Annotated in this window: 38 protein-coding genes (1 of these 38 cut by a window edge); 20 read left to right on the forward strand and 18 right to left on the reverse strand. The window is 68.5% G+C overall.

All coding sequences use genetic code 11. The features are described 5' to 3' along the window. Together SB771_RS13050 and SB771_RS13055 are read left to right on the forward strand one after the other, a co-directional pair. A protein-coding gene (locus SB771_RS13050; RefSeq protein ID WP_011656437.1) for a DMT family transporter crosses the window boundary here: on the forward strand, positions 1-489 show its 3' portion. It extends 438 nt beyond the left edge of the window; 489 of the gene's 927 nt are visible here — the last part of the coding sequence; the start codon falls outside the window, past its left edge; the stop codon is at positions 487-489. Between the two features lie 589 nt (positions 490-1,078). Beyond that, the gene (locus tag SB771_RS13055) at positions 1,079-2,359 is read left to right on the forward strand and encodes an EAL domain-containing protein (RefSeq protein ID WP_175655995.1); all 1,281 of its coding nucleotides are present in this window, start codon (positions 1,079-1,081) and stop codon (positions 2,357-2,359) included. Between the two features lie 51 nt (positions 2,360-2,410). Here the strand turns inward: SB771_RS13055 and arfB are convergent, their stop codons facing one another. The 4 genes from arfB to recC are packed head-to-tail and all read right to left on the reverse strand — an operon-like array spanning position 2,411 to position 12,187. Further along, positions 2,411-2,815: an alternative ribosome rescue aminoacyl-tRNA hydrolase ArfB gene (gene arfB, locus SB771_RS13060; protein ID WP_006754224.1), complete on the reverse strand. Its 405-nt coding sequence runs from the start codon at positions 2,813-2,815 to the stop codon at positions 2,411-2,413. Then, complete coding sequence (locus SB771_RS13065) at positions 2,815-5,151, reverse strand: AAA family ATPase (protein ID WP_175661749.1); 2,337 nt, start codon at positions 5,149-5,151, stop codon at positions 2,815-2,817. Before SB771_RS13065 ends, arfB begins: the two co-directional genes overlap by 1 nt. Next, positions 5,148-8,852, reverse strand: coding sequence for an exodeoxyribonuclease V subunit beta (gene recB, locus SB771_RS13070; protein WP_175661748.1), 3,705 nt, complete (start codon positions 8,850-8,852; stop codon positions 5,148-5,150). The genes SB771_RS13065 and recB overlap by 4 nt, the downstream gene beginning before the upstream one ends. Further along, positions 8,849-12,187 carry an exodeoxyribonuclease V subunit gamma gene (gene recC, locus SB771_RS13075; protein WP_175661747.1) on the reverse strand — a complete coding sequence of 1,113 codons (3,339 nt, stop codon included), beginning with the start codon at positions 12,185-12,187 and terminating at the stop codon, positions 8,849-8,851. Before recC ends, recB begins: the two co-directional genes overlap by 4 nt. A gap of 180 nt (positions 12,188-12,367) precedes the next feature. On the opposite strand from recC, the gene SB771_RS13080 reads away from it, so the two are divergent. Together SB771_RS13080 and SB771_RS13085 are read left to right on the forward strand one after the other, a co-directional pair. After that, positions 12,368-14,659, forward strand: a complete 2,292-nt coding sequence (locus SB771_RS13080; RefSeq protein ID WP_175661746.1) for an FUSC family protein — start codon at positions 12,368-12,370, stop codon at positions 14,657-14,659. A gap of 315 nt (positions 14,660-14,974) precedes the next feature. After that, entirely contained in the window at positions 14,975-16,342 is a 1,368-nt protein-coding gene (locus SB771_RS13085; RefSeq protein ID WP_175661745.1) for an amino acid permease, read from the forward strand. Positions 16,343-16,499: 157 nt separating this feature from the next. Here the strand turns inward: SB771_RS13085 and SB771_RS13090 are convergent, their stop codons facing one another. Beyond that, complete coding sequence (locus SB771_RS13090) at positions 16,500-16,661, reverse strand: hypothetical protein (protein WP_006754390.1); 162 nt, start codon at positions 16,659-16,661, stop codon at positions 16,500-16,502. A 242-nt stretch (positions 16,662-16,903) separates the two neighbouring features. Between SB771_RS13090 and SB771_RS13095 the strand changes: the two genes are divergently transcribed. The 3 genes from SB771_RS13095 to SB771_RS13105 are packed head-to-tail and all read left to right on the forward strand — an operon-like array spanning position 16,904 to position 20,391. Continuing rightward, positions 16,904-17,947: a Fe(3+) ABC transporter substrate-binding protein gene (locus SB771_RS13095; RefSeq protein ID WP_006754391.1), complete on the forward strand. Its 1,044-nt coding sequence runs from the start codon at positions 16,904-16,906 to the stop codon at positions 17,945-17,947. Beyond that, positions 17,937-19,613, forward strand: coding sequence for an ABC transporter permease (locus tag SB771_RS13100; RefSeq protein ID WP_175661744.1), 1,677 nt, complete (start codon positions 17,937-17,939; stop codon positions 19,611-19,613). The genes SB771_RS13095 and SB771_RS13100 overlap by 11 nt, the downstream gene beginning before the upstream one ends. A gap of 4 nt (positions 19,614-19,617) precedes the next feature. After that, positions 19,618-20,391, forward strand: coding sequence for an ABC transporter ATP-binding protein (locus tag SB771_RS13105; protein WP_175661743.1), 774 nt, complete (start codon positions 19,618-19,620; stop codon positions 20,389-20,391). A 46-nt stretch (positions 20,392-20,437) separates the two neighbouring features. On the opposite strand, the gene SB771_RS13110 is transcribed toward SB771_RS13105, so the two are convergent. The 4 genes from SB771_RS13110 to SB771_RS13125 form a co-directional block, all read right to left on the reverse strand. Next, positions 20,438-20,908 carry an Lrp/AsnC family transcriptional regulator gene (locus tag SB771_RS13110; protein ID WP_006754321.1) on the reverse strand — a complete coding sequence of 157 codons (471 nt, stop codon included), beginning with the start codon at positions 20,906-20,908 and terminating at the stop codon, positions 20,438-20,440. A 303-nt stretch (positions 20,909-21,211) separates the two neighbouring features. After that, positions 21,212-21,853: an NAD(P)-dependent oxidoreductase gene (locus tag SB771_RS13115; protein ID WP_175656001.1), complete on the reverse strand. Its 642-nt coding sequence runs from the start codon at positions 21,851-21,853 to the stop codon at positions 21,212-21,214. Between the two features lie 137 nt (positions 21,854-21,990). Then, on the reverse strand, positions 21,991-22,446 hold the full coding sequence (locus SB771_RS13120; RefSeq protein ID WP_006754319.1) for an Rrf2 family transcriptional regulator: 456 nt from the start codon (positions 22,444-22,446) through the stop codon (positions 21,991-21,993). A gap of 92 nt (positions 22,447-22,538) precedes the next feature. After that, positions 22,539-22,967 carry a hypothetical protein gene (locus tag SB771_RS13125; RefSeq protein ID WP_165751135.1) on the reverse strand — a complete coding sequence of 143 codons (429 nt, stop codon included), beginning with the start codon at positions 22,965-22,967 and terminating at the stop codon, positions 22,539-22,541. A 193-nt stretch (positions 22,968-23,160) separates the two neighbouring features. On the opposite strand from SB771_RS13125, the gene SB771_RS13130 reads away from it, so the two are divergent. From SB771_RS13130 to SB771_RS13175, 10 genes are all read left to right on the forward strand, one after another. Then, on the forward strand, positions 23,161-23,496 hold the full coding sequence (locus SB771_RS13130; RefSeq protein ID WP_175661742.1) for a hypothetical protein: 336 nt from the start codon (positions 23,161-23,163) through the stop codon (positions 23,494-23,496). 251 nt (positions 23,497-23,747) lie between these two features. After that, positions 23,748-24,941: an ammonium transporter gene (locus SB771_RS13135; RefSeq protein ID WP_410721797.1), complete on the forward strand. Its 1,194-nt coding sequence runs from the start codon at positions 23,748-23,750 to the stop codon at positions 24,939-24,941. 183 nt (positions 24,942-25,124) lie between these two features. After that, complete coding sequence (locus tag SB771_RS13140) at positions 25,125-27,080, forward strand: PhoX family protein (RefSeq protein ID WP_175661740.1); 1,956 nt, start codon at positions 25,125-25,127, stop codon at positions 27,078-27,080. 318 nt (positions 27,081-27,398) lie between these two features. Further along, entirely contained in the window at positions 27,399-28,274 is an 876-nt protein-coding gene (locus tag SB771_RS13145) for an alpha/beta fold hydrolase (RefSeq protein ID WP_175661862.1), read from the forward strand. Positions 28,275-28,352: 78 nt separating this feature from the next. Next, on the forward strand, positions 28,353-29,495 hold the full coding sequence (locus SB771_RS13150; RefSeq protein WP_175661739.1) for an FAD binding domain-containing protein: 1,143 nt from the start codon (positions 28,353-28,355) through the stop codon (positions 29,493-29,495). Between the two features lie 516 nt (positions 29,496-30,011). Then, entirely contained in the window at positions 30,012-30,836 is an 825-nt protein-coding gene (locus SB771_RS13155; RefSeq protein ID WP_011656418.1) for an IclR family transcriptional regulator, read from the forward strand. 244 nt (positions 30,837-31,080) lie between these two features. After that, entirely contained in the window at positions 31,081-32,460 is a 1,380-nt protein-coding gene (locus SB771_RS13160; RefSeq protein ID WP_175705080.1) for an MdtA/MuxA family multidrug efflux RND transporter periplasmic adaptor subunit, read from the forward strand. A 15-nt stretch (positions 32,461-32,475) separates the two neighbouring features. Further along, positions 32,476-35,595, forward strand: coding sequence for an MdtB/MuxB family multidrug efflux RND transporter permease subunit (locus SB771_RS13165; protein ID WP_175661737.1), 3,120 nt, complete (start codon positions 32,476-32,478; stop codon positions 35,593-35,595). Positions 35,596-35,598: 3 nt separating this feature from the next. Next, positions 35,599-38,907, forward strand: coding sequence for an efflux RND transporter permease subunit (locus tag SB771_RS13170; protein WP_175661736.1), 3,309 nt, complete (start codon positions 35,599-35,601; stop codon positions 38,905-38,907). A gap of 283 nt (positions 38,908-39,190) precedes the next feature. Next, positions 39,191-39,574: a VOC family protein gene (locus tag SB771_RS13175; RefSeq protein ID WP_175661735.1), complete on the forward strand. Its 384-nt coding sequence runs from the start codon at positions 39,191-39,193 to the stop codon at positions 39,572-39,574. A gap of 255 nt (positions 39,575-39,829) precedes the next feature. Here SB771_RS13175 and SB771_RS13180 read toward each other — a convergent pair whose 3' ends face one another. Continuing rightward, complete coding sequence (locus SB771_RS13180) at positions 39,830-41,368, reverse strand: NYN domain-containing protein (RefSeq protein WP_175661734.1); 1,539 nt, start codon at positions 41,366-41,368, stop codon at positions 39,830-39,832. Between the two features lie 261 nt (positions 41,369-41,629). On the opposite strand from SB771_RS13180, the gene SB771_RS13185 reads away from it, so the two are divergent. Beyond that, the gene (locus tag SB771_RS13185) at positions 41,630-42,259 is read left to right on the forward strand and encodes an SDR family oxidoreductase (RefSeq protein ID WP_138848023.1); all 630 of its coding nucleotides are present in this window, start codon (positions 41,630-41,632) and stop codon (positions 42,257-42,259) included. A gap of 108 nt (positions 42,260-42,367) precedes the next feature. On the opposite strand, the gene SB771_RS13190 is transcribed toward SB771_RS13185, so the two are convergent. Beyond that, entirely contained in the window at positions 42,368-42,919 is a 552-nt protein-coding gene (locus SB771_RS13190) for a peroxiredoxin (protein WP_011656407.1), read from the reverse strand. Between the two features lie 281 nt (positions 42,920-43,200). On the opposite strand from SB771_RS13190, the gene cdpA reads away from it, so the two are divergent. Together cdpA and SB771_RS13200 are read left to right on the forward strand one after the other, a co-directional pair. Next, positions 43,201-44,940 (forward strand): cyclic di-GMP phosphodiesterase CdpA, encoded by a 1,740-nt coding sequence (cdpA, locus tag SB771_RS13195; RefSeq protein ID WP_193759174.1) that lies wholly within the window; start codon positions 43,201-43,203, stop codon positions 44,938-44,940. Between the two features lie 27 nt (positions 44,941-44,967). Continuing rightward, positions 44,968-46,491 (forward strand): HDOD domain-containing protein, encoded by a 1,524-nt coding sequence (locus tag SB771_RS13200; RefSeq protein ID WP_175661733.1) that lies wholly within the window; start codon positions 44,968-44,970, stop codon positions 46,489-46,491. A gap of 96 nt (positions 46,492-46,587) precedes the next feature. Here SB771_RS13200 and SB771_RS13205 read toward each other — a convergent pair whose 3' ends face one another. The 7 genes from SB771_RS13205 to SB771_RS13235 all read right to left on the reverse strand — a co-directional run bounded on the left by SB771_RS13205 (position 46,588) and on the right by SB771_RS13235 (position 55,023). Further along, the gene (locus SB771_RS13205; protein ID WP_006755075.1) at positions 46,588-47,382 is read right to left on the reverse strand and encodes an ABC transporter substrate-binding protein; all 795 of its coding nucleotides are present in this window, start codon (positions 47,380-47,382) and stop codon (positions 46,588-46,590) included. A 342-nt stretch (positions 47,383-47,724) separates the two neighbouring features. Next, a complete protein-coding gene (astE, locus tag SB771_RS13210) occupies positions 47,725-48,822 on the reverse strand; it encodes a succinylglutamate desuccinylase (RefSeq protein ID WP_175661861.1) in 1,098 nt (365 codons plus the stop codon). Positions 48,823-48,829: 7 nt separating this feature from the next. Next, positions 48,830-50,170: an N-succinylarginine dihydrolase gene (gene astB, locus SB771_RS13215; protein ID WP_175661732.1), complete on the reverse strand. Its 1,341-nt coding sequence runs from the start codon at positions 50,168-50,170 to the stop codon at positions 48,830-48,832. A gap of 14 nt (positions 50,171-50,184) precedes the next feature. Next, on the reverse strand, positions 50,185-51,648 hold the full coding sequence (astD, locus tag SB771_RS13220; RefSeq protein ID WP_175661731.1) for a succinylglutamate-semialdehyde dehydrogenase: 1,464 nt from the start codon (positions 51,646-51,648) through the stop codon (positions 50,185-50,187). 7 nt (positions 51,649-51,655) lie between these two features. Further along, on the reverse strand, positions 51,656-52,702 hold the full coding sequence (gene astA, locus SB771_RS13225) for an arginine N-succinyltransferase (RefSeq protein WP_175661730.1): 1,047 nt from the start codon (positions 52,700-52,702) through the stop codon (positions 51,656-51,658). Further along, positions 52,699-53,760 carry an arginine/ornithine succinyltransferase subunit alpha gene (gene aruF / locus SB771_RS13230; protein WP_126227426.1) on the reverse strand — a complete coding sequence of 354 codons (1,062 nt, stop codon included), beginning with the start codon at positions 53,758-53,760 and terminating at the stop codon, positions 52,699-52,701. The genes astA and aruF overlap by 4 nt, the downstream gene beginning before the upstream one ends. Before the next feature lie 30 nt (positions 53,761-53,790). Continuing rightward, the gene (locus tag SB771_RS13235; protein WP_126227425.1) at positions 53,791-55,023 is read right to left on the reverse strand and encodes an aspartate aminotransferase family protein; all 1,233 of its coding nucleotides are present in this window, start codon (positions 55,021-55,023) and stop codon (positions 53,791-53,793) included. Between the last annotated feature and the right edge of the window lie 310 nt (positions 55,024-55,333).

Here is a 55,333-nt window from a genome sequence, read left to right on the forward strand (position 1 = left end):
GCGCACGGCAGCACCGGCGCCAGCGCGACCGCGCTGGCCGCCGTCGCCGCGCTCGGCGCGACGCTGCTGTACGGCATCGCGGCCAACTATACGAAGCGCAAGCTCAGCGGCGTCGATCCGCTCGTCAACGCGACCGGCAGCATGATCGGCTCGACCGTGCTGCTGCTGCCGTTTGCAATCGCGACCTGGCCCGCGGCGGCGGTCAGTGCACATGCATGGGGCGCCGTGCTCGCGCTCGGCATCGCGTGCACGGGCATCGCGTATTTCATCTTCTTCTACCTGATCGCGCATGTCGGCCCGGCCCGCGCGATTACCGTGACGTTCGTGATCCCGGTGTTCGGGCTGCTGTGGGGCGCATTGTTCCTCAGTGAACACGTATCGGTCGTGATGCTCGAAGGCTGCGCGATCGTGCTCGTCGGCACCGCGCTTGCGACCGGCGTGATCAAGCGGATTCCCGGGGTCCGCCCGCGGGGGGAGGAAGCTGCGTGAGCGGCCTGAGCTGACTGTGCGGCCGGAGCGGACTGCGTGGACTGAGCTGCCTGAGTGGTGTGAACGGTGTGAGCGTGTGAGCGGACTGAGCAGCCTGAGCGGACTGAACGGCGGTGAGCGTGGCGGCCGGCGCCCCACCGGTTCTCTGTTTCGCGTGACGCGCCCGTTGTCAGTTCTCGGTCTTCTTCGAGCACCGCGCGCCCACCGATACGCGCCGAAGCACGGCGTCTTTCGCCCGACGCCGATGACCTCGCGCGGTGCGTAGCCTTCCGGCCCCACCGTTTTCGGAATCCCGCCGCATTCTTCGCACGCAATGCATGCGGGCCACGTTGCGCGGTCGTCTCGGGCTCGACCGGCGCGCCCTCGCGGGGTGCATGCTCCCGGCCGGACAACCCCGCCCCGTGCTGTGTAGCGTTTGCGTCTGGAGTTACCCTGATACGCGCGCCGCGCCATTCCCGTTACACTCGGGACACTCATCCGCAGAAGGCGGTCACGATGCGCCACGTTCTTTCGCGTCCACCTGCGCGTGCGACGGCTTCGGCGTGGCGGCACGACACGGCCCCCCGGAGCGCGCCAGCGCACCACTGACATGAAGGCCTCCCGCGAGCTCTCGCTCGAATCCCTGCTCGAACGCCTGACGCCGACGCCCAGCGGCTGGATCGCCACGTATCGCGAGACGACGCTGCGCAGCGTATTCCAACCCGTGCTGTCGATCACGCACAAACGCGTGGTCGGCTACGAAGCGCTGCTGCGCGTCGTGGACGCGAACGGCACGCTGGTGTCGCCGGTCGCACTGTTCGACAAGACGCGCGCGGCCGCCGACGCGTTGCTGCTCGACCGGCTCGCGCGCTGCCTGCATACGGCCAACTTCGTCGCGCAAGGCATCGGCGACGGCTGGCTGTTCCTGAACGTGACGCCGCGCGTGCTCGATTCGGGGCTCGTGCAGCGCGAATTCGTCGAGGCGCTGTGCCGGCATTTCGCACTCCCGCCGAACCGCATCGTGCTGGAAGTCGTCGAGCAGCCGTCGCGCGACGAAGCCGCGCTCGCCCGCACGATCGACATGATCCAGCATCGCGACTTCCTGATTGCGATCGACGATTTCGGCACCGGATTCTCGAATTTCGACCGCGTGTGGCGCGCGCGGCCGGATATCGTCAAGCTCGACCGCTCGCTCGTCGAACGCGCGACCGGCTCGGGCGAGGATCGCCGCATCATGCATCACCTGGTATCGATGCTCCACCAGGCCGGCGCGATGGTGCTCGCCGAGGGTGTCGAAAACGACGACGCACTGCAGGCGCTGATGGACGCCGATATCGATTTCGTCCAGGGCTTCCAGTTCGGCCAGCCCGATGGATCGATCGCACATGCGAGCGCCGCGGCGCCCGCGATGCTCGATGCCGCGTGGCAGCGTTTCATCGCGCAGCGGCATACGCCGGGGAGCGCCGAGCAGCCGGGCTTCGACGCGATCGAGCGGCTCGTGCTCGCCGGCGCAGCCGCGTTTTCCGCGAGCGGCGACCTGAACGACGCCGCCCAGCGCGTCTTCACGGTGCCGGCCGCGCGCCGCGTGTTCGTCACGGACGAGATCGGCGAACAGTTCCTGCCGTCGATCGGCGCGCCCCCCGAGGACGGCCAGGCGGGCGGCACCCGGCTCTCGCCGCTGTTTCCGGAAACGCACAGCAACTGGTCGCGACGCCCGTACTTCCAGCGCGCAATCGCGGCGCCGGGACGCGTCGCGCTGATGGGCCCGCACTTCTCGCTGACCGAAGGCCGCGACTGCTATACCGCAGCGGTGGCGATTCGCGCGCAAAGCCGCCTCGTCGTGTTCTGCGTCGACTTCGTGCTGGACAGCGCGGGCACCGTGATGCGGTAGCGGGCGCGGCGGCCCGGAACCGTGCGCAACGCCGGCCGGCCCAGCCCTTCGTCAGTCCGTCACCTTCCCTCTTCCCGACTTCACCGCGCTGCGACGCGACTTGTGTTCGAGCCGCCGCTCCTTCGATGCGCGCGTCGGCCGTGTCGCGACCCGCGCACGCGGCGTGAACGCGACGCTGCCGATCAACGCATCGAGCCGCGCGAGCGCCGCGTCGCGATTCTTCTCCTGCGTGCGGTATTCCTGCGACTTGATCACGACGATGCCGTCGCGCGTGATGCGCTGGTCGGACAGCGCGAGGAGCCGCTCCTTGATGACGGGCGGCAGCGACGACGCGCGAATGTCGAAGCGCAGGTGAATCGCGCTCGACACCTTGTTGACGTTCTGTCCGCCGGCTCCCTGCGCGCGCACGGCGGTCCATTCGACTTCGGCCGGATCGAGCGTGTAGCGGATCATCATCACGACGGCTCCTTGCGACGCCGCGCGAGCGCCTCGTCCACGCGGGCCGCGAGGCCCGAATCGCGTTGCGTGCGCGTCGCGACCGCCTGCGCGAGCACGCGCCGCGGGCCGATCACCTGCACGCGCGTGCGTGCGCGCGTGACGGCCGTATAGACGAGTTCGCGCGTGAGCACGCGCCCGAACGATGCCGGCAGCACGAGCGCGGCCTCGTCGAATTCGGAGCCCTGCGATTTGTGGACCGTCAGCGCGAACGCCGTTTCGTGCGGCGGCAGCGCAGCGGGCGACACGGCGCGCGCGGTGCCGTCCGCGCGCCGGAACCACACGCGCAACACACCGTGCGCGTCCGGCAACGCGATGCCGATGTCGCCGTTGAACAGTCCGAGCGCATAGTCGTTACGCGTGACCATGATCGGCCGTCCCGTGAACCAGTGTGCGCCGACCGCGAGCGGCACGCGCGCGGCATGTCGCACGTGCGTGGCCACCAGCGCATTGACGTGCTCGGCGCCGCGCGACCCCGTGCGCGTCGCGCAGAGGATCCGGAAGCGGTTGAGCGCATCGAACAGCGGCAATGGGTCGGGCACCGGCTCGGACAACGCAGTACGCAATGCGTCGAGGTACGCGCCGAACCGGCGCGCGAGCCGCTCGACCGTCGACGCCGCAAGCGTATCGCCCGCATCGTCATGAAACGATGCGGCAGCGGCATCGTCGGTCGGCAACGCATCGAGCGCGGCCTGCACGTCGCCGCGGCGAATCGCCAGCGACAGGCGGCCGATCGGCGAATCGAGACCGAAACGGTAATTGCGTTCGAGCCATACGACGCAGTCTGCAAGCGGTGCGGGCGCGGGCGACGCTGCGGCGTGGTCGTCGGGTTGCGTAGCGACGGCCGATGCGAGCGAGGCATTTGCCGCATTGGCTGCATTTGCCGCATCGACTGCATCGGCCGGATCGAATGGCGCGAGCTCGACCGCGTCGAGCCACGCGAGTTCGTCGGCCTCGATCCATGCTGGATCGGCGACCGCGCCAACACTATCGATGTCGGTCGGCGCGGCCGCCGCAGGTGACAACGAAGCGGCCGGCGGCGCGGCGACATCGGTAGCGGACATCGCTTCGTCCTGCAGATCGTCGTCGAACAGCGACGCCTGGCGCGTATCCACGTTCCGTCGCGCCGGCGGCTTGCGCGCAGCGCTCGTCGATACCGGCGCGGGTGCCGGAGCCTGCGCTGGGGCCGACGCTGGATTGGGCGCCGCAGCAACAGCCGCCTCGCCGTCCGGCACCGGCAACGCCGCGACGAAAGCCGCTTCGTCGATCCCGAGCGCACCCGCGATGCGCGTGCGTGCCGCGGCGGTAAACGTCGGCCGTGCGCTGAGTTCGGCGAACACGGCGCCGGCCTCGACCGCGGCGAGCTGATCCTTGTCGCCCAGCAGCACGAGCCGTGCGCCGGGCGCGAGCGCATCGAGCAGATGCGCGGCGAGCGCGACGTCGATCATCGACGCCTCGTCGACGACGATCAGGTCATACGGCAACGGATTGTCGCGGTGATGGCGGAAGCCCGCCGCCCCGCCGCCGCCAAGCAGGCGATGCAGCGTGTACGACGTGTCGGGCAGGCGCGCGGCGAGTTCCGGCGGCAGGTCGCCCGCCCGCGCGTGCAGCGCTTCCTGCATCCGCTGCGCGGCCTTGCCGGTCGGCGCCGCCAGCGCGATGCGCAGCCCCGGATGCGCGTCGAGCAGACAAGCCAGCACCCCGACGACGGTCGTCGTCTTGCCGGTGCCGGGGCCGCCGCTGACGATCGTCACGCGCCCGGTCAGCGCAACGATCGCCGCGACGCGCTGCCAGTCCACCTCGCCGGTCGCGGGCCCGAAGTAACGCGCAAGATTGTCGCGCAAGCGCTCGGGCGACAGCGCGTCGCCCGGTGCGGCGACGCCGGCCTGCGCGACGAGCGCATCGGCGAGCCGCCGTTCGTAGTCGAAATAGCGCGACAGATATAGATGGTCGAGCCGGTCGACGATCAGCGGCCGCTCGTCGCCGCGCGCGAGCGTACCGAACGCCACGACGCCGCTCGCGGCAAGCGCCGCGCGCACGTCGTCCACCGGCTCCTCGTAGCGCTGCGCGAGCGCGCCGAGCGACACGCACACGTGGCCGCCCGCGGTCGCCCGGCTCGCCGCGAACGCGGCACGCGCCGCCCAGCGTGCGGCCACGGCCGGCGCACCCGCTCGGCGCGACAGGTCACCCATGCGGCGCGCGAATCCTTCCGCGAGCGCGATGCCGAAATCCGCGGGCTCGGGCAGGCGCGCGACGAGGCCGCCGGTGAATTCGAGCGTATCGTCGGACGCGTTCATGCGCGGCCCCCTTCCATCATCCGGTCGAGTGCGTCGACGAGTTCGCGCGCGGGCCGCCGCGCATGCACGCCGGCCGGTTCGCCGCCGCTGCGCCAGTCGGGCCGCACGCCACGCACGAACAGGTACAGGTAGCCCGCCATATGCGTGTCGTAGTCGTAGTCGGGCAGCCGCCCGCGCAGATAGCGATGCAGCGCGACCGTATAGAGCAGCGCCTGCAGGTGATACGCGTGATCGGCCATCGCGACGTCGAGCGCGCGCGGGCCATACGCATCCGGCGTATTGCCGAGATGGTTCGACTTCCAGTCGACGATCCAGAACCGGCCGTCGTGTTCGACGATCATGTCGATGAAACCCTTGATGAAACCGGCGAGCATGCCGGAGTCGAGCGCAACGTCCGGATAGCCGTGCGCCACCAGCAGCCGGCGCAGCGCGCCCAGCTCGAGCGACGGCGCCGGGAACAGGAAACCCATTTCGTCGAGCCGCCTGGCGGGGTCGAGATCCGCAAGCCGCATGCCCGGCACGAGCTCCGTACGCACGACGTCATCGACGAGCCGCGCCATCATCGCCGGCAGACGCGTCGCGAGTTCGGGCTCGGCCTCGACGGGCCGGTCGTGCAGCGCGCCGAGCGCTGCCTGGTGCCATGAATCGGGCTCCGTGAAGCGGCTGAGTTCGAACAGGCGGTGCAGGCACTCGCCCGCTGCCGCACCGCGCGGAAACCGGAGGATGTCGTCGTCCGGCGGCTCGGTAGCGATCGTGTCGACCGCGGCGAACGCGCCGTCCGGCGTCACGGCGGCTAGCGCATCGTGATCGGGCCGAAGCTCGTCGTCCGGCACGACCGCGACGCCGGCCTCCTCGCGCGCCATCGACGCCGTCAGCGAACTGAAGCTCGCCATCCGCCACGCGTCGCGCAGCACGCGCGTCGCATGGCGTGCCGCGAGCGTCTGCGTTGCATCGTGGCCGGCCGTGAGCCGTTCGCGCCGGGCCGGCACCGGCAACGGCGCAACGCTCACGGGGCCGCCGGCCAGCGCTTGCCACGCCGCGTCGAGCACCGCTTCGTCGGGCGGCTCGTCGAGCCACGCGTCGAACGACTGGCCGGCGCCGGCCACGAGCCAGTTCAGCACGCTGCGCCGTGCCTCGCGGGTCGAGCGCGACGACAGATAAGGCCCGGCGACGAGATAGCACCGATACACCGCGCGCGTGAGCGCCACGTAGACGAGCCGCGCGCGTTCCGCCGCCTGTTCGCGCAGCGCCTGGCGCGCGGCATGCTCGGCTGCTTCGTCGTCGCACCCGTAATGCAGCACGGCGTCGCCCGCGTCGTCGTGATACTCGCGCGCGTCCGGCAACCCCGACGCCGGCGGCTCGCGCAGCCCGCCGTCGTTCAGGAACGGACAGAACACGACCGCGTATTCGAGGCCCTTCGACTTGTGCACGGTCACGATCTGCACGAGGTTGCGATCGGATTCGAGGCGCAGCTGTGCTTCCTCGCCGCCACCGTCGAGCCGTTGCGCGGCGAGCCAGCGCAGCGTCGGCGCGATGCCCGGCTGCGCAGACGCGCGCGCCTGCGTCAGTTCGGCCAGATGGTTGATGTCGGTCACGCGGCGTTCGCCGTCCGCGCCCGCCATCAGCCGCTCGGCGATGCGCAGCTCGCGCGTGAACGTGCGCCACATCACCGCGAAGCCGCGTTCGCGCCACAGCAGCCGATAGCGCGAGAAGCGCTCGACCCAGCTCATCGCGTCCGCGCTGTCCGCCGCTTCGCGCGACGCGTCGCCGTCGCCCTGCTCCATCCGCCACAGCGCACCGGCATCGAGGCCGAACCAGTCGGCGGCCAGCGCCGAACGCAAGCGCCGCAAATCGCCCGGCGCGTCGATCGCCGCCAGCACGCGCTCGAGCTGCTCCGCATCGCCGGTCGAAAACACCGACGCCTGCGCAAGCTCGACGCTGCCGATACCCCACGTGGCGAGCACGCGCTTCACGAGACTGCCCTGCCGGTGCGTCTGCACCAGCACCGCGATGTCGCCCGGCGACAGTGGCGTATCGCCGAGCCGCACATGGCCCTCGCGCGCGCCGCGCATCAGCCTGGCAATCTCGGCCGCGCACGCCTGGGCCGCATCCGCCTGCGCATCGCGCTTGAGCCGCGTCCCCTCACCGCCCGGCAGCGTCCAGATCCGGAAATCGCCGGCCGGGCCCGGATCGGTTGCGTCGACGAACGGTGCGCGCACGCGCGTGCCGGCGCGCACCGCGTAATAGTCGAGCCCGTCGAGCACGAACGCGCGCGGGTTCGACATGAAGAAGCGGTTGCACGCGTCGACGATCGCCGGCGTCGAGCGCTGATTGACCGCGAGCGTATAGCACGCGCTCGCGCTTGCCCGTGCGGCAAGATAGGTATGCAGATCCGCCGCGCGGAAGCTGTAGATCGCCTGCTTCGGGTCCCCGACGAGAAAGAGCGGCCCGCCCGGCGAAAAGATCCGGTTGAAGATCGCGAACTGCAGCGGGTCGGTATCCTGGAATTCGTCGATCAGCGCGGCCGGATAGCGCGCGCGCAGCGTCTCGGCGAGCCACGGATGCGCATGCAGCGCGTGATACAGATTCGCAAGCAGGTCGTCGAACGACACGACGCGACGCTTACGCTTGCGTTCGGCCAGCTCGCCCGGCGCGGTGTCGAGCCAGTCGGCGACGAGCGCGAGCCAGCGGGCGCGCTGCGTGGCCTCGGCCGCGGCCACCGCCGCTTCGAGCGCGTCGGCCACGTCGAAGAACGCGTGCTCGGGGGTCACGCCGCCCTTTTTCGTCGCCTTCGCGAGCGCGGTGCGCGTGAGCTTGAGCGCCGCCTTCGGCAGCGCGGCCGCGGCATCGCCCTGCGCGAAATGCGCGCTCCATGCGGCGAGTGCATCGGCGAGCGCGTCGGGCTTGTGCGAGCGCTGGTTGAGCGCCGGCTGCGCGGCGCGCAGCAACGCGTCGATCGCATCGCGCTCGTCGGCCCACAGCCGCGCCGCCTCCGCAAAGCACTCGGCGGCAGCGGCCTCCGCCGATTCGTCCGGTTCGACGACGCCGTCCCAGCGCAGCGCGGCGAGCGGCTTCTTCAACCGGCGCGCAAGCTGGGCGTCGAGCGCGGCCGGGCCCGCGCCTGAATCGACGAGCCACGTCGCGAAGCCGGGCCAGCGCGCGGCTATCGGTTCGACGCGCGTGCGCCAGAAGTCCGCCGCGAGTTCGAAACGCAGCGCTGCATCGTCGGCCTGCATGTCGAACGCGAACGGCATCGCTGCCGCGAACGGGGCCTCCTGCAGCGCACGCTGGCAGAACGCGTGGATCGTGTGGATCGCCGCCTGGTCGAATGCACGCAACGCGCGCCGGATCCGCTTCGCGGCGGTCTCGGGGTCGAGCGTGCCGGCGTCGCCGAGCGTCGTCTCGAGCAGGCGCGCGACGAACGGATCGCCGCCATCGTCACCGGTATCGAGTGCATGCGCGAGCTGCGCGAGCCGCCCGCGGATCCGCTCGTGCAGTTCGGCGGTCGCGGCCTTCGTGAAGGTCACGACGAGGATTTCGTCGGCGCCGAGATCCTTCTCGAGCAGCAGGCGCACGTACAGCGCGCAGATGTTCCACGTCTTGCCGGTACCGGCCGACGCCTCGATCTGGTTGACGCCGTCGAGCGGGCACGCGAACACGTCGAGTTCGAGCGCCGCCTGCGGCTGCGATGCGGCGCTCATGCGATCTCCTTCAGATGTTCCAGCATCGGCTCGAACACGATCCGCGCAAGTGTGCCGAACGGCTCGTCGAGCGACCGTTGGGCGCCGCGCCACGCGATCGCGATGGCCGGATCGTCGGCTTCGCTCACCACGCGCTCGTTGATCCAGACGCTCGCGGCCTTCGCCTCGCCGTCGGAAACGCGCGCCCATGCACTGCGCGGGAAAAACCGCAGCGGCATGCGCCGCCCCGCGCGAAACAGAGCGGCGAGCGGCGCGAGACGCTCGAGCGGTGCAGCGACCGGCGTGAGTTCGAACGCGCCGCCGCTGCCGAACCACAGCGTGCGGCGCGGGCCGTCGGGCTCCACCGCGCAATAGACGAGGTGCGCAAGCCACGCGGACAGGTAGTCACGCGCGCTCGGCCGCGCATAGCGATAGATGATCTGGCCCGTCGGCGTCAGCCGGTTCAGCGTGCCGTGCAATTCGAGCGGCGCACTCAGCGCGTCGCCCGACAGCATCGCGTCATCGGCACCGAACAGCGCCTGGTCGGTGTCGGGCCATGCGGGCGCGATCGCGAGCGTGAACGGCCGCCGCTCCATGCCGTCGGCCAGCGCACGGCGCACGTTCGACGCAAGCTGCATCATCGAGCCGAGCGCCTGGTCGCGCCAGACGGCACCCGTCGCGCCGCCGGGCAGTTCGGGGCTGGCGTCCGCGATGCGCAGCGCATGATCGTGCACGCCGCCTTCATCCGATTCGATCAGGAGCGGCAGCACGCGCTCGGCGAGCGCGTCGCTGCCGGCGAAGTCGAGTGCGAACGGCTCCGTGTCGAGCAGTTCGGCCTGCGCGTCGGACAACACGATGCCGAGCCGCGCACGCAGCAGCGCGCGGGCCGGATGCCGCCAGAAACGTTCGAATTCGTTGAATGCAACCGGCTCGACCGGCTCGGCCGGCAGCGGCTGCGCGAAGAACGGCTGCTCGCGCGTCGCGTCGCGCGCGGCTTCGGCCGCCAGCAGCGACGCGAGCGTCGCGCGCTCGGCGTCGTACGACGCCAGTTCGCTGCCGGGCCGGAAATACTCTGCCGCGAACGGTTGCAGCGGATGCTCGACGATGAACGCGCGTCGCGCGGCATCGACGGCGCCCGGTGCGGTGTCCGCGCCAGCCGTGACGAGCGCGAGATGGTCGAGCAGTTCGTCGACGAGCGCCGCGGGCGGCAACGGCGCATTGTCGCGAATGCTTCGCCCCGTATAGGCGATCAGCAGCCGATCGCGCGCCGCGAGCAGCAGGTCGAGAAACAGGTTGCGCTCGTCGTCGCGGCGCTGGCGATCGCCGAGCTTCGGCAGGACGGCCATCAGGTCGAACTCGTCCGCGCGCGCGAGGCTCGGCAGCACGCCGTCGTCCATGCCGAGCAGGCACACGACGCGGTACGGCAAGCCGCGCAAGCTCGTCAGCGACGAGAACGTGACGCCGCCCCACGGCACCCCGCCGCGCGCCGGATCGTCGAGCGCGGCCGTCAGCCCCGCGCGCACGACGGCCGCGGGCAAGGCCTCGTCGGGCGCGCCTTCCGTCATCGCGGCGAGCATCGCGTCGAGCGCGTCGCGCACGCCGGCGAGCGCATCGGCATACGCGGCGCCGGAATCGAAGAAGCGCGCGAGGGTGTCGGCGAACAGTTCGCTCCATGCGCGCGGCGTGTGCGCGCTGGCGAGCCGCCGCACGAAGCCGTCGAGATCGTCGGTAAAGCGCGCGAGCCGGCCGAGCAGTTCGGCCTCGCTGCCGGTGGCCGCCTCGATCGGCAGCCACGCGCCGACGGGTGCCGCGCCTTCGGGCATCGCATAGCCGAGGAAGAGCCGCGCGAGCGCATCGGAGAACGTATGGCGCGGCGCCGGCACCGCCGCATCGTCGCTCGCCGTTGGCGACAGCCCGCGCCGAGCGCCGGCGGCCGCGAGCCAGGTCTGCACCGTCTCGAGCGCGGCGGCGTCGATGCCGTAACGGGCCGCGACCGCGTCGACGCGCAGCCATTCGACCAGCTCCGGCGCGCCGACCTGCCGCTCCGGCAACGCGAGCCATTCGAGCAGCACGCGCGCGACCGGGTTCGCCTGCGACGGCGGCAGGCCGGTGATCCGGTAAGGCACGCGCGCGCCGCCGGCGCCCGCCGTGCCGAACACCGCATCGATCAGCGGCCCGGCCGCCGCGAGATCGGCGACCGCCACCAGCACATCGGACGGCTGCAGCGTCGCATCGGCGTCGAACCACGCGAGCAGGCGATCATGCAACACCTCGAGCTGACGCGCGAGACTGTGGCACACGTGCACCTCGATCCCGCGCTCGGCCGGCGCTTCGCCGAGTTCGGCTTCCGGCTGCAAGTCGAGGATCGCGTTCTGCACGCGCGCGAGCCAGGTCGGCGCGGGATTGCCGACGAAGCGCGACGCGTCGCCCAACGCGGCGCTCTCGGTCAATTCGTGCAGCATGTGCAGTTGCGCCTGCGTCTGCCGGCCCCACTCCGCGAGCAACGGATGGCCGACTTGCTGGTAGTCGAGCCGGCCGGCCGCATCGAGCGCCTCGGCATGCGCGGCGGTGACGATGTCGAACCAGAATTCGCGGCACGGGTTGAGCGCATAGACGCGCACGTCGATCCAGCGCGACAGCTCGCGCAGCAGCGCGACGTGCAGCGGCGGCATCGTCGGCAGCGCGAACACGCTGACCGATTCCGGCCAGTCGGCGCGCGCGACGGTTTCGGCATCGAGGTTGCGCGCCTCCACGAGGAAGCGATGCGCGGGCGGCGTGCCGCTGTCGCTCAGCTCGGCGAGCAGCGCGCGCCACAGCGCGGCCTGCCAGTGCTCGTCGTCGCGTGCGGCATCGCTGATCCCGCGCGGCGCGGCGTCGCCCGCGAGCACCGACTCGCCGGCCTGCCACGCGGCCAGCCATTCGGGCCGATAGGTCAGGTAATGATCGAGCACGGCCGCGACGCGCTGCGCCAGCTCGTAGCGCATCGCGTCGTCGGACGCGGACAGATACGCGGCCAGCCGCGGCGACGCGAGCCACGGCGCGTCGCCCGCGGCCTGCGCGAACAACCGGTAGCAGCGCCACACGAGGCGGTCGGGTGCGAACGGCGAACGCGCGGGCACCGTCAGTACGCGGCCGATCTGCGCCCACAGCCACTGCGCGAGATACGTGAACTCGACGTTCGCGCACACGCCGTGGCGCGCGGCGATGTCGAGCTCGAGCCGGCGGCGCAGCGCCGCGCTCGGCACGATGACCTGCTGCGGCGCCCACGGGCCGTTGCGGGCCGGGAACGCGGCGAGGTCGTCGAGCAGTGCGTCGGCGAGCGTTTCGTGACGGTTCGAATAAAAGAGATGGAGCATCAAGCGGGTGTCGAAGCGTCGCGCCGGCCGGGCCGGGCGTACAGGAGCACCAAGGATAGCAAAAGGACCGGCACCACGAAGCTCGGCCGAACGGCCAAGTTTTGCGGACCGCGAAATACGATAGACTCGTCGCCAGTCAATACGCCGCCCCGGCGTCTTCGTCTGTCATTCAGCCCATCGATGCGCTATTCGGTCGAAATCAGAAAGTTTCTCTACAGCCAGTACTTTTTCGGCGGCCTGCGGATCGCGGTCGGCGTGTCGCTGCCGGCCGTGCTGTGCCTGATCGTGTTTCACAACCGCGAGCTCGGCTTCACGATCTCGACCGGCGCGCTCGGCGCGTGCGTCGTCGACATGCCGGGCCCGCTGAAGTACAAGCACAACGAAATGCTCGCGTGCAGCGTGATCGGCTTCCTGGCCGCGCTCGCGACCGGCCTCGCCACGCCGAACATCTTCGGGCTGTGGCTGACGATCGTGCCGCTCACGTTCGTGCTGTCGCTGATCGTCGTCTACGGCAACCGCTGGCCGCAGATCAGCTTCGCGACGCTGTTCATGATGGTGATGACGCTCGAGGAGAAGTTCACGCCGCTGGAGGCGTTCGTCAACGCGGGCTGGATTCTTGCGGGCGGCCTCTGGTACACGTACTGGGCGACGCTCGTGTCGCAATGGCAGGCGCGCCGGATCGAACAGCAGGCGCTTGCCGAAAGCCTGTTCGCCTGCGCCGACTACCTGCTCGCGCGCGCGCAGTTCTACGATCTCGACGCCGATCTCGACGAGTGCTACCGCAACCTCGTCGCGAAGCAGATCACCGCGGTCGAAACGCAGGAAACCGCGCGCGACATCGTGTTGCGCAATCTGCCGAAGCTGCGTCGCGGCAAGCTCGATCCCGGCCGCGCGACGATGTACAACCTGTTCATCAACAGCGTCGACCTGCACGAGCTGTTCGTGGGCGCGCACACCGACTATCCGCTCGTGCGCAACACGTTCGGCGGCTCGGACCTGATCATTTTCTACCGCGACCTGATCCGCAAGGCCGCCGCCGATCTCGAGCAGATCGGCCTCGCGGTGCTCGAAAACCGCGCGCCGCATTCGCGAATCAGCGTGAAGGCCGAACTGCGCGCGATCGAGTACGAGATCGAGCTGATGCGCAAGAAGAACTTCCCGGCCAGCAATGCGGAAGCGTACGCGGCCGTGCTCGCGACGTTCCGGCGCATCTGGAGCGCGACGCGCCTGATCGACCGGATGCGCCGCAACCTGTCGGGCCATGCCGACCCGCAGCAGATGGAACTGAAGATCGACAAGGCGCTCACGCGCTTCCTGCAGCGGCGCCGGATGTCGCCGCTGCTGATCTTCTCGAACCTGAACATGCGCTCGCCGAGCTTTCGCCACGCGCTGCGCGTGACGATCGCGGTGGCGGTCGGCTTCTGGCTCGGCCGGCTGCTGCCGCTCACGAACGCATACTGGATCGTGATGACGACCATCATCATCCTGAAGCCCGGCTACTCGCTCACCAAGCAGCGCAATGCGCAGCGTATCGTCGGCACGCTGATCGGCTGCGCGGCGAGCATCGCGCTGATCTACACGGTGAAGGAGCCGCACCTGCTGATCGCGATCATGTTCGGCTCGATGGTGATGAGCTACAGCCTGCTGCTGTTCAACTACGCGGCGAGCGTCGTGTTCACGTCGTCGTACGTGCTGCTGATGTTCCACCTGCTCGCGCCGGGCAGCATGCGGATCATCGGCGAGCGCGCGATCGACACCGTGGTCGGCTGCATGATCGCGATCGCCGCGAGCCGCCTGTTCCCGTACTGGGAATACCGGCTGATGGGCAAGCTCGTCACCGACATGCTGACGTCGACCCGCAAATATTTCGAGGCCGTGTGGCGCGCCGGACGCGGCGCATCGCCGCCGCCGGTGCCGACCGCCGACGGCGCGGCGGTCGTGCCGGTCGTCGCCGCGGCGATCGAAGCGCCCACCACGGCCCTCGACGACGACTACCGCTACCGCCTCGCGCGCAAGGACGTGCACATCGCGTTCGCGAACCTCGGCCAGGCGTTCCAGCGGATGATGATCGAGCCGAAGGCGCACCAGCGCTTCGTGCCGGAGCTGAACGACCTGCTCGTGCAGACGCACGTGCTCGGCGCGCAGATCACCGCCGCCGCGCCGCTGATCCGCAGCGCATGCGCGGCCGACGAGACCCTCGTCCACGACGATGCGCTGCACCGCGGCCTGTCCGCCGTGCTGGAGAACCTCGAGAAGGCGGAAGCCGGCGAGCCGCCGCCGGCCGACCAGCTCGACGCGACGAAGCAGATCACGCGCGACCTCGACGCGATGGTCGTATCCGCGGAAAAATCCGACGCGGTGGGCGCCGAGCTCACGCACGACCTGAAGGTGCTCGCGCACCAGTGCAAGCAGATGCTCGCGTCGTCGCTGCTGATCCGCAAGGACGCGAGCGTGATCCGCCTGCCCGCATGACCGCATGACGTCGTTCCCGCCGCCGGCCGGCCGCGCATGCAAGCGGGCCGACCGGCGGCGGTCCACCGCTCCACCACTTCCCCGCTCCCGCAATACCGTTCCGCAGCATGACCCGCCCGCCCCACCCGGCCCGTGCGCGCGCCGCGCGTTTGTCCCACCCGCGATTCAACGGGTTGCGCCAGTCAGGGAATGCCCGATTCCGGTCACATGGCCGGGCTTGTTATCATTCGTTCACATTCAAGTTGTATAGACAACTTGAGCCGACCGGGCCGGCCCTGCTCGCCCGGTCCGTCGCATAACGATATCGGAGACTCGATGAAGAACCTGCAGCGCCATCTGGGCGCACGGCACATCCGCTTTCTCGCGCTGGGCTCGGCGATCGGCACCGGGCTGTTCTACGGCTCGGCATCCGCGATCCAGCTCGCGGGCCCGGCGGTGATCCTGGCCTACATCCTGGGCGGCGCGGCCGTCTACATGGTGATGCGCGCGCTCGGCGAGATGGCCGTGCGCGAACCCGTCGCCGGCTCGTTCGGCCACTACGCGACCGAAAACCTCGGCCCGTTCGCCGGCTTCGTCACCGGCTGGACCTACACGCTCGAAATGGTGATCGTCGCGATCGCCGACATCACCGCGTTCGGCATCTACATGAGCTTCTGGTTTCCGGATGTGCCGCAATGGATCTGGGTGCTCGGTGTCGTCGCGGTCATCTGCGGGCTGAACCTGTGCCACGTGAAGGTGTTCGGCGAGCTCGAATTCTGGCTGTCGATCATCAAGGTCGGCGCGATCGTCGCGATGATCGGCGGCGGCGTCGCGATCCTGCTGACCGGCATGCACTTCGGCCATTCGGCCGACGTGCCGACATTCGCGAACCTGTGGAACCATGGAGGCTTCTTCCCGAACGGGATCGGCGGGCTGATCGCGTCGCTGTCGGTCGTGATCTTCGCGTACGGCGGCATCGAGGTGATCGGGATGAGCGCAGGCGAGGCGAAGGATCCCGAGCGCGTGATTCCGCGCGCGATCAACGCGGTGCCCGCGCGCATCCTGCTGTTCTACGTGCTGACGATGGTCGTGCTGATGTCGATCAGCCCGTGGACCGGCGTCGGCAGCGACGGCAGCCCGTTCGTGCAGATCTTCTCGGCGCTCGGCGTGAAGTCGGCCGCGACGATCCTCAACCTCGTGGTGATCAGCGCGGCGATCTCGGCAATCAACAGCGACATCTTCGGCGCGGGCCGGATGATGTTCGGGATGGCGCGGCAGGGTCAGGCGCCGCGCGTGCTGATGACGACGTCGCGGCACGGCGTGCCGTGGGTCACGGTGCTCGTGATGGCCGGCGCGCTGCTGGTCGGCGTGGTGCTCAACTACCTGATGCCGAAGGACGTGTTCCTGGTGGTCGCCGCGATCGCGACGTTCGCGACCGTGTGGGTGTGGCTGATGATCCTGCTGTCGCAGGTCGCGATGCGCCGTCGCCTGTCGAGCGCGGAAGTCGCCGCGCTGAAGTTCAAGGTGCCGCTGTGGCCCGTCGCGCCCGCGCTGACGATCGCGTTCATGGGCTTCGTGATCGTGATGCTCGGCTGGTTCGATGACACGCGGGTTGCGCTCTACGTCGGCGCGGGGTGGCTCGTGCTGCTCGCGGTGGTGTTCTACGCACGGATCCGCCCGAAGTTCGCGCCTGCGTCACGTTGACGCACGACTGACCTTTCCATGCGGCGCGCCGGGTCCGGCGCCCGCGTCTGTCCCGGCGCGACGCATTGCGTCGCCCGCCGCTCCTCCTGCTGTTCCCCACACGTCGCTTGCGCCCCAAGCCAACCGGGCCGCAGCGATCATGCCGGCCGTGCCGGCGTCAGTGCGACGCGGCGCTCGCGGCCTCGGCCGGATGGGCCTCGTCGTACGCGTGCTTCTGCGAGATCGCGTTGTACGCGATCGTCCCGATCACGAGCAGCACGGCCACGACGATCAGGATGCTCACATTGCGGACAGGGTTCTTCTTGCGCTGATCGTTCATGGTCGGTCCGGCTCCGTCGAATTCGTTGAAGCGGGCATTCTACGCGCTTGCGCCCGCGCCGCGACGCGCCGTTACGCCTCCCTAATCCCGCCTTCCGCGCAGCTTTCCGATACCTTTCATTTGATAATCATTCCCATTTCGATCTAGAATCCGAAATCTTTCGCTTTGTAATGTTTCGGGTCGCTCGGGCGGCAGGCACGCCCCGGAACGCCTCTTCGTCCGCCTGCCTCACCGGAGTCTCCATGTCGAATCCGCGCACCCGCCTGCTGCCGCTCGCCGGCGCCCTCGCCGTTGCCGCCGCCGCGTTCGCGCCGCTGGCCCACGCCGCCGAGGAAGTCAGCCTGTACACCACCCGCGAACCGAAGCTGATCCAGCCGCTGATCGACGCGTTCACGCAGCAGAGCGGCGTCAAGGTCAACACGGTATTCGTGAAGGACGGCCTGCTCGAGCGCGTGAAGGCGGAAGGCGCGCAGTCGCCGGCCGACGTGCTGATGACGGTCGACATCGGCAACCTGCTCGACCTCGTCGACGGCGGCCTCGCGCAGCCGGTGCGCTCTAAGGTGCTCGACGACGCGATTCCCGCGAACCTGCGCGGCGCGCAGGGCGACTGGTACGCGCTGTCGCTGCGCGATCGCGTGCTGTATGTGGAGAAGGACCTGAAGGTCGACGCGTTCCGCTACGAGGATCTCGCCGATCCGAAATGGAAGGGCAAGGTCTGCATCCGCTCGGGGCAGCATCCGTACAACACGGCGCTCGTCGCGGCGATGATCGCGCACGATGGCGAGGCCGCGACCGAAAAATGGCTGCGCGGCGTGAAGGCGAACCTGGCGCGCAAGGCGACGGGCGGCGACCGCGACGTCGCGCGCGACATTCTCGGCGGGATCTGCGACGTCGGTCTCGCCAACGCGTACTACGTCGGTCACATGAAGAACGCGGAGCCGGGCACCGATGCGCGCAAGTGGGGCGACGCGATCAAGGTCGTGCGGCCGACGTTCGCGAACGCGAAGAGCGGCGGCACGCACGTCAACATCAGCGGCGCGACGGTCGCGAAGCACGCACCGAACAAGGCCAACGCGGTGAAGCTGCTCGAATACCTCGTGTCGCCGCAAGCGCAGGCGCTCTATGCGCAGGCGAACTACGAATACCCGGTGCGCGCGAACGTGAAGCTCGATCCGGTGATCGCGAGCTTCGGCACGCTGAAGGTCGACCCGCTGCCGCTGACCGACATCGCGAAGCATCGCAAGGCGGCCAGCCAGCTCGTCGACAAGGTCGGCTTTGACAACTGACGCATCGTTCGTCCGCGCGCGCCGCCGGTCGTTGCGTTCGCGCGCGGGCAGCCTCTGGCTCGGCGCGGCCGTCGCGATCGCCGCGGCGGTCGCGGCGCCGCTCGCGGTGCTGGTCGCCGCCGCATTCGGTGCCGATCTCGCGCACTGGAAGCATCTCGGCGCGTTCGTGCTGCCGCAGGCGCTCGCCAATACGCTGCTGCTGCTCGCGGGCGTCGGCGCGATCGTCACGGTGGTCGGTACCGGCTGCGCCTGGCTCGTCACCGCGTACGACTTTCCCGGCCGCCGGATACTGACCTGGGCGCTGCTGCTGCCGCTCGCGGTGCCCACCTACATCGTCGCGTTCGCGTATCTCGACCTGCTCCACCCGATCGGCCCCGTGCAGGGCGCGATCCGCTGGCTGCTCGGCTTCGACAGCCCGCGCCAGTTCCGCCTGCCCGACCTGCGCTCGCTGCCCGGTGCGATCTTCGTGCTCGGCTTCGTGCTGTATCCGTACGTGTACCTGAGCACGCGCGCGATGTTCGTCACGCAGTCCGCGAGCCTGCTCGAGGCCGCGCGCACGCTCGGCGCGGGACGTATCGCGACATTCTGGCGCGTCGTCGTGCCGCTCGCGCGGCCCGCGATCGCGGTCGGCGTGAGCCTCGCGCTGCTCGAAACGCTGAACGACATCGGCGCGTCGGAATTCCTCGGCGTGCAGACGCTGACCGTCTCGGTCTACACGACATGGATCACGCGCTCCGATCTCGCCGGCGCCGCGCAGATCGCGCTCGCGATGCTCGCGATCGTCGTCGGCATGATCGTGCTCGAACGCTATGGGCGCCGCCGCCAGCGCTACGCGCACGGCCGGCGCATGCGTCCGCTCGCGCCGCGCAAGCTGACCGGCGCGGCCGCGTGGAGCGCCGCCGTGCTCGGCTGGCTGCCGGTGCTCATCGGCTTCGGCGCGCCGGCCGCGTACCTCGCGGTCGAGACCGGCAAGCGGCTGCATCTCGTCGGCGGCGTGTCGGCGCAATTGCTGACCGGGCTCGCGAACACGCTGACGATCGCCGCCGCCGCGACCGTCACCACCCTTGCCTGCGGGCTCGTCGTCGCCTGGGCGGCACGCGCGCGGCGCGACAGCGCCCATGCGGGCCCCGCTCGCGTATGTGCACGCATCGCATGCCTCGGCTATGCGGTGCCGGGCACCGTGCTCGCGATCGGCCTGCTGATCCCGTTCGCGGCGGCCGACCGGCTGCTCGGCGCGGCGCTCGGCCGCGACGGGCTGCTGCTGATGGGTTCGGTGGCCGCGCTCGTGATCGCGTACACCGTGCGCTTTCTCGCGATCTCGACCGGCAGCATCGAAGCGGGCCTCGCGCGCATTCCGCCGTCGCTCGAACAGGCCGCGCGCTCGCTCGGCGAGACGGCCGGCGGCACGCTGCGCCGCGTGCACCTGCCACTGCTGCGCCCCGCGCTCACGACGAGCGCGCTGCTCGTCTTCGTCGACGCGATGAAGGAGCTGCCGGCGACCCTGCTGCTGCGCCCGCTGAATTTCGACACGCTGGCGACCTGGCTGTATGCGGAAGCCTCACGCGGCACCTATGAGGAAGGCGCGGTCGCCGCGCTCGCGATCGTGCTGGCCGGGCTCGTGCCCGTGATCCTGCTCGCGCGCACCCGTCACAAGATCGGAGCCTGACATCGTGAACCTGCTCGAACTCGACGACCTCTGCGTCGCCTACGACACGCCGCACGGCCGCCGCACGGTGGTCGACGGGCTGAGCCTCGCGCTGCCGCGCGGCGACATCGGCTGCCTGCTCGGCGCATCGGGCTGCGGCAAGACCACCGTGCTGCGCGCGATCGCGGGCTTCGAGCCCGTGCGCATGGGGCGCATCGTGCTGGACGGCACGCCCGTCGCTGCGCCGTCGCTCGACGTGCCGCCCGAGCGGCGGCGCATCGGGATGATGTTCCAGGACTACGCGCTGTTCCCGCATCTGAGCACGGCCGACAATGTCGCGTTCGGCCTGCGCCGCCTGCCGAAGGCCGAGCGCCGCAGCCGCGTCGCGGACATGCTCGAACTCGTCGGTCTCGCCGATGCGGGCAGCGCGTATCCGCACGAACTGTCGGGCGGCCAGCAGCAGCGCGTCGCGCTTGCCCGCGCGCTCGCGCCGTCGCCGGAGCTGCTGCTGCTCGACGAGCCGTTCTCGAATCTCGACGTCGATACGCGCGAGCGGCTCGCGTTCGAACTGCGCGACATCCTGAAGCGCACGGGTCATACCGCGATCCTCGTCACGCACAACCAGGCGGAAGCGTTCGCGATCGCCGACCGGATCGGCGTGATGAAGGATGGCCGGCTCGCGCAATGGGACACGCCGTACGCGCTGCACCATCATCCGGCGAGCCCGTTCGTCGCGGAGTTCGTACGCAGCGACGCGCTGGCGGACGAACGCGCCCGGGCGCTGGCGCGCGGCCGCTGAGCGCGATGACGAGGGCGGCGTGCTCTGTCCGAGCCGCCCTACCGCGCTACGCCGGCTCGGACAGATCGCGCACCGGCAGCGCGGTCGAATACTTGATCTGCTCCATCGCGAACGACGAGCTCACGTCGAACAGCGGCACCGCGCGGATCAGCTGCTTGTACACGCGATCGTAATCGTCGATGCCGGCCACCACGACCCGCAGCAGATAGTCGGTCTCGCCGCTCATCCGGTACACCTCGACGACTTCCGGCATGTCGCGCACGGCCTGCGTGAAACGCTGCGCCCACTCCTCGGTGTGCTGGTTCGTGCGAATCGCGACGAACACGGTCGTGCCGACTCCAAGCTTGCGTGGATCGCACAGCGCGACCTGCGCGCGGATCGCGCCGGTTTCCTTGAGCCGCTGCACGCGCTTCCAGCAGGGCGTCTGCGACAGGTTCACGCGCTGCGCGAGTTCCGCGATCGGCAATGTGGCATCTGCCTGCAACAGCTCCAGCAGCTTGCGATCGATGGCATCCATTTCCCCAGTCCTTCGTAGATAGAAATTTTTTCTATACATCGTGCATGACGGGGAACGATATGGAAACCGCTGCGCGGCGTCGACCGGGATAAATACCAATCAGCTGGGGATACGCGCGCGATGCGCGGAATCACGCGCGCGTCGGTCTGTCGATGAGCGGCACCCCAAATGAAACAGGCGATCCCCCCCGTCAAGGTGGAATCGCCTGAAGTCGTTGCGACCGCGTGGGCTAAGAGCCGCTCACGGACGCTCACGGAGAACGCGCCACGCGCGCACCGCCTCGCCGTGATGTCGCGATATCGCTCAATACGCGACCGTCGCGATCTCGCGCACGAAGCTGTCTTGCTCGAGCGCATCGACGAACGCGACCGCGTAGTCTTCCGCCGAGATCTGGCTGTTGCCCTGCGCGTCCACGATCAGCTTGCCGACGCCCGTGCGGAACGTGCCCGTGCGCTCGCCCGGCGCGATCATGGCGGCCGGCGCGAAGAACGTCCAGTCGAGATCACCGACCGTTTGCAGATAGTCGAGCGCATCGCGATGCGCGAGCGCGACGGCCTTGTATGCGTCCGGGAAGCCTTCGGTGTCGACCAGCTGCTTGCCCGGCGCGACTTCGAGCGAACCGGCGCCGCCCACCACCACGAGCCGCTTCAGGCCCGCCTGACGCGTGCCGGCCACCAGCGCCTTTGCCGCCGCGACGACCTTCGCGGCATCGTCCTGCTTCGGACCGTACGCGCTCGCGACGACGTCATGACCCGGCAGCGCGGCCGCGATGCTGGCCGCATCGAACAGGTCGGCCGCCTTCGCGACGATGCCGTCGGCGGATGCGCCCGGGTGGCGCGACAGCGCGGTCACGCGATGGCCGCGGCGCGCGGCTTCCGCGGCGATGCGCGAACCGATCATCCCGGTGGCGCCAAACAGTGCGATGTTCAGGGTACGTTGCGTCATGTCGATTCTCCAGAAAGAAAAAGTAACTAAAGTGATTACATATAAGACCGAAAAAAAACGGAGCGAAACTCCGTCGTGCCGGCCGCCGCGCGTGCGGGTCGCCCAGCCTCCTGCCCTGCATCATCCATCGCCTGCGCTTAGCCGCCGGCGCTTCCCGCGGGCCGGCTGCGATGCTCCGATTCGAGCACGTCGGCCGTGACGTCCGCGAGGGTGCGCGTGGCAAGCGATGCTTCCATCGCGCGCTGCGCGTCGCCGATGTAGTCGATCAGCACGCCCTGGATGTGCCGCCCGACGAGACACGCGGGATTCGGCGCCTCGCGATGCAGCGCGAACAACTGCGCATCGTCGACCGCGCGATACACGTCGAGCAATGTGATCTCGCCCGGCTCGCGCGCCAGCAGCGCACCGCCGCCCGCGCCGAGCTGCGACGTGGTCAGCCCCGCAGCCGCCAGCATCGACAGCAAACGACGAATCAGCGCCGGATTCGTGTTCACGCTGCCCGCGATGATGTCGGACGACAGCGGCGCGCCTTCCTGCATCGACAGCAAGGCAAGCACGTGAACGGCAAACGCGAACCGGCTGCTGGTATTCATTGCTCACTCATCTGACGACGCCGGCCCGAACCGCAGCCGGCGACAATGTGTAACCACTATAATTACATTTCGCGGATTGCGCAAGTGCCGGCTTACTCGCCGCTGGCAGGCTTCGCGCCGGATGCATTCTGCTGGCTCCACTGCTGCAGCTTCTTGCCGGCCTCCGCCATTTTCGCGCCCGCTTCGGACGCCGCATGCGCGACGACCGCGGAAGCGGCCGCGTCGAGCTGCGCCTGCGCGGCCGACGCGAGACCGCTCGCGGACAGCGGCGGCACGGCCGAGGCCGCGCTCGCGATGCCGGCCTTCGCGGCATTGAGCTGCTGGTTGACGGTGCTCGCCACCTGGTCGAGCGCCTTGGCCGCGCTGTTGGCGGCGTCGGTGGCCGCGCTTGCGGCCGTATCGGCTTGCTGGGCCGGCGTGCCGGACTTCTCGCAGCCTGCGAGCAACAGCAGCGCACCGACGGCCGCGGCCGCCAGCACGAACCCGGGCGCGCGACGCGCCCGCGAAGTTTTCATCTTCATCAGCAATCTCCGGCCGTGCGCCGCACGGCCTGAATGGTTGGACCGATGCCGATGATACCGCTTGTGGAACAGGGCCACTGACCACTCCCGCTTAAAAATGCCTTTCAATTTCGGACTCGTCTGATTCAATCGCCCACGCGCCGACACTAAAGTGGGCAGCCTTCCATCCGCTCCGTCCGCTTCCCGCTTCTCCATGGCTTTCCTCATCGACTGGTTCATCGCGCTGGCCGCCGTGCTCGCCGCCACCCTGTTCCTGTGTCTTCGCTCGCCCTCCGCGACGCGCCTGCGTGCCGTCGGGCGTGCGCGCCGCGTGGCGTGCGCGCGCCTGCTCGTTCAAGCGGTGATCGGCTTCTGGACGGCTGCGCTGATCGTCGCGCAAGGCATCCTCGGCCCCGACGGCGACGGCCAGTCGCACGCGGGCGTCGCCGCGCTCACGTTCGCGGCACTCGGGCTCGCGGCCGTCGCCGTCTACTGGTCCGCCTGCGCGCTGCGGCTGCGGCGGCCGCGCACGCTGTTCGCGCGTCGCTGACGCGCCAGACCGGTGCATCGCGGCACATCACGCCGCCCCGCGCCGCGCGTCGCGCACCAGTTGCGCACGTTTCGCACCACGCGCGTGCACCGGCTGCGCTCCTTTCGCCGCATCCAACCCGCCCCGCGACCGTGCATGCTTCACCGGAATGCCGCACCGCGCGGCCTTTCGCACCATTTGCACGCAGTAATTCACCAAGTTGGCTCGATACTTGCATTCCTCGCGCATTTTTTGCGCAAGGAAGCCACGGCATGGATGGTCTGAAATCCGGCGTCGATACACTGTTCCTGTTGATCGGCGCCGTCATGGTGCTCGCGATGCACGCGGGCTTTGCATTCCTCGAGCTCGGCACGGTCCGCAAGAAGAACCAGGTCAACGCGCTCGTGAAGATCCTGGTCGACTTCTCGGTGTCGACGCTCCCGTACTTCTTCATCGGCTACACGATCGCGTACGGCGTCGAGTTCTTCGACGACATCGGCACGCTGTCGCAGCACAACGGCTACGCGCTCGTGCGCTTCTTCTTCCTGCTGACGTTCGCGGCGGCCATCCCCGCGATCGTGTCCGGCGGCATCGCGGAGCGCGCGAAATTCAATCCGCAGCTCGTCGCGACGCTGATCATCGTCGGCTTCATCTATCCGTTCTTCGAAGGGATCGCATGGAACGACCGCTTCGGCGTGCAGGACTGGCTCACGCATGCGTTCGGCGCGCCATTCCATGATTTCGCGGGCTCGGTCGTCGTGCACGCATTCGGCGGCTGGGTCGCGCTGCCGGCCGTGCTGCTGCTCGGCGCACGCCACGGCCGCTATGCGAAGGACGGCCGGATCGCCGCGCATCCGCCGTCGAACATTCCGTTCCTCGCGCTCGGCGCGTGGGTGCTCGCGGTCGGCTGGTTCGGCTTCAACGTGATGAGCGCGCAGACGCTCGACAAGATCAGCGGCCTCGTCGCCGTGAACTCGCTGATGGCGATGGTCGGCGGCACGCTCGCCGCGTGGATGGCCGGCCGCAACGATCCGGGCTTCACGTACAACGGCCCGCTCGCGGGCCTCGTCGCGGTCTGCGCGGGCTCCGACGTGATGCACCCGATCGGTGCGCTCGTCACGGGTGCCGCGGCCGGCGCGATATTCGTCGCGATGTTCACCTGCGTGCAGAACAAATGGCGCATCGACGACGTGCTCGGCGTGTGGCCGCTGCACGGGTTGTGCGGCGCGCTCGGCGGCATTGCGGCCGGGGTGTTCGGGCAGCCCGTGTTCGGCGGCCTCGGCGGCGTGTCGTTCGTGTCGCAGCTCATCGGCACGCTCGGCGGCATCGCGATCGCCACCGCGGGCGGCACGCTCGTGTATGGCGCGCTGAAGGCCACCGTCGGGCTGCGCCTCGATCGCGAAGCCGAATTCGACGGCGCCGACCTGTCGATCCACCGCATCTCGGCGACGCCCGAGCGCGATTGAACACCATCAAGCACGAAACCGGCGTCCGCCAGCACACCTGACGGACGTCATTACGTTTTCGATTCAAAAAACTTTCATCTAGCATCCCTACACTTCGGTCCAGTTTTCAACTTGCCTTCGCCTTGCTTGCTGCGAGCCTGCTTCGCGACGGCCATTCTTCCAACATCTGAAACTGGACTCCACATGCCCGCGTTGCCCAATGCTTCCCGTCGTCAGGCCCTGAAGATCCTCGCCGGCGCGCCCATGCTGCCCCTCTCCGGCCTCGCGCTGCCGGCTCTCCTGACCGGTTGCGGTGGCGACGACAATCCGACGGCGACGCCGGCCGCCGCCTACACGTCGGCGGCGTTCTCGGCGATGGCCGCGCCCTCGCTCGACAACGCGGCCGCGATGGCCACGACGACGGTCGGCTCGACGCTGTCGGTGTCGTTCTCGGACGGCTCGTCGCGCAACTTCAAGCTGGCGTACCGGCCGTTCTTCGTGACGGGCGACATGGTGCCGGACGGCAAGGGCGGCACGACGCTCGCGGGCGGCTACTACGACATCAACAACCAGCCGATCATCGACCGCTCGGTGGCCGGCAAGGAGCGCCAGTTCTATTCGGACTGCCCGGACGGCAGTTCGCTGCTGACGCTGAAGAACGCGAACGTCGCCGGCGTGAAGGGCAACACGGTGTTCGCGGTCGTGCAGTTCGAATACACGACGCGCGACCAGGCAAGCGCCTCGCAGTACGGCCAGCTGCCGTCGCCGATCGCGGTGATCACGCTCGATCAGGATCCGTCCAGCGGCGCGCTGAAGGTCGTCAAGTATCACAACGTCGATACGTCGAGCGCGCACGGCCTGTGGATCACCTGCGGCGCGAGCCTGTCGCCGTGGGGCACGCACCTGTCGAGCGAGGAATACGAGCCGGACGCGACGAAGGCCGCGACCGACGCGCAGTTCAAGGCATTCAGCAAGAACACGTTCGGCGACGAGACCAAGGCGAACCCGTATCACTACGGCCATCTGCCCGAGATCACGGTGAACCCGGACGGCACCGGCACGGTGAAGAAGCACTACTGCCTCGGCCGCATCTCGCACGAGCTGATCCAGGTGATGCCGGACCAGCGCACCGTGATGATGGGTGACGACGCCACCAACGGCGGCCTGTTCATGTTCGTCGCCGACAAGGCGGCCGACCTGTCGGCCGGCACACTGTACGTCGCGAAGTGGACGCAGACGTCGTCCGCCGGCGCCGGCAGCGCGACGCTGACGTGGATCAGGATCGGCCACGCGACGAGCAGCGAGATCGAGACGCTCGCGAACACGCTGAAGGCGTCGGACATCATGGACCTGACGACGACCGACCCGAGCGACGCGAGCTACACGAAGATCCACTTCGGCGGCAAGTTCAACTGGATGCGCGTGAAGCCGGGGATGGAAAAGGCGGCCGCGTTCCTCGAGACGCACCGCTATGCGGCGCTGATCGGCGGCAGCATGGCGTTCACGAAGCTCGAAGGCACGACGGTGAACGCGAAGGACAAGATCGTCTACACGGCGATGTCGCGGATCGAGACGTCGATGGTCAAGGGCAACGCGGTGTCGCGCGACGTCGCGGTGGACAAGAAGATCGCCGCGGGCGCCGTCTATGCGCTGAACCTGAAGGCCGGCCAGCGCGACACGTCGGGCGGCGCGATCGACAGCGAATGGGTGCCGGTCGACATGGCCGCGCCGGCGGCGCTCGTCGGCGAGGACCTCGCCGCGGCCGACGCGCTCGGCAACCTCGCGAATCCGGACAAGATCGCGAACCCCGACAACCTGAAGTTCTCCGAAAAGCTGCGCACGCTCTTCATCGGCGAAGACTCGGGCATGCACGTCAACAACTTCCTGTGGGCGTACAACGTCGACACGAAGTCGCTCGCACGCGTGCTGTCGTGCCCGGCCGGCGCCGAATCGACGGGCCTGCACGCGGTCGACGAGATCAACGGCTGGACCTACGTCATGAGCAACTTCCAGCACGTGGGCGACTGGGAGACGCCGCTGCACGACAAGGTCAAGTCGACGCTCGACCCGCTCGTGCGCGCGAACTACAAGGACCGCTTCGGCGCCTGCGTCGGCTACCTGACGGCCGAGCCGACCAGCATCAAGCTCGCGAAGGCCTGAACGGCCGGGGGATTCCTGCCGGACGCCCGTGGCCGGGCGTCCCTCTCTTCATCACGTTTCATTCGTCGGCGCTCCACGCCGGTTCATGCGCGATGCCCATTGCGGGCGTCGCGCTTTTTTTTGCGCGCACGCCGCACTGACGCCACGCGCCGCACGGCTCACAGCGGGCATTGGAGGTCGCCCTCCTCCCAGGAACACCTTCATCGTTATTCAGAACAATTCATGCGACTGGCCATGTTGCTTCGCCTATGCTCGGACAGCACTCGCGCGCACGTCGCTCCGATGGCGCGTCGTCCGAACCGAAACGGGAACCGACACATGTCCACCACCACGCCTTCGATCGTTCACCACACCGTCACTGCGAACGGAATTCGACAACATTTCATCGACGCGGGCAGCGGGCCTGTCGTGGTCCTGCTGCACGGTTTCCCGGAAACCAGCTTCGCATGGCGCTTCCAGATTCCCGTCCTGGCGCAACGCTACCGCGTCATCGTGCCCGACCTGCGCGGCTACGGCGAAACCGACAAGCCGGCCGCCGGCTACGACAAACGCAACATGGCCCGCGATCTCGTCGCATTGCTCGACACGCTTGGCATCGGTCGAATCGCGCTGGTCGGACACGATCGCGGCGCACGCGTCGCGACACGCTTCGCGAAGGACTTCCCCGAGCGCCTCGAGCGCCTTGTCGTGATGGACAACGTGCCGACCCGCATCGTCGCGGAGAACATGACAGCCCAGACGGCACGCGCGTACTGGTTCTTCCTGTTTCATCAGGTAGCGGACCTGCCCGAAGCACTGATTGCCGGCAAGGAAGCCGAGTGGCTCAGCTACTTCTTCTCCGACTGGTGCTACAACCCGCACGCCATTTCCGGCGAGGCGTTCGACACGTATGTGCGGGCCTATCGTCGTCCCGGCGCCGTACGTGGCGCACTCGCCGACTACCGCGCGAACGCGGAAGACGTCAAACAGGATCTCGCCGACGCCGATGTGAAGATCGCATGCCCGACCATGGCGATCTGGGGTGAGGATTTCTACGCGGTCGGCAAGATGTTCGACATGAAATCCGTCTGGGAAAGCATGGCGACACATCTTCGGGCCGAGCCCATCGCGCAATGCGGCCACCTTCCGCAGGAAGAACAGCCGGAACGCGTCAACGCGCTGCTGCTCGATTTCCTGAAGAGCTGGGAAGGTTGAATCCGCGGCGCACCGGCATCGAGGCACAGGAAATCGGACGCGCGGCACGCGCGATCCACTGGTTGACAGGAGCACTTCATGAATGACGTATCGACGCCGCGGGCACTCGTGATCGGCGGATCGGTAGGCGGACTCTTCACGGCAACTGCGCTGCGTGCGGCAGGATGGCGCGTCAGCGTGTTCGAACAGTCGCCGAGCGAGCTCGATAGCCGCGGCGGAGGCATCGTCCTGCAGCCGCCGATCGTCCGCGCGTTCGCATTCGGCGGCGTACCGATGCCGGGCGATACCGGCGTGGATTCGAGCGAGCGGATCTATCTCGACGAGGGTGACCGGATCGTGCAGCAAATGCGCATGCCGCAAACCCAGACTGCGTGGAATGTGATCTATACGGCGCTGAAGCGCGCGCTGCCAGCGGGCGTCGTCCATGCAGGCGAGACGTTCGAGCGACTCGATTCCGATGGCGCGCGCGTCACCGCGCATTTCGCGAGCGGCCGGGTAGAACACGCGGATCTGCTCGTCGGCGCGGATGGCGGGCGCTCCGGCGTGCGCGCGCAACTGCTGCCCGATTCGCAACCCACCTATGCGGGCTACGTTGCGTGGCGCGGGCTCGTGGACGAACATGACCTGCCCGATCAGGTACTTCGCGTGCTGCGCAACCGCTTTACGTTTCAGCAGGGTGACGCACATCTGTTCCTGACCTACCTGGTGCCAGGTCGCGACGGCACCGTCGAGCCCGGCAAACGGCGCGTGAACTGGGTGTGGTACCGGCGTCTCTCGTACGACAAGCTACCTGAACTGTTTCTTTCCCGGGACGGCACACAGCGAGACGGATCGCTGCCGCCCGGTGCAATGCGCGACGACCATCGGTCGGAACTCGTCGACGCGGCCCGCAACCTGCTCGCACCGACGCTCGCCGCGCTCGTCGACGCAACGCACGCGCCGTTCGCACAGGCAATTCGGGATCTTGTCGTCGAGCAAATGGTGTTCGGCCGCGCGGTACTGCTTGGCGACGCAGCTTGCCTTGTCCGCCCACATACCGCCGCCGGCGTGGCAAAGGCGGCGGACAACGCGGTTGGACTCGCCGAAGCGATGCAGGCTTTCGCGCGCGGCACGGCGTTCGACGCCGCACTGTCGCGTTGGGAACGCGATCAGCAGAAGATCAACGCTTCGCTATCGGCGCTCGGTATTTCACTGGGTACGCGCATCATGGGGTCGACGTGATCACCCAGATAGCGCCGAGGCAGTCGAACCGCCGGACATCACGTGGATGAGGAAATAGCGCTCCAGATCGGGCGCCGAACAACAACCTTCGGCAATGCGGCATACTTTGACGTTTTTGAAACCGCTCTTGCTAGCTGCTGCAAACTTTGTTGCGCGCCGATAACGGGCAAAAAAAAGCGCCACGGAGACCGTGGCGCTAAAAAAGTTCTAGCCATTCCGAGGGCCGTGCTAGAACCTGAGAGACTGCGCGAAACACCGTTGCCGGTTAAACTCCTGAAACGATGTTTCGAAAACGTGAGACATTCTTTCCGTTTCCGCCCGACAAGTCAAGCGGTATTTGCACCGGCTCCTGCACTTTCCGGCAATGGTCATTTGAGAACTTTCCTAATAAACCAAGGGTGAACCCGTAAAATCCCATACGATGAACGATTCACCCACGGAACATGCATCTTTTGACAATCATCTTACGATACCAACAAAATTGAAATCGAGTTTCGGAAATAGAGAGAATTCCTCGTGTCGATATCTGTAACGCCTCCCGCACCCCGGGACCGTGAATCGGCGCCGGACGAGATCACCGCGCTCGCGCGCGGCCTCGCCGTGCTGCGCCGCATCGCGGCCGCCGACGCCCCCGTCAGCAACCGCGAGCTGACCGAATTGACGGGCATCCCGAAGCCGACCGTGTCGCGCATCACGGCGACGCTCGTCAGCGCCGGCTTCCTGTTCCAGCTGCCCGACAGCGAGCGCTTCGTGCTGACCGCGTCGGTGCTGGAGCTGAGCCACGGCTTCCTGCGCAACTTCGATATCCGCGCGCGCTCGCGGCCGTTCATGATCGAGCTGGCCGAGCGCACGTCGCTGTCGGTGCACCTCGCGGTGCGCGACCGGCTCGACATGGTCGCGATCGACGTGATCCGGCCGCGCTCGGCGGTGCTGGTCACGCGCCTCGAGATCGGCTCGCGGATGGACATCGCACGCACCGCGGTCGGCCGCGCGTATCTCGCGGCGCTGGAGGACGACGAGCGGCGCACGCTGCTCGACGCGCTGCGCGCGACGGCCGGCGACGATTGGCCGCACGTGTCGGCGCGCCTGAACCCCGGGCTCGAGGACGCGATGCGCGCAGGCCACGCGATCGCGATCGGCGAATGGCGCGAAGGGCTGAACGCGGTCGCGGCCGGCTTCGTCGGCCCGTCGGGCCAGCGCTACTCGGTGAACTGCGGCGGCGCATCGAGCCAGTGTTCGGCCGAATGGCTGCAGGAACACGTGGTGCCCGCGCTGCACGAATGCATCGCGAAAATCACCCGCGAGATCGGCGGCGCACCGGCCCGGCGCAGCGCCGCGTAATCGATCCGTCATCGTCCCGTCGCGTTATGTAACGACCGTAACCCGTTGAAAGATAGACCGCTGGACTGTAACGGGGACGGGACGTAGCATCATGCCCATCGTCGCGCCGCATTCGCGGTGCGCACCGCTCTTTCCCGCGCGGACCGCCAGGGCCGGACCGAGCCGGCCCTCGCGGCATCGCATGCCCACGCGCCGCTCCACCCCCGTTTTCCGGCACGCCGCGCCGTCTTCCTGACAGAACACGATGGACAACCAACAAAAGCCCACGCCCCCTTCGAAGGATCCCGCCGCCCCTGCCGCCCGTCGCCCGCGCCGCACGCTGGTGATCGGGACGCTCGCAGTCGTCATCGGCGGCCTGCTGTGGTGGCATCCGTGGAGCCGCACGCCGGCCGGCACGCAAGCCGCAGGCAGCGCGGCCTCCGGCGCGAGCGCCGGCGGCGGCCATCGCGGCCGCGGCGGCCCCGCCGCGATGGCGAACATTCCGCAGCCGGTGTCGGTCGCGACCGCGACGCAAGGCGAGATGCCGATCGTGCTGTCCGCGCTGGGCACCGTGACGCCGCTCGCGAACGTGACGGTCAAGACGCAGCTGTCGGGCTATCTGCAGTCGGTCGCGTTCAAGGAAGGCCAGCTCGTCAGGAAGGGCGACCTGCTCGCGCAGATCGACCCGCGTCCGTACCAGGTCGCGCTCGAAACCGCCGAAGGCACCTACGCCCGCGACGCGGCCTTGCTCGCGACGGCCCGCCTCGACCTGAAGCGCTACCAGACCCTGCTGTCGCAGGACTCGATCGCGTCGCAGACGGTCGACACACAAGCGTCGCTCGTCAAGCAATACGAAGGAACGGTGAAGACCGACCAGGCGGCGATCGATTCCGCGAAGCTGAACCTCACGTACGCACGCATCACGGCGCCGGTGTCGGGCCGCGTCGGCCTGCGCCAGGTCGACGCCGGCAACTACGTGACGGCGGGCGACACGAACGGGATCGTCGTGATCACGCAGATGCAGCCGATGAGCGTGATCTTCACGACGTCGGAAGACAACCTGTCGCGGATCCTCAAGCAGGTGAACGCGGGCAAGAAGCTGTCGGTCACCGCGTACAACCGCAACAACACGGTGCCGCTCGAGACGGGCGCGCTCGAAACGCTCGACAACCAGATCGACACGAGCACCGGCACGGTCAAGCTGCGCGCGACGTTCGATAACAAGGAAGGGCTGCTGTTCCCGAATCAGTTCGTGAACACGCGCCTGCTCGTCGACGTGCTGCGCAATGCGACGATCGTGCCGACGGCCGCCGTGCTGACGGGCTCGATCGGCCAGTTCGTGTACATCGTGAAACCCGACAACACGGTGACGGTGCGCAAGGTCACGATCGGCCCGGTCGACGGCGAACGCACCAGCATCGTCAGCGGCGTCGCGCTCGGCGAGCGCGTGGTCACCGACGGCTCCGACCGCTTGCGCGAAGGCGCGAAGATCACGATCCCGGCCGACAAGCCGAAGGGCGCGTCGGGCGCGCACGGCGCCGGCGCCGGCGCGGCGTCGGGCGCATCGGGCGCATCGGGTGCGGCCGGCCACCGCGGCGGACACAAGCACGGCGCGTCGCAGGCCGCGGCCCCCGCGGCCCAGTAACGCGCGGGCCGCTCGATGAATCCATCCCGCCTCTTCATTCTCCGGCCGGTCGGCACCGCCCTCCTGATGGCGGCGATCATGCTGGCCGGTCTCGTCGCGCTGCGCTTCCTGCCGCTCGCTGCGCTGCCCGAAGTCGACTACCCGACGATCCAGGTTCAGACCTTCTATCCGGGCGCGAGCCCCGAGGTGATGACGTCGTCGGTCACCGCGCCGCTCGAGCGGCAATTCGGGCAGATGCCGTCGCTGAACCAGATGTCGTCGCAAAGCTCGGCCGGCGCGTCGGTGATCACGCTGCAGTTCTCGCTCGACCTGCCGCTCGACATCGCCGAGCAGGAAGTCCAGGCCGCGATCAACGCGGCCGGCAACCTGCTGCCGTCCGACCTCCCGGCCCCGCCGATCTACGCGAAGGTCAACCCGGCCGACGCGCCGGTGCTGACGCTCGCCATCACGTCGAAGACCTTGCCGCTCACGCAGGTGCAGGACCTGACCGACACGCGCCTCGCGATGAAGATCTCGCAGATCGCCGGCGTCGGTCTCGTCAGCCTGTCGGGCGGCAACCGGCCGGCCGTGCGGATCCAGGCGAACCCGACCGCGCTCGCGCAGTACGGGATGAACCTCGACGACCTGCGCACGACGATCTCGAACCTGAACGTGAACACGCCGAAGGGCAACTTCGACGGCCCGACGCGCGCATATACGATCAACGCCAACGACCAGCTCACCAGCGCCGACCAGTACAACTCCGCGGTCGTCGCGTACAAGAGCGGCCGCCCGGTGATGCTGACCGACGTCGCGAAGGTGGTCGCCGGCTCGGAGAACACCAAGCTCGGCGCGTGGGTGAACGCGGAGCCCGCGATCATCCTGAACGTGCAGCGCCAGCCGGGCGCGAACGTGATCGCGACCGTCGACGCGATCAAGGCGCAGCTGCCGAAGCTGCAGGAGACGCTGCCCGCGGCGCTCGACGTGCAGGTCGTCACCGACCGCACGACGATGATCCGCGCCGCCGTGCGCGACGTGCAGTTCGAGCTGCTGCTCGCGGTCGTGCTGGTCGTGCTGGTGATGTACCTGTTCCTCGCGAACGTCTACGCGACGATCATCCCGAGCCTGTCGGTGCCGCTGTCGCTGATCGGCACGCTCGCGGTGATGTACATGGCCGGCTTCTCGCTGAACAACCTGTCGCTGATGGCGCTCACCATCGCGACCGGCTTCGTCGTCGACGATGCGATCGTGATGATCGAGAACATCGCCCGCTACGTCGAGGAAGGCCACACGGGCCTCGAGGCCGCGCTGAAGGGGTCGAGGCAGATCGGCTTCACGATCATCTCGCTGACGGTGTCGCTGATCGCGGTGCTGATCCCGCTGCTGTTCATGGGCGACGTGGTCGGCCGCCTGTTCCACGAATTCGCGATCACGCTCGCGGTGACGATCGTGATCTCGGCGATCGTGTCGCTCACGCTCGTGCCGATGATGTGCGCGAAGCTGCTGCGCCATTCGCCGCCGCCGGAAAGCCACCGCTTCGAGGCGCGCGTGCACCGCGTGATCGACGCGGTGATCGCGCGCTACGGGGTCGCGCTCGAATGGGTGTTGAACCGCCAGGGCTCGACGCTCGTCGTCGCGCTGCTCACGCTCGCGCTGACCGCCCTGCTCTACGTGTACATACCGAAGGGCTTCTTCCCCGCGCAGGATACCGGCGTGATCCAGGCGATCACGCAGGCGCCGCAGTCGATTTCCTACGGCGCGATGGCCGAACGCCAGCAGGCGCTCGCGGCCGAGATCCTGAAGGATCCGAACGTCGAGAGCCTCACGTCGTTCATCGGCGTCGACGGCAGCAACATCACGCTGAACAGCGGCCGGATGCTGATCAACCTGAAGGCGCGCGACCACCGCTCCGAGTCGTCCGCGCAGATCATCCGCGACCTGCAGCAGCGCGTCGCGAACGTGACCGGCATCACGCTGTTCATGCAGTCGGTGCAGGATCTGACGATCGACTCGACCGTGAGTCCGACCCAGTACCAGTTCATGCTGACGAGCCCGAATCCCGACGAGTTCGCGACCTGGGTGCCGAAGCTCGTCACGCGGCTGCAGAAGGAGCCGTCGCTCGCCGACGTCGCGACCGACCTGCAGAGCAACGGCCAGTCGGTGTACATCGAGATCGACCGCGCCAGCGCCGCGCGCTTCGGCATCACGCCGGCGACCGTCGACAACGCGCTGTACGACGCGTTCGGCCAGCGGATCGTGTCGACGATCTTCACGCAGTCGAACCAGTACCGCGTGATTCTCGAGTCGGAGCCGAAGGAGCAGCATTACGCCGAATCGCTGAACGACATCTACCTGCCGTCCGCCGGCGGCGGCCAGGTGCCGCTGTCGTCGATCGCGTCGTTCCATGAACGGCCGTCGCCGCTGCTGATCGCGCACCTGTCGCAGTTCCCGTCGACGACGATCTCGTTCAACCTCGCGCCGGGCGCGTCGCTCGGCGAGGCCGTGAAGGCGATCGGCGCGGCCGAGAAGGACATCGGCCTGCCCGGCTCGTTTCAGACGCGCTTCCAGGGCGCGGCGCTCGCGTTCCAGGCGTCGCTGTCGAACCAGCTGTTCCTGATCCTCGCGGCGGTCGTCACGATGTACATCGTGCTCGGCGTGCTGTACGAGAGCTACATCCATCCGATCACGATCCTGTCGACGCTGCCGTCGGCCGGCGTCGGCGCGCTGCTCGCGCTGATGATCACCGGGCACGACCTCGACATCATCGGGATCATCGGGATCGTGCTGCTGATCGGCATCGTGAAGAAGAACGCGATCATGATGATCGACTTCGCGCTCGAGGCCGAACGGGTCGAAGGCAAGCCGCCGCGCGAGGCGATCTACCAGGCGTGCCTGCTGCGCTTCCGGCCGATCCTGATGACGACGCTCGCCGCGCTGCTCGGCGCGGTGCCGCTGATCGTCGGCGCGGGCGCGGGCTCCGAGCTGCGCCAGCCGCTCGGGATCGCGATCGCCGGCGGCCTGATCGTGTCGCAGGTGCTGACGCTGTTCACGACGCCGGTGATCTATCTCGGCTTCGACAGCCTCGCGCGCCGCGCGCGCGGCTGGTTCGAGCGGTACGGCCCCGGCGCCGATTCCGGCAAGCACACGGGTGCGTAAGCGATGAACCTGTCGCGCCCCTTCATCACCCGCCCCGTCGCGACGACGCTGCTCGCGCTCGGCGTCGCGCTCGCCGGCCTGTTCGCGTTCATCAAGCTGCCGGTGTCGCCGCTGCCGCAGGTCGACTTCCCGACCATCTCGGTGCAGGCGTCGCTGCCCGGCGCGAGCCCCGAGACCGTCGCGACCAGCGTGACGAGCCCGCTCGAGCGGCACCTGGGCTCGATCGCCGATGTCAGCGAGATGACGTCGACCAGCACGGTCGGCAACGCGCGGATCATCCTGCAGTTCGGGCTGAACCGCGACATCGACGGCGCCGCGCGCGACGTGCAGGCCGCGATCAACGCGGCGCGCGCCGACCTGCCCGCCTCGCTGAAGAGCAACCCGACGTACCGCAAGGTCAACCCGGCCGACTCGCCGATCATGATCGTGTCGCTCACATCGGAAACGTCGTCGCCCGCGAAGCTGTACGACGCCGCGTCGACGGTGCTGCAGCAGTCGCTGTCGCAGATCGACGGGATCGGCCAGGTGTCGGTGAGCGGCTCCGCGAACCCGGCCGTGCGCGTCGAGCTCGAACCGCATGCGCTGTTCCACTACGGGATCGGCCTCGAGGACGTGCGTGCCGCGCTCGCGTCCGCGAACGCGAACAGCCCGAAGGGCGCGATCGAATTCGGCCCGAAGCACTACCAGCTCTATACGAACGACCAGGCGTCGCATGCGTCGCAGTACAGCGACCTGGTCGTCGCGTACCGCAACGGCGCGGCCGTGCGGCTGTCCGACCTGTCCGAGGTCGTCGACTCGGTCGAGGACCTGCGCAACCTCGGCCTGTCGAACGGCAAGCGCGCGGTGCTCGTGATCCTCTACCGCTCGCCCGGCGCGAACATCATCGAGACGATCGATCGCGTGCGCACCGCGCTGCCGCAGCTCACCGCGTCGCTGCCGGCCGACATCACGGTGACGCCGGTGCTCGACCGTTCGACGACGATCCGCGCATCGCTGAAGGACACCGAGCACACGCTGCTGATCGCGATCAGCCTGGTCGTGATGGTCGTGTTCCTGTTCCTGCGCAACTGGCGCGCGACGCTGATCCCGAGCGTCGCGGTGCCGATCTCGATCATCGGCACGTTCGGCGCGATGTACCTGCTCGGCTTCTCGATCGACAATCTGTCGCTGATGGCGCTGATCGTCGCGACCGGCTTCGTCGTCGACGATGCGATCGTCGTGCTCGAGAACATCACGCGTCACATCGAGAACGGCAAGCCGCGGCTGCAGGCCGCGTTCGACGGCGCGCGCGAGGTCGGCTTCACGGTGCTGTCGATGAGCATCTCGCTCGTCGCGGTGTTCCTGCCGATCCTGCTGATGGGCGGCATCGTCGGGCGCCTGTTCCGCGAATTCGCGCTGACGCTGTCGCTCGCGATCGCGGTATCGCTCGCAGTATCGCTGACGGTCACGCCGATGATGTGCGCGCGGCTGCTGCGCGAGCCGCACGACGCGCACGAGGAAGGCCGCCTCGGCCGGTTCCTGGAGCGCTTCTTCGCGCGCATGCAGCGCGGCTACGAGCGCTCGCTGTCGTGGGCGCTGCGCCGCCCGCTGCTGGTCCTGCTGATCCTGTTCGCGACGATCGGGCTGAATGTCTATCTGTACATCATCGTGCCGAAGGGCTTCTTTCCGCAGCAGGACACCGGGCTGATGATCGGCGGCATTCGGGCCGACCAGTCCACGTCGTTCCAGGCGATGAAGCAGAAGTTCACCGAGATGATGCGGATCGTGCAGAGCAACCCGAACGTGCAGAGCGCCGCGGGCTTTACCGGCGGCACGCAGACCAATTCGGGCTTCATGTTCGTCACGCTGAAGGATCGCACCGAGCGCAAGCTGTCGGCCGACCAGGTGATCCAGCAACTGCGCAAGCCGCTGGCGGATGTCGCCGGCGCGAGCACGTTCCTGCAGGCGGCTCAGGACATCCGCGTCGGCGGCCGGCAGAGCAACGCGCAATACCAGTTCACGCTGCTCGGCGATTCGAGCGCCGACCTGTACAAGTGGGGGCCGCTGCTGACCGAGGCGCTGCAGAAGCGTTCCGAGCTGACCGACGTCAACTCGGACCAGCAGCAAGGCGGCCTGGAGGCGATGGTGACGATCGACCGCGCGACCGCCGCGCGGCTCGGCATCAAGCCCGCGCAGATCGACAACACGCTGTACGACGCGTTCGGCCAGCGCCAGGTCTCGACGATCTACAACCCGCTGAACCAGTACCACGTCGTGATGGAAGTCGCGCCGAAATACTGGCAGAGCCCGCAAATGCTGAATGAAGTGTGGATCAGCACGTCGGGCGGCAGCGCGAACGGCTCGCAGTCGACCAACGCGGCGGCCGGCACCTTCGTCGCGACCTCGGCCGGCACGTCGAGCGCCGGCACGGCCGCCACCAGCGCCGCGGCGATCGCGTCCGATTCCGCGCGCAACCAGGCACTGAACTCGATCGCGTCGAGCGGCAAGTCGAGCGCGTCGTCGGGCGCGGCGGTGTCGACATCGAAGTCGACGATGATCCCGCTGTCCGCGATCGCGACCTTCGGCCCCAGCACGACGCCGCTGTCGGTCAACCACCAGGGCCTCTTCGTCGCGACGACGATCTCGTTCAACCTGCCGCCGGGCGTGTCGCTGTCGCAGGCGACCCAGGCGATCTACCAGACGATGGCGCAGATCGGCGTGCCGCCGACGATCGTCGGCAGCTTCCAGGGCACCGCGCAAGCGTTCCAGCAATCGCTGAACAACCAGCCGATCCTCATTCTCGCGGCGCTGCTGGCCGTCTACATCGTGCTCGGGATCCTGTACGAGAGCTACATCCACCCGATCACGATCCTGTCGACGCTGCCGTCGGCCGGCGTCGGTGCGCTGCTCGCGCTGCTGCTGTTCAAGACGGAGTTCAGCATCATCGCGCTGATCGGCGTGATCCTGCTGATCGGCATCGTGAAGAAGAACGCGATCATGATGGTCGACTTCGCGATCGACCAGACGCGCAACGGCAACAAGTCGTCGTACGATGCGATCCACGAGGCGTGCCTGCTGCGCTTCCGGCCGATCATGATGACGACGATGGCGGCGCTCCTCGGCGCGCTGCCGCTCGCGTTCGGCCACGGCGACGGCGCCGAGCTGCGCGCGCCGCTCGGGATCGCGATCGCCGGCGGCCTGATCATGTCGCAGGTGCTGACGCTCTATACGACGCCGGTCGTCTATCTGTACATGGACCGGCTGCGCGTGTGGGGCGAGAAGCGCCGCAACCGCCGCGGCAATTCGGGCGGGCCGGCGGTGGCTGGGGAGTAGCGTGTAGCGGGACGTGGGACGCGGCGGGACGCGGGACGACGGAGCGTGGAGCGGCGCGGCGGTGCTCGACAGCGATTCTTGGCGGCGCCAAAAACCGCGCCAACGACCTTGGCTCCCGAACAATAGCCGATCGTCCAGATCGTTTCAGCCGACGATTCACGCGCGGCCGCCGGGGCCGCCGACAACGAGGCGGCGCATTCGCCCGGGATCGGGCTTGCGCGCCGGCGGCGATCGACTATCGTGTGTCCATGCCCACCCTCGCGCCCGTTTCCGGGAGCCCGCCATGAACGTCCAGCTCAACCATACGATCGTCTGGTGCCGCGACAAGCACGCGTCGAGCCGCTTCCTCACCGAGCTTCTGGAGTTGCCGGCGCCGACGCCGTTCGGCCCGATGCTGGTCGTCCCGCTCGAGAACGGCGTGTCGCTCGATTTTTATGAAACGGAGGGAGAGATCGCGTCCCAGCACTACGCATTCCTGACCGACGAGGCCGGCTTCGATCGCGTGTACGCGCGCATTCGCGAGCGCGGTCTGCCGCACTGGGCCGATCCGGCGAAGCGGCAGCCCGGTGAGATCTACCGCCATCACGGCGGGCGCGGCGTGTATTTCGACGATCCGGACGGTCACTTCCTCGAAGTGATGACGCAGCCGTACGTGCTGAACGGATAACGGGACGCGTCGGCCGGGGTAGCACCGGCCGACGGGGTGAGACAGCGGCGCCCTCGGTCGGACGCCGCCCCGGCGCGGTTGGCGCGGTTGGCGCGGTTGGCGCGGTCGACGCGGTCGACGCGGTCGGCGCGGTCGGCGCGGTCAGCGCGGTCAGCGCGGTCAGCGCGGTCGGCGCGGTCGGCGCGGTCGGCGCGGTCGGCGCGGTCGGCGCGGTTGGCGCGGTCAGCGCGGTCAGCGCGGTCGGCGCGGCCAGCGTTACTCGGTAGCGGCGGCCGTCTTGCGCGGACGACGCGCACGGGGAGCCGTCTTGCGGGCCGGTTTTTTCGGCTTTGCGGCGGCGGCTTCGTCAGCCGCCTCACCGGTCGATTCGGCAGCCGGTGCCGCTTCGTGCGCCGGCTGCGCGGCAGCCGCCGAAGCGCCGTACTCGCCGGCCGTCGGCGCCGCGACGTGCCGTTCCTCCCGATGCTCCGCGTCGCGATGCGTCGCTTCGGCAGGCTGGCCTTGCGCGTGCTTGTCACCACCCTGCTTCGCACCGCCGTGCGCGGCCTCGTCCGGCTTCGCCGCCGCCTGACGGCCGGCGCTCTTCGCGTCGCCGCCCTTCGCCTCGCCACCCTTCGCCTCGCCACCCTTCTTGGCGCCGGTCTTCTTCGCTGCGCTCTTGCGCGCGCGCTTGCGGCCGTCCTTCGCTTCACCGTGCGTGTCGGCCACTTCAGTCGCTTCGGTCACTACAGTCGCTTCGGCCGTCGCTGCCGGCACGAGCGCCACTTCGTCCATGACATCGACGACGCCCGCCTCTTGCGCTTCGGCCTGCACGCTTTCCTGCACGGCTGCTTCCGCCCGCTGCCCGCGACGCCGCGACTGGCGCTCGGCCGGTGCTGCCGCTTCCGCATGACGCGCGCCGTGACCGTGATGCGCGCCGTGACCATGGTGCGCGCCGCCCGTATCGCGTGCCGTCGCCTGCTCCACCGCGGACGACTGGCGCGGCCGCGACACGAACGCGCCCGACTTGTCGTCGCGCCCCACTTCGAGCAGCCCGCGCGCCTGCGCTTCGTCGAGCAGGTTGCCGAACGCGCGGAAGCCGTAATACGACTCGTTGAAATCCGGCTTGCGGCGCTTGATCGCGCTCTTGAGCACCGACGCCCAGATCTTGCCGACGTCGTCGCGCTCCGAGGCCAACGCATCGAACGTCTCGACCGCGAGCGCGATCGCCTCGCTGCGGCGCGCTTCCAGCTCCGGCTTGCGCGACGGTTCGTCCGGCCGCTTCGCGCCGCCGTTACCGGCGTGCTGCTGTTCGCGCTTCGCCTGCGCGCGCTGCTGCTCGCGCACCAGATCGTCGTAGAAAATGAATTCGTCGCAGTTCGCGACCAGCAGGTCCGACGTCGACTTCTTCACGCCGACCCCGATCACCTTCTTCGCGTTCTCGCGCAGCTTCGACACCAGCGGCGAAAAATCGGAGTCGCCGCTGATGATCACGAACGTATCGACGTGCGACTTCGTGTAGCAGAGATCGAGCGCGTCCACGACGAGCCGGATGTCGGCCGAGTTCTTGCCCGACTGGCGCACGTGCGGAATCTCGATCAGCTCGAAGCTCGCCTCGTGCATCGACGCCTTGAAGCCCTTGTAGCGCTCCCAGTCGCAATATGCCTTCTTCACGACGATGCTGCCCTTCAGCAGCAGCCGCTCCAGCACGGGCTGGATGTCGAATTTCTCGTACTTCGCGTCGCGCACGCCGAGCGCGACGTTCTCGAAGTCGCAGAACACGGCCATGCTGACGTTGTCCAGGGGTAATGCCATGTGTACTCCAACCGGTTGGTCGCCGCGCTGCATTGCGTCGCGGCGAAAAATGCATCGCGCACATGATAGCCGGTCAGCGGGTCGATTCCGCAATCGCTGCGCACAACAGCACGCAGACGGTGCCTCGGCCGACCGCGCCGGCAAGCCTCGAGCGGTGCGTCCCTCATTACCTGCACGCCGCCGGCCCAAATCGACATACACTTGAGTATCGGTCGTCCGTCCCTATCTGGGAGGATGACGCATCGTGCAAGGAGCGGTTTCATGACGACGAAGGTACTGCTGATTGGCGCGACCGGCCGCACGGGTCAGGCCTGCGCGGATCTGCTGCTCAAGCAGCCGGAATTCGAGGTGACAGCGCTGGTGCGCCGGCACGGCTATGCGCTGCCGGGCGCGAAGGTCGTCGAGGCCGATCTGACGGGCGATTTCTCGCACGCATTCCAGGGCATCACGCACGTGATCTACGCGGCCGGTTCGGCCGAATCGGAAGGCGCCGCCGAAGAGGAGCAGATCGACCGCGACGCGGTCGCGCGCGCGGCCGAGCATGCGCTCGCCTACAACGTGCAGAAGCTGGTCGTGATCAGTTCGCTGACCGCGTACTGGCCGGAACGCAGCGGCGACGCGCTGCGCCACTACTCGCAGATGAAGCGCGAAGGCGACGAGCGCGTGATCGCGTCGGGCATCGATTACGTGATCCTGCGCCCCGGCCCGCTGTCGGACAGCCCGGGCGTCGGCAAGATCGCATTGACCGAGGAGCCGCTGAACGCGGCGCCGCCGGTGTCGCGCCAGGATGTCGCATGGGCCGCGATCGAGGCGATCAAGCTGGGCATTTCGCGCAAGGTCATCGGCTTCGTCGGCGGCGGCGTGCCGATCGAACAGGCATTGCGCGCTTAACGGACACCCGGTACGTCCGGCGCGCCCGCGCCGCCACCCGGCGGCGCGTTTCGCCGTGCTTGCGGCCCGCACAGCGGGCCGCTTTACCACCCGCTCACCGCCTGCGGCTTACTGCTTCGGATGCGCGTCGGCCCACGCCTTGACCGCGGCGAGTGTGTTCTCCACGTGCTTGTCGGGTGACAGGCTCGTGTACTCGTACAGCACCTTCCCTTCCGGCGAAATCACGTAGGACACGCGGTTCGCGCGATCGAGCGCCGGCAGCTTCGCGTCATATTCGCGGATGATCTTCGCGTCCGGATCGGCCGCGACCGGAAACTTGCTGCGGCACTCGCTCACCGAGAACTTGGTCAGCGTGTCGATGTTGTCGGCGGAGACTCCAATCACCGTTGCACCGTAAGCTTTGTAACGATCGACCGCATCCGCGAACGCATGCGCCTCGATGGTGCAACCCTTCGTGAACGCGGCCGGGTAGAAATACAGCACGACCGGCCCGTGCTTCAGCGCGTCGGCGAGCGCGTACGTGTAAGTCTTGCCGCCCAGCGACGCCTGCGTCGTGAAATCGGGGGCCGTAGCGCCCGGCTTCAGTTGCGCCTGCGCGACCAGCGCATGACCGGCCAGCAGCAGCGCCGCCGCGGCGCCCACCAATAGTTTTCGCTTCATCTGTGTCCTCATTTCTTATACAGTCAGCCTCGATGTGGGCCATGCTGCGTTCGCCCGTCGAACGCCGCATGCACGACCCGGTCCGGCGGCAGCGTGAGCCGCTGCCGGCCGGCCGGTTAAAGATTCCGCGCAACCTGCCGTTATTCCTTCCGGACAACCGGTTCCAGCCCTTCACGTCAGCGAGAAACATGGAAGCCAACAGGAAACAGACGCCACGCAAGGGCTCCTGGCGCAATGCCTTGCATACGCTGCGCCGCTTCGCCTGGTCGGGCGGCGCGCTGATGCCTGCGCGCGCCGGCGCGCCGCGCCGCGACGACACCGTGCGCAACTGGCTGGAACAGACGGTCGGCACGGTGGATTTCCTCGCCCATGTCGACCGCGAGCTGCGCTTTCTGTATGTATCCGACGCGAGCCTGCGCTTCATCGGTTATCACCGCGACTACCTGCACACGCTGACGCTGCGCGACCTGATCGCCGAACAGGATACCGCGACGCTCGAAGGCCTGCTCGCACGTGCCGCGCGTTCCGGCCAGGTCGAGAAGGCGACGATCTGCATCGTCAAGTCGCTCACCTACCCGCTCGACGTCGAGATCCGCGCGTTCAAGAGCCGTCACCACGGCGTCGACGGCTTCGCGATCGCGGCGTTCGACGTGACGGCCTGGCGTGCGCTCGAAGCCCGCCTGACGTACGAGATGCACCACGATCCGATGACGGGGCTCGACAACCTGTCCGCACTCGTGCCCGCGCTGATGCGCGCGCAGCAGGCGGCCGACGAGAGCGGCACGTGCGCGGCGCTGCTGCTACTCGACCTCGACGATTACCAGCGCATCAACCGCGCGCTCGGCTACGACGCCGGGGACACGCTGCTGCGCGACACCGCGCAGCGGCTGCGGGCGCTCGTCGCACCGGGCGAGCAGCTCGCGCGCGTCGCGAGCGACAAGTTCGCGGTGGTGTTGACCGCGCCGAACCGCGCTCGCGCGAGCGACGCCGCTGATGCGCTCGCGCGCCGGCTGCAGGCCGCGGTGCGCGAACCTTACGTGTTTCAGGGGCAGACCGTGCACTTGTCCGCGAGCATCGGCATCGCGCTGTACCCGGACGAACGCGCGGCGCCCCATCGCGCGCAGCACCACAGCCCGCTGCTGCGCCGCGCCGACCATGCGCTCGCGCAGGCGAAGGCGTCGGGCGGCAATGCGCTCGCGTTTCACGAGCCGGTCGACGACCCGGCCGACGCGGAGCGGCTCAAGCTCGAGGCCGACCTGTACGACGGCGTGCGCAACGGCGAGTTCTCGCTCCACTTCCAGCCGATCACGCGCAGCCAGTCGGGCGCGGTGGACGGCGTCGAGGCGCTGATCCGCTGGCGGCATCCGGTGCACGGCCTCGTGCCGCCGGCCACCTTCATTCCGCTCGCCGAGTCGATCGGCCTGATCAACTATCTCGGCAACTGGGTGCTCAAGGCCGCGTGCATGCAGCTCGTCGCGTGGGACCGCCAGGGGCTCGCGCTGCAGTATGTGGCGGTCAACGTGTCGCCGCAGCAGTTCCGCGACCCGCGCTTCACGCAGAGCGTGCGCGAGGCGATCGCGCTGACGGGCATCGACCCGCGCCGCATCGTGCTCGAAATCACCGAAAGCCTGCTGATGCACGATCCCGCGCAGGCGAAGATGCTGCTCGAGGAGCTGACCGAGCTCGGCATCCGCTTCGCGATCGACGATTTCGGGACCGGCTATTCGAGCCTCGCGTACCTGCAGCGCTTCCCGCTCGCGAAGCTGAAGATCGACCGCAGCTTCGTCGAGAACCTGCTGACGTCGCGCAACGATCGCGCGATCGTGTCGGCGGTCGTCGGCCTCGCGCAGACGCTCGATCTCGAGCTCGTCGCGGAAGGCGTCGAGACCGAGGCGCAGCGCGAACTGCTGACCGAAATGGGCTGCAACCACATCCAGGGCTGGCTCGTGTGCCAGGCGCTGCCGTCCGAGGAGCTCGCGCGGCGCTTCGAGGCGCAGCAGTTGCGCCTGCACGCCGCCTGACGCGCGCAGCGAACCGGACAGATTCGTATGTCAATCACCGCACACCTGCCCCGCACGGCGCTGCTCGACAAGCTGTGGGCCCGGATGAACGAACGGGGCGACTTCCCGCTGCTGTCGGAATCGCTGCGCGCGACGATGGCCGCGATGAAGAACGACGACCTCGACTTCACCGCGCTCGTACGCGTCGTACTGTCGGATTTCGCGCTCACGCAGAAAGTCCTGCGGCTCGCCAATTCCGCGATGTACATGGCGTTCGGCGGCAACATCACGACCGTCACGCGAGCCCTGATGGTGCTCGGCATGGACACGGTCGGCCATCTCGTCGTCGGGCTGAAGCTCGTCGACCATTTCCATCACAGCACGCCGCGCCGCATCGACGCGAAGCTCGAGCTGAACCGCGCGCTGCTGTCCGGCTGCGTCGCCCGCAAGCTGACCGAGCACGCGGAACTACGCGGTGGCGAGGAAGCGGTCGTCTGCACGCTGATGCGCCAGGTCGGCAAGCTGCTCGTGGTCTGCTATCTCGACAGCGAATGGGACCGGATCCGCCGCCGCGCCGCCGAGCTGAACGGCGATGACGCGGCCGCGTGCATCGACGTGCTCGGCGTCGGCTTCGACGAAATCGGTCTGGAAGCCGCCGCGAGCTGGCGCTTGCCCGACGTGATCCGCGCCGGGATGGCCGACGGTGACGGCCGCGCCGCGCACGCCGCCCACCGCGACGAACGCGAAGACGACGACGAAGACGAGCGCGCCGACCGCCGGCGCCCCGCGGCCTGTGCCGACGAAGGCACCGACCGCGTGCGCTGGCTGCGTTCGGTGAGCCGCTGCTCGACCGACGTCGCCGGGGCGCTCGCGATGCCCGCGGGCCCGCAGCGCGACGCGCACATCGCGGTGCTCGCGCAGCGCTACGGGCAGGAACTGGAGATCGATGCCGACGCGTTGGTGGAGATCGCCGACCGGCTCGCACGCGAGGAAGCGAGCGACACCGTGATGCGCGAGATCGTCGAGCTGCGCGCGAACGCCGATGCGATCGCGCGGGCGCAGCCCGAACCCGAGGCATGCCTCGAGGCCGGCCTCGCGGACCTGCGCGCGCTACCGTCCGAGCACGTGCTGATGCCGGTGCTCGCGCTCGCGTCGGAAAGCCTGCTCGCGGGGCTCGCGTTCACGCGCACCGTGATGTTCGTGCGCCGCGACGACGGCATGTTCGCCGCGCGCCTCGGCTTCGGGCCGGACGTCGATGCGGCGCTCGACCGGCTGTGCTTCGACGAGCGCTTCGAGCCGGACGTGTTCCATCTCGCGATCACGAACTCGGTCGGCATCTTCATCGAGCAGGCGCAGGAGCCGAAGATGGTGAAGCGCCTGCCCGCGTGGTACCTCGATGCGCTCCCCGACACGCGCGCGTTCGTGCTGCTGCCGGTGCGCGTCGGCACGACGACCGTCGGCCTGCTGTACGGCGACTGGGCCGGCGCGCAGCCCGCGCGCAAGATCACGCAGCAGGAGATGAGCGTGCTCAACGAGCTCGCGCGCGAACTGGGGCGATTCTTCCCCGCGTAACGCACGCGGTACGCCGCCCCGTGCGCAAGAAGCGACGCCCCAAAAGCAAACCGGCCGCGAAAGCGGCCGGCTGCATCGTGCGACGGATCGAAACGCTTACTTGAGCGTGACCGGCACGCTGAAGTACTTCTTCGCGAGGGTGTCGATCGTGCCGTCGGCCTTCAGCCCCTTCAGCGCCTGATCGAGCGCGGTCTTCAGCGCCGCGTCGTTCTTGCGCAGGCCGAACCCGACGCCCGAGCCGAGGATCTCGGCATCGGCCACCGTACCGCCGGCGAAGCCGAAGCCCTGGCCTTGCGGCTTCGACAGGAAGCCCTTCGAGCCCGCTTCCGAATCCTGGAACGTCGCGTCGAGACGGCCCGACTTCAGGTCGGCGTAGGCCAGGTCCTGCGTCTGGTACGGCACGACCTCGACACCGGCCGGCGCCCACTTCTTCTTCGCGTACGCTTCCTGGATCGTGCCCTGCAGCACGCCGACCCGCTTGCCCTTCAGCGCTTGCGGCGTCGGCTGGAGGCCGCTGCCCTGCTTCGCGATCAGCTGGTTCGGGATCGTGTAGATCGGATCGGTGAACGCGATCGCGTGCTTGCGCTGGTCGGTGATCGTCATGTCCGAGTTGATCGCATCGAACTTGCGCGCCTGCAGCGCGGGGATCAGCCCGTCGAAGTCGTTCTCGACCCACACGCACTTCACTTTCAGTTTCGCGCACACCGCGTTGCCGATGTCGATGTCGAAGCCGGTCAGCTTGCCGTCGGGCGTCTTGTATTCGAACGGCGCGTACGAGGCCTCCACGCCGAACCGGATCTCCTTCAGATCCGCAGCCATCGCGCTGCCTGCCGCCACGGCCGTTGCCGCCACTACCGCGTGCGCGGCCACTTTACGCCAATCCAACTTCATCAGGTGTTCTCCTCGATACTCGAATGTTCCGGAACTACGGGCGCTTGCATCATTGCCGGGCCGGATGACCACGACAATCCCGATGCCGCGCCTTGATGCGGCGCAACAGCCGCAAGGCGGCGATTGTACCAATCCGCACGGCCCGATACGGCAAAGCGGCCGGCGGCACGCGATGCTGCGCTGCGTGTGCAGGCGTCGGCCGGGCCGTTCGTCGAACTTGCAAGATGATGTCGCAAATACGCAAGGGCCGAGGCGCGGCCGGCGGACGTCAACCCAAAATCGAACGCGGCGCGACGATGCGCGGGCTGCCGATCACCGCAGCCGCGCGCATCGGCGCATCGCTCAGACGAGCGCGGCGAGCGTGTCGCGCGTCGTGTCGACGACGAGCAGGCCCGCGCGCAAGCCCGGCTTCACCGACGGATTCGGGAACACGATGCGCTCCTCGTCGTGCTTCACCGTGTAGCGGTAGTCGCCGTCCTGCGCGAGCACGGTGCCGCGCGCGAATGCGGTGAAGTTCGCGACGTCGGCCGCGACGAACAGCTCGAGCGCGTCGCTCTGCTTCGTGATCTGGTCGATCACGGTGAACACGCGCGGCAACGGCGCATGGCTCCCCCGCGGATGGCCGCCCCGCGGATGGCCGCCCCCCGCATCGACATCACGGGGCGCGCCCGACACGAGCTTGCGCACCGCGCGGTCGGCCGGCGCGAAACGCGACAGGTCGTTCTGGCCGAACGGCCGCACCTTGCCGAGTTCCAGCGTGCACGCGAGCGCGCCGCACTGCTCGGCCGTGAAATGCGAATACGTGTTGCCCTTCGCGGTATGCAGCAGCACGGCCGCGATGCGCGCTTCGCCGAGCCATTCGACCATCGCGCGGGTCGGCGGCGTGCCCGTGTGCGGCAGCAGCGCGAACTGCTCGAACACCGATGCGCGAATCGCCGTGTGCATGTCGATGTGCCAGCGTGCACCGCCCGCCGGCGCGGCCGCGAAGAACGCGGCGGCCGCCGCTTCGAGCTGCGCCGCGCGCGGCGCTTCGCGGCTCGTCGGCACGTGCGCGTGACGCCCGCTGAACAGGCGGTTCAGGTCGTCGTCGAGATAGCGCTCGCCCGCGCGCATCGCCGGCACGTTGCCGAGCACGACGAGCAGCCGGCACGCGAGCGGCAGCGTGCCCGCCGCGAGATCATGCACGAGCATCGACAGCAGCTCGATCGGCGCGGTCTCGTCGCCATGCACGCCGGCCGACACGAGCACGCTCGCGCGCGCCGCAGCGTCAGCATCGGCATCGCCCGCCGCATCGCGTGCGGCCGGCTCGAACGCGAGCAGCCCGTCGCCGAGCCATTGCCAGCGCACCGCGCCGTCCGCGCACGCGCCGTCCTTCACGGCCGGCGGGTCGCCCGCGAGCGTGAACGCGAGGAAGTCGTCGAGCAGCGCGGCGGACGGCATGCGGGACTCAGCGCTGGAAGTCATACAGCGACCCGACACGCAGGATCTGCGTGAGCTCGTCGAGCGCCGTGCGCGATTCGTCGAGCAGCGTCGGATCGGCGAGATCGTCCGGTGCGAGACGGTCGCGGTAGTGCTTTTCGATCCACGCGTCGAGCGACGCGAACAGCGTGTCGTTCATCCACACGTTCGACGTGACGGCCGCCCGCTCGGCGTCGTTCAGCACGACGCGCAGGCGCAGGCACGCAGGTCCGCCGCCGTTCTTCATGCTTTCGCGCAGGTCGAACACGAGCACGTCGCGGATCGGGCCGTTGCCGGCCGCGAGTTCGTCGAGATAGGTCGCGACGTTCGCGTTCTCGCGACACTCCTGCGGCACGACGAGCACCTGCGAGCCGTCGGCGCGCGACAGCAGCTGGCTGTTGAACAGGTACGACGTGACCGCGTCGTTCACGCTCACGGCCGCATCCGGCACCTCGATCACGTTCAGCCGCGCGCCGCGCGCGTCGAGCGTGGCCGTCAGCGTGTCGTAGATCGCCTGCTTGTTGACGAACGCGCGCTCGTGCGTGAACAGCGTGTCGCGGTTGCCGACCGAGATCACGTCGTTGTGGAACACGCCCGCATCGATCACGTCCGGATCCTGCTGCGCATAGACCGTCGCCGTTTCATCCAGGCCGTGGCGATGCGCGACCGCGCGGCTCGCCTCGAAGGTCTGGCGCGCCGGGAAGCGCTTCGGCTCCGGGCCACGGCGGTATTCCGCACGGCCGTACACGAAGAACTCGACGCCCGGCTTGCCGTATTCCGCGCAAAAGCGCGTATGGTTCGCGGCCCCCTCGTCGCCGAGCGCCGGCGTGCCTGTGAGCGCCTCGTGCACCGCGAAGTGCGCGGGATCGGCGAACAGCGTCGACAGCGTACGGCGCGTCGCTTCATGCTCGATCGCGCGATGCAGCTTGCTGCACAGGTTGGCCGGCGTGAAGTGCACACGGCCGTCGCCGGTGTCGGCCGACGGGCTGACGGTCGCCGCGTTCGCGGTCCACATCGCCGACGCCGAGCTCGCCGCGGCGAGCAGTTCGGGCGCCTGCTTCGCGGCCTTCGCGATCACGTCCGCGTCCTTGCCGGAGAAGCCGAGCTCCCGCAGCAGGCGCAGCGACGGCCGCTCCTGCGGCGGCAGCACGCCTTGCGCGAAGCCGAGATCCGCGAGCTGCTTCATCTTGCGCAGCCCCTGCTTCGCGGCCGCCTTCGGGTTCGCGGCCGACTTCTCGTTGTTGAGCGACGCCACGTTGCCGAACGACAGCCCGGCGTAGTTGTGGGTCGGGCCGACGAGTCCGTCGAAATTGGCTTCTTGTGCGTTCATCGTCGTTCCCTCGATCAGAAGTGCAGGCCCGGCGACAGGCTCGCGGGCAAGGTCAGTTGCGTGCTTTCCACCGACGCCATCGGATACGCGCAATAGTCGGCCGCGTAGTACGCGCTCGGACGATGGTTGCCCGAGCGACCGGTGCCGCCGAACGGCGCGGCGGACGATGCGCCGTTGGTCGGGCGGTTCCAGTTGACGATCCCCGCACGGATCGTGCGGCGGAAGTGCTCCCAGGCGTGCGCGTCGTCGGCCAGCAGGCCGGCGGACAGGCCGAACGCCGTGTCGTTCGCGCGCTCGATCGCTTCGTCGAACGTCGCGTAGCGGACGATCTGCGCGAGCGGGCCGAAGTGCTCTTCGTCGGGCAGGTTCGCCACGCCGGTCACGTCGATGATCGACGCGTTCACGAAACCCAGGCGCGGATCGCGCTGCGTCATCTCGATGATCGGCTTCGCGCCCTGCTCGACCAGGCGCGACTGCGCATCGACGAGCTTCGCGGCCGCGCGCGCCGAGATCACCGCGCCCATGAACGGCTGCGGATCGGCGTCGAACACGTCGGCCGTGATCTTCGACGTGACGTCGGCCAAGCGGGCGAGGAAGCGCTCGCCGAACGCGCCCTGCGGCACGAAGATGCGGCGTGCGCACGTGCAGCGCTGGCCGGCCGACAGGAACGCCGACTGGATCGTGTGGTGCACGGCCGCGTCGAGGTCCTCGACTTCGCCGATCACGAGCGGGTTGTTACCGCCCATCTCGAGCGCGAGCACGATTTCCGGACGGCCGCCGAACTGCTTGTGCAGCAGCGTGCCGGTATCCGAGCTGCCGGTGAAGAACAGGCCATCGATCTGCCGGTGATTCGCGAGCGCGATGCCCGTGTCCTTCTCGCCCTGCACGAGGTTCAGCACGCCGGCCGGCAGCCCGGCTTCCTGCCACACCTCGACCGTCGCGCGCGCGACACCCGGCGCAAGCTCCGACGGCTTGAACACGACCGTGTTGCCCGCGATCAGCGCCGGCACGATATGGCCGTTCGGCAAGTGGCCGGGGAAGTTGTACGGGCCGAACACCGCGACGACACCGTGCGGACGATGGCGCAGCACCGCGACACCGTCGGCCATGTCCTGGCGCTTCTCGCCGGTGCGTTCCTGGTACGCCTGGATCGAGATGCCGACCTTCGCGGCCATCGCCGCGACTTCGGTGCGCGCTTCCCACAGCGGCTTGCCCGTCTCGCGGCCGATCGCCGTCGCGATCGCTTCCTTGCGCTCGGTGAGCAGCGCCGCGAAGCGCTTGACGATCGCGCAGCGCGCGTCGAAGTCGAGCGCCGACCAGCCGGCGAAGGCGCGGCGCGCGCTCGCGACCGCGCGGTCGACGTCGGCTGCCGATGCGCTGTCGCCCTGCCACGCGATCGCGTCGGTGCCGGGGTTGCGCGAAGCGAAGGCGGGGCCCGAGCCTGCGATCCAGGCGCCGTCGATGAAGAGTTCCGTCATGATTCGTTTATCCCTGTTTGACTTTGAGCGGCAGCACGCGCACCGGATCGCCGGCCTTCACGTCGAGCGCGACGGCATCGTCGGTCGACAGCACGAACGACCCGTTCGCGACCACGCCCGGCGCGACGCCGACGCGGAAATCGTTCAGCGACGTGTTCGACACGAGCGACTTCGGCGCACGGTCGCCCTGCGCGTCGTCACCGGTGTCCGGCTCGCCGATCTCGACCGGCACGACCACGCTCTCGCGCACCGTGCGCAGGTCGTTGATGTGGCATTCGAGCACCGGGCCCGCGTCGAAGATGTCGACGTGGTTCTGGTAGCGCAGCCCTTCCGCCTCGAGCATCTTGCGCGCCGGCAGCGTGTCGCGGTGCGTGAGGCCGACCGCGTCCTGCGCGTCCTGCGGCAGCAGGTCGACGTACACCGGATAGCGCGGCATCAGTTCCGCGAGGAACGACTTGCGGCCGTGCGAGCTCAGGTAGTCCGCCGCATTGAAATCGATCTGGTAGAAGTGCGAACCGACCGCGCGCCAGAACGGCGACGTGCCGTCTTCGTCGAAGTGGCCGCGCAGTTCCGCGCAGATGCGTTCCGGGAACCGGTCGCGGAACTGCGCGATGAACATGAAGCGCGAGCGCGACAGCAAGCCGCCGACACCGCCCGTGCGATAGCGCGGGCTCAGGAACAGCGAGCACACTTCCGCGTAGCCCGTCAGGTCGTGCGAGATGTTGAGCGCGGACATCCGCGTCCACACGCCGAGCTCCTGGCTCGCGTGCACGACCGTGCTCACGCGATAGTTGTAGAACGGCTGTTCGAGGCCGACCTGCGTCTCGATCCCGCACACGCCCGCGATGTCGCCCGTCTTCGATTCTTCCATCACGAAGAAGTAGCCGGCTTCGCCCGGCGCGGCGTTGCCCTCGAGCGTGCGGCGCGAGCGTTCGATGCGCGCGGCGAGCGCGTCGCGGTCGGGCTTGAACGTGGTCAGGCCCGGCCCGGTTTCCTGCGCGAGCGACACGAGCGCGTCGACGTCGCCCGTTTGTACGACCCGAACGACGATCATGCTGCGCCTCCCTTCATTTCTTCATCGTCGCGGCGGTGCAGCGGCACGCAGCGCACGACATCGCCATCCTTCACATCGAGCGCCGCGCGCACGTCGCCGGACAGCGGCGCCAGGTCGCCGTGCGCATCGTCGTCCGGCAGGTCGGCCAGCACGCAGCGGAACGATTCGCCGCTGCCCGTCGACACCATGTACGCAGCGTCGCCCTGCTGCCGCGCGGCTTCGCGCACGGTGCGCTCCGCGGCGTGCTTCACGCATGCGATGCGGTCGACCTGCGCGGTCAGCACCGGGCCCGCGTCGAAGATGTCGACGAAGCGGTCCGGCTCGAAGCCTTCCTCGAGATGGATGTCGTACGCGAGCAGCGCCGTTTCGTTCGGCTCGCCGAGCACGCGCTGCGCGGCTTCCGGCAGCAGCGGCACGTAGAGCGGATAGGCCGGCATCACTTCCGCGATGAACGTGCGGCTGCGGCCGCCCGACGCGATGTCGACGTCGGTGAAGTCGCGGCCGAAGAACTTGCGGCCCACCGCTTCCCAGAACGGCGATGCGCCCGTGTTGTCGCTCACGCCGAGCAGCAGCGTGAACACTTCCGGCGTGAAGCGGCGGCGGTTCGCGGCGATGTACATCATCCGCGCACGCGAGATCAGGTGCGCGGCCGCGTCGCCGCGCAGCGACGGATCGACGTAGAAGCCCGCCAGCCGGCTCTTGCCGGTCAGCTCGTGCGACATCGTGAGCGCGTGGATCTTGCGGTTCACGTGCAGCTCGCGCGACGCGTGGATCAGTGCGTCGTTGCGGAACGCGTAGAACGGTTCCGAGTAGCCGGCCGCGGCCACGATGCTCGCCGTGCCGAGCAGCTTGCCCGTCGACGAGTCTTCCAGCACGAAGAGGTAGAACTCTTCGCCGGCGAAGTCGACGTCCGCGCGAAACGAATCCTCGGAGAGCGCCACGCGCGCTTCGAGCGCCGCGCGGTCATGCGGCAGCGAGTGCAGGACCGGCTGCGCGGTGCGCGCCATGTGCGCGAGCGCATCCAGATCCGTGAGTTTGCCGGGGCGAACAAATAGCATCGTCGTTCCTGTCTGCGATGGGTGCGCCGATCAGCGCGCGGTGGCTTCCTGGGCTGCGAGCACCTGTTCGACTGCCTTCTCGAAGCGCTTCATGCCTTCGTCGAGCAAGTCGAACGGAATCACGAGCGACGGCACGAAACGCAGCACGTTCGGGCCTGCGATCAGCATGATCAGGCCGTTCTCGGCGGCGGCCGTGACGAAGTCCTTCGCGCGGCCGTCGAAGGCGGCGGTCAGTTCCGCGCCGACCAGCAGGCCCTTGCCGCGGATGTCCTTGAAGATGCCGAAGCGTGCGTTGATGCGCTCGAGCGCGCCCTTCAGTCGCACGCTGCGTTCGCGCACGCCTTCGAGGAGTGCCGGGTCGCCGATCAGTTCGACGACCTTGTCCGCGATTGCCGATGCGAGCGGGTTGCCGCCGTACGTCGTGCCGTGCACGCCGACCTTGAAGTGGGCGGCCAGTTCGTTCGTCGTCAGCATCGCGCCGATCGGGAAGCCGTTACCGAGCGCCTTCGCGGTCGTGAGGATGTCCGGCGTGACGCCCGTGTCCATGTATGCGTAGAACTGGCCCGTGCGGCCGACGCCCGTTTGCACTTCGTCGAAGATCAGCACTGCGTCGTGCGCGTCGCAGGCTTCGCGCAGTGCTTTCAGGAAGGCCGGATCGGCCGGGATCACGCCGCCTTCGCCCTGCACCGGCTCGACGATCACCGCGCAGGTTTGCGGGCCGATCGCGGCCTTGGCGGCTTCGATGTCGTTGAACGGCAGGTGCTTGATGCCGGCCGGCACCGGGCCGAAGCCTTCCGAGTATTTCGGCTGGCCGCCGACGCTGACCGTGAAGAACGTGCGGCCGTGGAACGACTGGACGAACGACACGATTTCGTATTTGTCGGCGCCGTGGCGGTCGAAGGCGACGCGGCGCGCGAGCTTCAGCGCGGCTTCGTTCGCTTCCGCGCCCGAATTCGCGAAGAATGCGCGGTCGGCGAAGGTCAGCGATTCGAGGCGTTTCGCGAGGCGCAGCACCGGTTCGTTCGTGTAGCCGTTGCCGATGTGCCAGAGCTTGCGGCCTTGTTCGTCCAGGACTTTCAGCAGTTCCGGGTGGCCGTGACCCAGCGACGTCACCGCGATGCCGCACGCGAAATCCACGTATTCGCGGCCGGCCGTGTCCCACACGCGGGAGCCCTCTGCACGGTCCGGCACGAACGGCGCGGGGGAGAATACCGGCACCATCACTTCGTCGAATGTCTGGCGGGTCACGGTCGAGGTCGTCATGGTCGTTCCTTTCGGTTTCGTAAGAGGGTTCAACAGGATCAAGTTTAGGTAAGGGTGACGCAAGCGTCTTGCGGATTTGCGACGGGTTCTATCGGAAGCGGCTTCCTCGCTTTATTTTGACTCTTTTGCGGTGGGGGTTCCTTCGTTCGGTGCATCTGTGTTTGGTGGTGCGCCCGCGTTTTCGTGAAGCACCTGCAATCGTGTCGGTCTATTAGCGTCGCCCCTGCGCGGGGGGAGGTATCCGGAATTTAGTGTGTGAGGCGGGTTGAGATTCAGACTCCGATGTTGAATCGTTCCGGGTAAAGCAGCG

It is taken from the genome of Burkholderia sp. SIMBA_051 (assembly GCF_046534915.1).
Lineage (GTDB): Bacteria > Pseudomonadota > Gammaproteobacteria > Burkholderiales > Burkholderiaceae > Burkholderia > Burkholderia ambifaria.

Coding starts and splice junctions, on each gene's coding strand:
- SB771_RS13055 (WP_175655995.1), top strand. CDS start 1,079: ATGAAGGCCTCCCGCGAGCTCTCGCTCGAATCCCTGCTCGAACGCCTG.
- arfB (WP_006754224.1), bottom strand. CDS start 2,815: ATGATGATCCGCTACACGCTCGATCCGGCCGAAGTCGAATGGACCGCC.
- SB771_RS13065 (WP_175661749.1), bottom strand. CDS start 5,151: ATGAACGCGTCCGACGATACGCTCGAATTCACCGGCGGCCTCGTCGCG.
- recB (WP_175661748.1), bottom strand. CDS start 8,852: ATGAGCGCCGCATCGCAGCCGCAGGCGGCGCTCGAACTCGACGTGTTC.
- recC (WP_175661747.1), bottom strand. CDS start 12,187: ATGCTCCATCTCTTTTATTCGAACCGTCACGAAACGCTCGCCGACGCA.
- SB771_RS13080 (WP_175661746.1), top strand. CDS start 12,368: ATGCGCTATTCGGTCGAAATCAGAAAGTTTCTCTACAGCCAGTACTTT.
- SB771_RS13085 (WP_175661745.1), top strand. CDS start 14,975: ATGAAGAACCTGCAGCGCCATCTGGGCGCACGGCACATCCGCTTTCTC.
- SB771_RS13090 (WP_006754390.1), bottom strand. CDS start 16,661: ATGAACGATCAGCGCAAGAAGAACCCTGTCCGCAATGTGAGCATCCTG.
- SB771_RS13095 (WP_006754391.1), top strand. CDS start 16,904: ATGTCGAATCCGCGCACCCGCCTGCTGCCGCTCGCCGGCGCCCTCGCC.
- SB771_RS13110 (WP_006754321.1), bottom strand. CDS start 20,908: ATGGATGCCATCGATCGCAAGCTGCTGGAGCTGTTGCAGGCAGATGCC.
- SB771_RS13115 (WP_175656001.1), bottom strand. CDS start 21,853: ATGACGCAACGTACCCTGAACATCGCACTGTTTGGCGCCACCGGGATG.
- SB771_RS13120 (WP_006754319.1), bottom strand. CDS start 22,446: ATGAATACCAGCAGCCGGTTCGCGTTTGCCGTTCACGTGCTTGCCTTG.
- SB771_RS13125 (WP_165751135.1), bottom strand. CDS start 22,967: ATGAAGATGAAAACTTCGCGGGCGCGTCGCGCGCCCGGGTTCGTGCTG.
- SB771_RS13130 (WP_175661742.1), top strand. CDS start 23,161: ATGGCTTTCCTCATCGACTGGTTCATCGCGCTGGCCGCCGTGCTCGCC.
- SB771_RS13135 (WP_410721797.1), top strand. CDS start 23,748: ATGGATGGTCTGAAATCCGGCGTCGATACACTGTTCCTGTTGATCGGC.
- SB771_RS13140 (WP_175661740.1), top strand. CDS start 25,125: ATGCCCGCGTTGCCCAATGCTTCCCGTCGTCAGGCCCTGAAGATCCTC.
- SB771_RS13145 (WP_175661862.1), top strand. CDS start 27,399: ATGTCCACCACCACGCCTTCGATCGTTCACCACACCGTCACTGCGAAC.
- SB771_RS13150 (WP_175661739.1), top strand. CDS start 28,353: ATGAATGACGTATCGACGCCGCGGGCACTCGTGATCGGCGGATCGGTA.
- SB771_RS13160 (WP_175705080.1), top strand. CDS start 31,081: ATGGACAACCAACAAAAGCCCACGCCCCCTTCGAAGGATCCCGCCGCC.
- SB771_RS13165 (WP_175661737.1), top strand. CDS start 32,476: ATGAATCCATCCCGCCTCTTCATTCTCCGGCCGGTCGGCACCGCCCTC.
- SB771_RS13170 (WP_175661736.1), top strand. CDS start 35,599: ATGAACCTGTCGCGCCCCTTCATCACCCGCCCCGTCGCGACGACGCTG.
- SB771_RS13175 (WP_175661735.1), top strand. CDS start 39,191: ATGAACGTCCAGCTCAACCATACGATCGTCTGGTGCCGCGACAAGCAC.
- SB771_RS13180 (WP_175661734.1), bottom strand. CDS start 41,368: ATGGCATTACCCCTGGACAACGTCAGCATGGCCGTGTTCTGCGACTTC.
- SB771_RS13185 (WP_138848023.1), top strand. CDS start 41,630: ATGACGACGAAGGTACTGCTGATTGGCGCGACCGGCCGCACGGGTCAG.
- SB771_RS13190 (WP_011656407.1), bottom strand. CDS start 42,919: ATGAAGCGAAAACTATTGGTGGGCGCCGCGGCGGCGCTGCTGCTGGCC.
- cdpA (WP_193759174.1), top strand. CDS start 43,201: ATGCCTGCGCGCGCCGGCGCGCCGCGCCGCGACGACACCGTGCGCAAC.
- SB771_RS13200 (WP_175661733.1), top strand. CDS start 44,968: ATGTCAATCACCGCACACCTGCCCCGCACGGCGCTGCTCGACAAGCTG.
- SB771_RS13205 (WP_006755075.1), bottom strand. CDS start 47,382: ATGAAGTTGGATTGGCGTAAAGTGGCCGCGCACGCGGTAGTGGCGGCA.
- astE (WP_175661861.1), bottom strand. CDS start 48,822: ATGCCGTCCGCCGCGCTGCTCGACGACTTCCTCGCGTTCACGCTCGCG.
- astB (WP_175661732.1), bottom strand. CDS start 50,170: ATGAACGCACAAGAAGCCAATTTCGACGGACTCGTCGGCCCGACCCAC.
- astD (WP_175661731.1), bottom strand. CDS start 51,648: ATGACGGAACTCTTCATCGACGGCGCCTGGATCGCAGGCTCGGGCCCC.
- astA (WP_175661730.1), bottom strand. CDS start 52,702: ATGATCGTCGTTCGGGTCGTACAAACGGGCGACGTCGACGCGCTCGTG.
- aruF (WP_126227426.1), bottom strand. CDS start 53,760: ATGCTATTTGTTCGCCCCGGCAAACTCACGGATCTGGATGCGCTCGCG.
- SB771_RS13235 (WP_126227425.1), bottom strand. CDS start 55,023: ATGACGACCTCGACCGTGACCCGCCAGACATTCGACGAAGTGATGGTG.